Origin of the sequence: Streptomyces sp. NPDC096324 (genome assembly GCF_044763015.1) — a bacterium.
GTDB lineage: Bacteria > Actinomycetota > Actinomycetes > Streptomycetales > Streptomycetaceae > Streptomyces.
In genome coordinates, this window is the sequence record NZ_JBIWFK010000004.1 from 628,430 (window position 1) to 683,900 (window position 55,471).

General features: G+C 72.6%; 48 protein-coding genes, 1 other RNA gene and 2 pseudogenes (2 of these 51 cut by a window edge). 24 read left to right on the top strand and 27 right to left on the bottom strand.

What is annotated here, in order from left to right; all coding sequences use genetic code 11:
* The 4 genes from ACIQ7M_RS13510 to ACIQ7M_RS13525 form a co-directional block, all read right to left on the bottom strand.
* On the bottom strand, positions 1-131 hold the 5' end (the start) of the coding sequence (locus tag ACIQ7M_RS13510) for an MFS transporter (protein WP_403643254.1). It extends 1,090 nt beyond the left edge of the window; only the first 131 of its 1,221 coding nucleotides appear in the window; its start codon is at positions 129-131; its stop codon lies beyond the left edge, outside the window.
* A gap of 202 nt (positions 132-333) precedes the next feature.
* A complete protein-coding gene (locus ACIQ7M_RS13515; protein WP_386981552.1) occupies positions 334-1,371 on the bottom strand; it encodes an endonuclease/exonuclease/phosphatase family protein in 1,038 nt (345 codons plus the stop codon).
* A gap of 199 nt (positions 1,372-1,570) precedes the next feature.
* Positions 1,571-2,191, bottom strand: coding sequence for a TetR/AcrR family transcriptional regulator (locus tag ACIQ7M_RS13520; protein ID WP_403643257.1), 621 nt, complete (start codon positions 2,189-2,191; stop codon positions 1,571-1,573).
* A gap of 127 nt (positions 2,192-2,318) precedes the next feature.
* Positions 2,319-3,920, bottom strand: coding sequence for an MFS transporter (locus ACIQ7M_RS13525; RefSeq protein WP_355762343.1), 1,602 nt, complete (start codon positions 3,918-3,920; stop codon positions 2,319-2,321).
* 247 nt (positions 3,921-4,167) lie between these two features.
* Here ACIQ7M_RS13525 and panB point away from each other — a divergent pair, with 247 nt between their 5' ends.
* From panB to ACIQ7M_RS13540, 3 genes are all read left to right on the top strand, one after another.
* Positions 4,168-5,055: a 3-methyl-2-oxobutanoate hydroxymethyltransferase gene (gene panB, locus ACIQ7M_RS13530; protein WP_386981546.1), complete on the top strand. Its 888-nt coding sequence runs from the start codon at positions 4,168-4,170 to the stop codon at positions 5,053-5,055.
* A gap of 284 nt (positions 5,056-5,339) precedes the next feature.
* Complete coding sequence (locus tag ACIQ7M_RS13535) at positions 5,340-6,374, top strand: ATP-binding cassette domain-containing protein (RefSeq protein WP_403643261.1); 1,035 nt, start codon at positions 5,340-5,342, stop codon at positions 6,372-6,374.
* Entirely contained in the window at positions 6,371-7,195 is an 825-nt protein-coding gene (locus ACIQ7M_RS13540) for an ABC transporter permease (RefSeq protein WP_403643264.1), read from the top strand. The genes ACIQ7M_RS13535 and ACIQ7M_RS13540 overlap by 4 nt, the downstream gene beginning before the upstream one ends.
* Positions 7,196-7,258: 63 nt before the next feature.
* On the opposite strand, the gene ACIQ7M_RS13545 is transcribed toward ACIQ7M_RS13540, so the two are convergent.
* Together ACIQ7M_RS13545 and ACIQ7M_RS13550 are read right to left on the bottom strand one after the other, a co-directional pair.
* A complete protein-coding gene (locus ACIQ7M_RS13545) occupies positions 7,259-10,588 on the bottom strand; it encodes an AfsR/SARP family transcriptional regulator (protein WP_403643267.1) in 3,330 nt (1,109 codons plus the stop codon).
* Positions 10,589-10,597: 9 nt separating this feature from the next.
* Positions 10,598-11,224: a DUF6578 domain-containing protein gene (locus ACIQ7M_RS13550; protein ID WP_403643270.1), complete on the bottom strand. Its 627-nt coding sequence runs from the start codon at positions 11,222-11,224 to the stop codon at positions 10,598-10,600.
* A gap of 114 nt (positions 11,225-11,338) precedes the next feature.
* Here ACIQ7M_RS13550 and ACIQ7M_RS13555 point away from each other — a divergent pair, with 114 nt between their 5' ends.
* The gene (locus tag ACIQ7M_RS13555; RefSeq protein WP_355762360.1) at positions 11,339-12,136 is read left to right on the top strand and encodes a site-2 protease family protein; all 798 of its coding nucleotides are present in this window, start codon (positions 11,339-11,341) and stop codon (positions 12,134-12,136) included.
* A 34-nt stretch (positions 12,137-12,170) separates the two neighbouring features.
* On the opposite strand, the gene ACIQ7M_RS13560 is transcribed toward ACIQ7M_RS13555, so the two are convergent.
* The 3 genes from ACIQ7M_RS13560 to ACIQ7M_RS13570 all read right to left on the bottom strand — a co-directional run bounded on the left by ACIQ7M_RS13560 (position 12,171) and on the right by ACIQ7M_RS13570 (position 14,353).
* Positions 12,171-12,332 carry a hypothetical protein gene (locus ACIQ7M_RS13560; RefSeq protein ID WP_167455616.1) on the bottom strand — a complete coding sequence of 54 codons (162 nt, stop codon included), beginning with the start codon at positions 12,330-12,332 and terminating at the stop codon, positions 12,171-12,173.
* 54 nt (positions 12,333-12,386) lie between these two features.
* Positions 12,387-13,091, bottom strand: coding sequence for an NADPH-dependent F420 reductase (gene npdG / locus ACIQ7M_RS13565; protein ID WP_355762364.1), 705 nt, complete (start codon positions 13,089-13,091; stop codon positions 12,387-12,389).
* Between the two features lie 68 nt (positions 13,092-13,159).
* Positions 13,160-14,353 (bottom strand): exo-alpha-sialidase, encoded by a 1,194-nt coding sequence (locus ACIQ7M_RS13570; protein WP_403643275.1) that lies wholly within the window; start codon positions 14,351-14,353, stop codon positions 13,160-13,162.
* 115 nt (positions 14,354-14,468) lie between these two features.
* Between ACIQ7M_RS13570 and ACIQ7M_RS13575 the strand changes: the two genes are divergently transcribed.
* Positions 14,469-15,071 carry a hypothetical protein gene (locus ACIQ7M_RS13575; protein WP_355762370.1) on the top strand — a complete coding sequence of 201 codons (603 nt, stop codon included), beginning with the start codon at positions 14,469-14,471 and terminating at the stop codon, positions 15,069-15,071.
* A gap of 106 nt (positions 15,072-15,177) precedes the next feature.
* Here the strand turns inward: ACIQ7M_RS13575 and ACIQ7M_RS13580 are convergent, their stop codons facing one another.
* Positions 15,178-15,414 (bottom strand): hypothetical protein, encoded by a 237-nt coding sequence (locus ACIQ7M_RS13580; RefSeq protein WP_355762373.1) that lies wholly within the window; start codon positions 15,412-15,414, stop codon positions 15,178-15,180.
* Positions 15,415-15,472: 58 nt separating this feature from the next.
* On the opposite strand from ACIQ7M_RS13580, the gene map reads away from it, so the two are divergent.
* Both map and ACIQ7M_RS13590 read left to right on the top strand, forming a co-directional pair.
* The gene (map, locus tag ACIQ7M_RS13585; RefSeq protein ID WP_382781355.1) at positions 15,473-16,330 is read left to right on the top strand and encodes a type I methionyl aminopeptidase; all 858 of its coding nucleotides are present in this window, start codon (positions 15,473-15,475) and stop codon (positions 16,328-16,330) included.
* A 222-nt stretch (positions 16,331-16,552) separates the two neighbouring features.
* Complete coding sequence (locus tag ACIQ7M_RS13590; RefSeq protein ID WP_403643545.1) at positions 16,553-17,230, top strand: heme oxygenase (biliverdin-producing); 678 nt, start codon at positions 16,553-16,555, stop codon at positions 17,228-17,230.
* Positions 17,231-17,579: 349 nt separating this feature from the next.
* On the opposite strand, the gene ACIQ7M_RS13595 is transcribed toward ACIQ7M_RS13590, so the two are convergent.
* The 3 genes from ACIQ7M_RS13595 to ACIQ7M_RS13605 form a co-directional block, all read right to left on the bottom strand.
* Positions 17,580-18,224 carry a PhzF family phenazine biosynthesis protein gene (locus ACIQ7M_RS13595; protein WP_386986031.1) on the bottom strand — a complete coding sequence of 215 codons (645 nt, stop codon included), beginning with the start codon at positions 18,222-18,224 and terminating at the stop codon, positions 17,580-17,582.
* Positions 18,225-18,377: 153 nt separating this feature from the next.
* Positions 18,378-19,892 carry an HtaA domain-containing protein gene (locus ACIQ7M_RS13600; RefSeq protein WP_403643280.1) on the bottom strand — a complete coding sequence of 505 codons (1,515 nt, stop codon included), beginning with the start codon at positions 19,890-19,892 and terminating at the stop codon, positions 18,378-18,380.
* Positions 19,893-19,984: 92 nt separating this feature from the next.
* Positions 19,985-21,397 (bottom strand): HtaA domain-containing protein, encoded by a 1,413-nt coding sequence (locus ACIQ7M_RS13605; RefSeq protein WP_403643283.1) that lies wholly within the window; start codon positions 21,395-21,397, stop codon positions 19,985-19,987.
* Between the two features lie 118 nt (positions 21,398-21,515).
* On the opposite strand from ACIQ7M_RS13605, the gene ACIQ7M_RS13610 reads away from it, so the two are divergent.
* From ACIQ7M_RS13610 to ACIQ7M_RS13640, 7 genes are all read left to right on the top strand, one after another.
* Complete coding sequence (locus ACIQ7M_RS13610) at positions 21,516-22,529, top strand: hemin ABC transporter substrate-binding protein (RefSeq protein ID WP_403643286.1); 1,014 nt, start codon at positions 21,516-21,518, stop codon at positions 22,527-22,529.
* Positions 22,526-23,680 carry a FecCD family ABC transporter permease gene (locus ACIQ7M_RS13615; RefSeq protein WP_403643288.1) on the top strand — a complete coding sequence of 385 codons (1,155 nt, stop codon included), beginning with the start codon at positions 22,526-22,528 and terminating at the stop codon, positions 23,678-23,680. Before ACIQ7M_RS13610 ends, ACIQ7M_RS13615 begins: the two co-directional genes overlap by 4 nt.
* Positions 23,677-24,552 carry a heme ABC transporter ATP-binding protein gene (locus ACIQ7M_RS13620; RefSeq protein WP_403643291.1) on the top strand — a complete coding sequence of 292 codons (876 nt, stop codon included), beginning with the start codon at positions 23,677-23,679 and terminating at the stop codon, positions 24,550-24,552. The genes ACIQ7M_RS13615 and ACIQ7M_RS13620 overlap by 4 nt, the downstream gene beginning before the upstream one ends.
* Positions 24,553-24,730: 178 nt before the next feature.
* Positions 24,731-25,867 carry an iron uptake system protein EfeO gene (efeO, locus tag ACIQ7M_RS13625; protein WP_403643294.1) on the top strand — a complete coding sequence of 379 codons (1,137 nt, stop codon included), beginning with the start codon at positions 24,731-24,733 and terminating at the stop codon, positions 25,865-25,867.
* 10 nt (positions 25,868-25,877) lie between these two features.
* Positions 25,878-27,197 carry an iron uptake transporter deferrochelatase/peroxidase subunit gene (gene efeB, locus ACIQ7M_RS13630; RefSeq protein ID WP_403643297.1) on the top strand — a complete coding sequence of 440 codons (1,320 nt, stop codon included), beginning with the start codon at positions 25,878-25,880 and terminating at the stop codon, positions 27,195-27,197.
* 2 nt (positions 27,198-27,199) lie between these two features.
* Positions 27,200-28,075, top strand: coding sequence for an iron uptake transporter permease EfeU (gene efeU, locus ACIQ7M_RS13635; protein WP_403643300.1), 876 nt, complete (start codon positions 27,200-27,202; stop codon positions 28,073-28,075).
* Complete coding sequence (locus ACIQ7M_RS13640) at positions 28,032-29,045, top strand: hypothetical protein (protein WP_403643303.1); 1,014 nt, start codon at positions 28,032-28,034, stop codon at positions 29,043-29,045. Before efeU ends, ACIQ7M_RS13640 begins: the two co-directional genes overlap by 44 nt.
* A 49-nt stretch (positions 29,046-29,094) precedes the next feature.
* On the opposite strand, the gene ACIQ7M_RS13645 is transcribed toward ACIQ7M_RS13640, so the two are convergent.
* Complete coding sequence (locus tag ACIQ7M_RS13645) at positions 29,095-29,829, bottom strand: bifunctional DNA primase/polymerase (RefSeq protein WP_403643306.1); 735 nt, start codon at positions 29,827-29,829, stop codon at positions 29,095-29,097.
* A 488-nt stretch (positions 29,830-30,317) separates the two neighbouring features.
* Between ACIQ7M_RS13645 and ddaH the strand changes: the two genes are divergently transcribed.
* The gene (ddaH, locus tag ACIQ7M_RS13650; protein ID WP_355762404.1) at positions 30,318-31,157 is read left to right on the top strand and encodes a dimethylargininase; all 840 of its coding nucleotides are present in this window, start codon (positions 30,318-30,320) and stop codon (positions 31,155-31,157) included.
* A 12-nt stretch (positions 31,158-31,169) separates the two neighbouring features.
* Here the strand turns inward: ddaH and ACIQ7M_RS13655 are convergent, their stop codons facing one another.
* The 3 genes from ACIQ7M_RS13655 to ACIQ7M_RS13665 form a co-directional block, all read right to left on the bottom strand.
* On the bottom strand, positions 31,170-32,165 hold the full coding sequence (locus ACIQ7M_RS13655; protein ID WP_403643310.1) for a small ribosomal subunit Rsm22 family protein: 996 nt from the start codon (positions 32,163-32,165) through the stop codon (positions 31,170-31,172).
* A gap of 88 nt (positions 32,166-32,253) precedes the next feature.
* The gene (locus ACIQ7M_RS13660) at positions 32,254-33,435 is read right to left on the bottom strand and encodes a serine hydrolase domain-containing protein (protein ID WP_403643313.1); all 1,182 of its coding nucleotides are present in this window, start codon (positions 33,433-33,435) and stop codon (positions 32,254-32,256) included.
* The gene (locus ACIQ7M_RS13665; RefSeq protein ID WP_403643316.1) at positions 33,381-34,844 is read right to left on the bottom strand and encodes a multidrug effflux MFS transporter; all 1,464 of its coding nucleotides are present in this window, start codon (positions 34,842-34,844) and stop codon (positions 33,381-33,383) included. Before ACIQ7M_RS13665 ends, ACIQ7M_RS13660 begins: the two co-directional genes overlap by 55 nt.
* An 80-nt stretch (positions 34,845-34,924) precedes the next feature.
* On the opposite strand from ACIQ7M_RS13665, the gene ACIQ7M_RS13670 reads away from it, so the two are divergent.
* The gene (locus ACIQ7M_RS13670) at positions 34,925-35,935 is read left to right on the top strand and encodes a Gfo/Idh/MocA family protein (protein WP_403643319.1); all 1,011 of its coding nucleotides are present in this window, start codon (positions 34,925-34,927) and stop codon (positions 35,933-35,935) included.
* A 545-nt stretch (positions 35,936-36,480) separates the two neighbouring features.
* Here ACIQ7M_RS13670 and ACIQ7M_RS13675 read toward each other — a convergent pair.
* A pseudogene (locus tag ACIQ7M_RS13675) lies at positions 36,481-37,632 on the bottom strand (D-alanyl-D-alanine carboxypeptidase family protein); the annotation flags it as partial.
* 363 nt (positions 37,633-37,995) lie between these two features.
* Here ACIQ7M_RS13675 and ACIQ7M_RS13680 point away from each other — a divergent pair.
* Positions 37,996-39,459: an ABC transporter permease gene (locus ACIQ7M_RS13680; RefSeq protein ID WP_355762421.1), complete on the top strand. Its 1,464-nt coding sequence runs from the start codon at positions 37,996-37,998 to the stop codon at positions 39,457-39,459.
* A 91-nt stretch (positions 39,460-39,550) separates the two neighbouring features.
* Entirely contained in the window at positions 39,551-40,330 is a 780-nt protein-coding gene (locus tag ACIQ7M_RS13685) for an ABC transporter ATP-binding protein (RefSeq protein ID WP_403643322.1), read from the top strand.
* A 111-nt stretch (positions 40,331-40,441) separates the two neighbouring features.
* Here ACIQ7M_RS13685 and ACIQ7M_RS13690 read toward each other — a convergent pair whose 3' ends face one another.
* Positions 40,442-40,768: a nuclear transport factor 2 family protein gene (locus ACIQ7M_RS13690; RefSeq protein WP_355762427.1), complete on the bottom strand. Its 327-nt coding sequence runs from the start codon at positions 40,766-40,768 to the stop codon at positions 40,442-40,444.
* A 132-nt stretch (positions 40,769-40,900) separates the two neighbouring features.
* Between ACIQ7M_RS13690 and ACIQ7M_RS13695 the strand changes: the two genes are divergently transcribed.
* Positions 40,901-41,446, top strand: a complete 546-nt coding sequence (locus ACIQ7M_RS13695; RefSeq protein ID WP_403643326.1) for a DoxX family membrane protein — start codon at positions 40,901-40,903, stop codon at positions 41,444-41,446.
* Positions 41,447-41,481: 35 nt separating this feature from the next.
* On the opposite strand, the gene rnpB is transcribed toward ACIQ7M_RS13695, so the two are convergent.
* The 4 genes and pseudogenes from rnpB to ACIQ7M_RS13715 all read right to left on the bottom strand — a co-directional run bounded on the left by rnpB (position 41,482) and on the right by ACIQ7M_RS13715 (position 45,320).
* An RNA gene (gene rnpB, locus ACIQ7M_RS13700) (RNase P RNA component class A) lies at positions 41,482-41,895 on the bottom strand.
* 70 nt (positions 41,896-41,965) lie between these two features.
* Positions 41,966-42,793, bottom strand: a pseudogene (locus ACIQ7M_RS13705) (DMT family transporter); the annotation flags it as partial.
* A 14-nt stretch (positions 42,794-42,807) separates the two neighbouring features.
* Positions 42,808-43,782, bottom strand: coding sequence for an AraC family transcriptional regulator (locus ACIQ7M_RS13710; protein ID WP_386987699.1), 975 nt, complete (start codon positions 43,780-43,782; stop codon positions 42,808-42,810).
* 104 nt (positions 43,783-43,886) lie between these two features.
* Positions 43,887-45,320 carry an RNB domain-containing ribonuclease gene (locus ACIQ7M_RS13715; protein WP_403643329.1) on the bottom strand — a complete coding sequence of 478 codons (1,434 nt, stop codon included), beginning with the start codon at positions 45,318-45,320 and terminating at the stop codon, positions 43,887-43,889.
* 182 nt (positions 45,321-45,502) lie between these two features.
* Between ACIQ7M_RS13715 and yaaA the strand changes: the two genes are divergently transcribed.
* Together yaaA and eda are read left to right on the top strand one after the other, a co-directional pair.
* Entirely contained in the window at positions 45,503-46,303 is an 801-nt protein-coding gene (gene yaaA, locus ACIQ7M_RS13720) for a peroxide stress protein YaaA (RefSeq protein WP_403643332.1), read from the top strand.
* A gap of 305 nt (positions 46,304-46,608) precedes the next feature.
* Positions 46,609-47,253 (top strand): bifunctional 4-hydroxy-2-oxoglutarate aldolase/2-dehydro-3-deoxy-phosphogluconate aldolase, encoded by a 645-nt coding sequence (eda, locus tag ACIQ7M_RS13725; protein WP_386987691.1) that lies wholly within the window; start codon positions 46,609-46,611, stop codon positions 47,251-47,253.
* Positions 47,254-47,370: 117 nt separating this feature from the next.
* On the opposite strand, the gene ACIQ7M_RS13730 is transcribed toward eda, so the two are convergent.
* Complete coding sequence (locus tag ACIQ7M_RS13730) at positions 47,371-48,453, bottom strand: NAD(P)-dependent alcohol dehydrogenase (protein WP_403643336.1); 1,083 nt, start codon at positions 48,451-48,453, stop codon at positions 47,371-47,373.
* 88 nt (positions 48,454-48,541) lie between these two features.
* Here ACIQ7M_RS13730 and ACIQ7M_RS13735 point away from each other — a divergent pair, with 88 nt between their 5' ends.
* Positions 48,542-49,342 (top strand): helix-turn-helix domain-containing protein, encoded by an 801-nt coding sequence (locus tag ACIQ7M_RS13735; protein ID WP_386987686.1) that lies wholly within the window; start codon positions 48,542-48,544, stop codon positions 49,340-49,342.
* 24 nt (positions 49,343-49,366) lie between these two features.
* Here the strand turns inward: ACIQ7M_RS13735 and ACIQ7M_RS13740 are convergent, their stop codons facing one another.
* From ACIQ7M_RS13740 to ACIQ7M_RS13750, 3 genes are read right to left on the bottom strand one after another with little or no spacing between them, the layout of a single operon-like run.
* Entirely contained in the window at positions 49,367-51,115 is a 1,749-nt protein-coding gene (locus tag ACIQ7M_RS13740; RefSeq protein ID WP_403643339.1) for a histidine phosphatase family protein, read from the bottom strand.
* Positions 51,116-51,127: 12 nt separating this feature from the next.
* Positions 51,128-51,871: a zinc ribbon domain-containing protein gene (locus ACIQ7M_RS13745; protein ID WP_386987704.1), complete on the bottom strand. Its 744-nt coding sequence runs from the start codon at positions 51,869-51,871 to the stop codon at positions 51,128-51,130.
* Positions 51,868-52,719: a Nif3-like dinuclear metal center hexameric protein gene (locus ACIQ7M_RS13750; protein WP_403643342.1), complete on the bottom strand. Its 852-nt coding sequence runs from the start codon at positions 52,717-52,719 to the stop codon at positions 51,868-51,870. The genes ACIQ7M_RS13745 and ACIQ7M_RS13750 overlap by 4 nt, the downstream gene beginning before the upstream one ends.
* A gap of 276 nt (positions 52,720-52,995) precedes the next feature.
* Here ACIQ7M_RS13750 and ACIQ7M_RS13755 point away from each other — a divergent pair, with 276 nt between their 5' ends.
* A complete protein-coding gene (locus ACIQ7M_RS13755) occupies positions 52,996-55,305 on the top strand; it encodes a hypothetical protein (RefSeq protein WP_403643345.1) in 2,310 nt (769 codons plus the stop codon).
* A 48-nt stretch (positions 55,306-55,353) separates the two neighbouring features.
* Positions 55,354-55,471, top strand: partial view of a hypothetical protein gene (locus ACIQ7M_RS13760; protein WP_403643347.1) — the 5' portion only. It continues 53 nt past the right edge of the window; only the first 118 of its 171 coding nucleotides appear in the window; the start codon lies at positions 55,354-55,356; the stop codon falls past the right edge of the window.

A 55,471-nucleotide genomic window follows, 5' to 3' on the forward strand; every position in this document is an offset into this window, starting at 1 on the left:
ACCAGGTGTCCGGCGGCGGGGATGGATATGCGCAGGTCGCCCGCGACGTCGGGCAGCAGGCCCATCATGGCGAACTCGGTGGTGCCGATGCCGAAGGCGCCCACGGCGAGGGCGAGCAGGGCCAGAGGCATGAGGTGCCTTTCCAAGGAGCTGGGGCGAGCGGGACTCCGTACGGGCGCGGCGGTCTGCGGGAGGTCGCGCGGGTACAGGCGCGTCCGCGCACGGCGATGTGCGCGGGACGCGGTCGGTGGAACACCGGCTATTAAGTTTAGCCGGTGAACAAAGTCTCCCGTGCCCAGTGTTCCAGGAGGTTGAAAGGCGATTCCGGCCGGGTTAAGAGGCCGTGGCGTCCATCTTGACGCGGGCCGCGATCGGGAGGTGGTCGCTGCCGGTCTCGGGCAGGGTCCAGGAGCTCACCGGCTCGATGCCCTTGACCATGATCTGGTCGATCCGGGCCATCGGGAAGGAGGCCGGCCAGCTGAACCCGAAGCCGCTGCCCGCCGCGCCCTGCGTGGACCGCATCTGCGCGGTGACCGCGTTCAACGCCCGGTCGTTCATCGTGCCGTTGAGGTCACCGAGCAGGACGACCCGCTGCAGCGAGTCGTCGGCGATGGCCTCGCCCAGCGCGTTGGCGCTCTTGTCGCGCTGCCGGGCGGTGAACCCGGCCTTCATCTTCACCCGCACCGAGGGCAGATGGGCCACGTACACCGCGACCCGGCCGGCCGGAGCCGTCACGGTCGCCCGCATGGCGCGCGTCCAGCCCAGCTTGATGTCCACGGGCCGGACGTCGTCGAGCGGGTACTTGCTCCACAGTCCGACGGTGCCCTGCACCGAGTGGTACTTGTACGTCGACGCGAGCGCCGTCTCGTACACGGGCACCGCCGACGCCGTCAGCTCCTCCAGGGCGAGCACGTCGGCGCCGGAGGCGGCCACGTCCCGGGCGGTCCCGGACGGGTCCGGGTTGTCGGCGTTGACGTTGTGGGTGGCGACGGTCAGATCGCCGCCCGCGCCGGTCTTGTCGGTGAGCAGCCCGCCGAAGAGGTTCAGCCAGACCGCGCCGGCCAGCACCACGGCGATCAGGGCGGTGGCGGACTTCCGTACGAAGCCGAGGACCAGCAGGACCGGGATGAACACCCCGAGCCACGGCAGGAACGTCTCGGTGAGACTGCCGAGGTTGCCGATCCGGTTCGGGATCCGCGCGTGCGTCAGCATCACCAGGGCGAGCAGCAGCGCGAGGGCCGCGAGGATCAGCCCGCGCCGCCAGATGCCGCGGTCGCCGCGCCAGCCGTCGAGCAGGCGCCGGAGCCGGGATTCTCTGCGCTCCGGCCCCCGGCCGTCGCTGCCCGTCTCCGTCATATACGCCTGCGCCATACCGTCGCCTCACAAAATGCCGTGCGCACCGTCTGCCCCTCGACTAAGACCCTAGGGGATGTCCGGTGTGGTTCTCGCCGTCCGGGACGGCCGTACAGGCAAGGGGACGTACAACTGCGTGTCCGGAGTTCCTCATCCTGGCACGACGTGCGGCCTCTGTGACGAAACGCGCACATTCAGCCCGTCAGAAACGGTTCTTTCACGGCCGGGCGGGGCGCAGGCCCTCCAGCAGCGTATCGACGATCCGCTCGGCGAGGTCCTCCGGGAGTTCGGTGTCGGGGCGCATGACGGAGCGGACGAGCATGGGGCCGACGAACATGTCGTTGAGGAGTTCGATGTCGACGTCGTCGCGGAGTTCGCCGTTCTCCTGTCCGCGGCGCAGCACCTCGAAGCCCATCTGGCGGCGCGGCGCTATGACCGTGGCCTCGTACGCGGCCCACAGCTTGGGGCTGCTCTTCATCTGCGCGTACACGTTGTGCAGGATCGCCGACGAGCGGCTGACCAGACCGCGCCGGCGCAGCGACTCCAGCAGCACGACGAGGTCGTCGCGCATGCAGACGCCCTCGAGTTCGGGGTCGGCGGGCTCGGCGCCGCGCAGGACGTCGACGAAGAGTTCCTCCTTGCCGCTCCAGCGGCGGTAGATCGTCGCCTTGCCGACGCCGGCGGTGCGCGCCAGCCGCTCGATGGAGATGTCCGCGAGCGGGACCCCGTCCTCCAGGAGCTTCATCACGCCCTCGACGATGGCGCGTTCCACCGCCTCGCTGCGGGGACGTCCCCTGCCGGGGCACACCTGCCTGTCTCGGCTGTCCGCGAGGCTCACGTCGAACTCCGTTCCCATCGTTGACCAGGTCTCATTCTCCCCCGTTCACGGCGGCGGCGGGCAAGCGGCGCGACGTGCCCGCCGTGGGCACCCCGGTCGAGGGTGCCCACGGTCGCGTGATCCGGTGTCAGTCCTGTCCGAGGTCGGCCGTCACCAGCTCGGCCTCGTCGCCGCTCTCCCGCGGGGCCGCGGGGCGGCCGGGCAGGAACAGCGCGACGACCACCGCGCCGATGACCGCGACGCCCGCGCCGCACAGGGCGGTGACGTGCATCGCGTGCAGGAACGCGTCGTTCGCGGGGGTGACGAGGGCCTTGCCCTGCGGGCCCAGCTTGGCGGCGACACCGAGGGTGGCCTCGATGGACTCGCCCGCGGTGTGCCGCAGCGGGGCCGGGACGAGGGAGAGCTTGTCCTCGATGCCGTTGCGGTAGGCGGTGGAGAGCACGGAGCCGAGGACCGCGATGCCGAGGGCGCCGCCGACCTGGCGGAAGGTGTTGCTCAGCGCGGACGCGGAGCCGGCCTTCTCGCGCGGCAGGGCCTGCATGATGACGACGCTGGTCGGGGTCATGATGTGCGCCATGCCGGTGCCCATCAGGAAGAAGATGACCTCGAGGAGCCAGATCGGGGTGTCGGCCTCCAGGGTGGCGAACGCGGCCAGCGTCGCGGCGATGAGCAGCATGGCCGCCGTGCAGGTGGCGCGGTTGCCGAAGCGGTCGACGACGAGCCGGGCGCGCGGCGCGAAGATGAGCTGGGCCGCGGCCAGCGGCAGCATCAGCAGACCGGTCTGGAGCGGCGAGTAGCCCCGCACGCTCTGGGTGTAGAAGACCGAGAAGAAGGTCACGCCCATCAGCGCGAAGAAGACCAGCGCGATGGCCGACATCGCCGACGAGAAGACCTTGTTCCTGAAGTAGGTGACGTCGATGGACGGGTGGTCGCTGCGCTTCTCGAACAGCACGAAGCCGACGAGGACGGCGACACCGGCACCGATGGTCGCGAGGACCCGGGCGTCGGTGAAGTCGGCGAGCTGGCCGCCCTTGATGATGCCGTACACCAGCAGGACGAGGCCGATGATCGAGAGGACCACGCCGACCGGGTCCAGGCGTCCCGGGTTCGGGTCGCGGGAGTCGGGGACCAGCCAGATCATCAGGCCGATCGCGAGGATCACGATGGGCACGTTGATCAGGAAGACCGAGCCCCACCAGAAGTGGTCGAGGAGCACGCCGCCGGTGATCGGGCCGATCGCGATGGCGAGGCCGACGCCGCCGGCCCAGATGCCGATGGCCTTGGGCTGCTCGTCGCGTTCGAAGACGTTCATCAGGACGGCGAGGGTGGCGGGCATCACGAAGGCGGCGCCGAGGCCCATCACCGCGCGGAACACGATGAGCTGGACCGGCGAGCCGGACTCGGCGGCCAGCGCGGAACCGATGCCGAAGACGGCGAGACCGGCGAGCAGCACCTTCTTGCGGCCGAGCCGGTCGCCGAGGAGGCCCGCGGTGAACAGGAGACCGGCGAAGACGAGCGTGTAGGCGTTGATGGCCCACTCCAGCTCACCCTGGGTGGCCCCGAGCCCGACGGGCGCCGGGGTCGAGATCGTCTTGATCGCGACGTTCAGGATGGAGTTGTCGAGCACCACGATCAGCAGGCTCAGCATCAGCACGCCGAGGATCGCCCAGCGGCGCCGGTGCACCGCCTCGGGTACTCGTCGTTCGAGCGGAGGAGCGGAAGTTGTCATGTCGACCACCCTAGAGGCATTTCGATACGGCACCGTCTCGTATCGGAAATGCTTTACGCAGAACTTACGAAGGGACCTGGGCCTCCGGACGGAGGCGGACGGGGCGCGGCGCAGGGGCGTGCGGCGGAGTGGCGTGATCGACACCGGGTCCGGCGGGCCCGGTCTAGCCGCGCGTAGCACGAGGTGCCACCATGGAGGTGATCCGGGGACGCCGTCAGGGTGCCTCGAGATGACATAAGGAGTTGCGATGACGCAGCTTTCGGCTGCCCAGGAGCAGCCTGCGGAGGGTGTCCTCAAGGCCACCGGCAGCGGCAAGGCGCTGTACGGGGGCAAGAGCACCCGCCGTATCACGGTGCGCGACATCACCGCCGCCAAGGAGCGCGGCGAGAAGTGGCCCATGCTCACCGCCTACGACGCGATGACCGCGTCCGTCTTCGACGAGGCCGGCATCCCGGTCATGCTCGTCGGCGACTCGGCCGGCAACTGTCACCTGGGCTACGAGACGACCGTCCCGGTCACCATGGACCAGATGACCATGCTGTCCGCCGCGGTCGTCCGGGGCACCAGCCGCGCCCTGATCGTCGCCGACCTGCCCTTCGGTTCCTACCAGGAGGGTCCGGTGCAGGCGCTGCGCTCGGCGACCCGCCTGGTCAAGGAGGCCGGGGTGGGCGCGGTGAAGCTGGAGGGCGGCGAGCGTTCGCACCGCCAGATCGAGCTGCTGGTGGAGTCCGGCATCCCGGTGATGGCGCACATCGGCCTGACCCCGCAGTCCGTGAACTCCATGGGCTACCGCGTCCAGGGCCGCGGCGAGGAGGCCGCGCACCAGCTGCTGCGGGACGCCAAGGCGGTCCAGGACGCGGGCGCCTTCGCCGTCGTCCTCGAACTGGTCCCGGCGGAGCTCGCCGCCGAGGTCACCCGCACCCTGCACATCCCGACGGTCGGCATCGGCGCGGGCCCCGAGACCGACGCGCAGGTCCTCGTGTGGACCGACATGCTCGGTCTGACCGGCGGCAAGGTGCCGAAGTTCGTCAAGCAGTACGCCGACCTGCGCGCCGTCATGGGCGACGCGGCGAAGGCGTTCGCCGAGGACGTCGTCGGCGGGACGTTCCCGCTGGAGGAGCACTCCGTCCACTGACGCCCCCGAGCTCCGGGGCACCGAGCCACTGCGGCACCGAGACAACCCGCCGATCTTCCCCCGTCGGCGGGTTGTCGCCGTTCTCCCGCCTTGTGGGCGGCAGGCCACCGCTGCCCACCCCGTCCGTGCCGTCCGTCCCACCTGCGCCTGTGGGCGGACTGTCGGCGGGCTGTCGGCGATTTCGCGCGCCCCGTCGGCCGACTGTCGACGACCTATCGGTAACGCTCGGATTCTGTAGGCGGCCTGTCGGTCGTTTGTCGGTGGCGGCTGGCACCTTGATGGACATGACGCGAATCGACAACACGCCCCGGCAAGCTGCGACCGGCCGCAGCGCCGTCACCGTACGGGGGCTGGTCAAGCACTACGGCGAGACCAAGGCGCTGGACGGGGTCGACCTGGATGTGCGCGAGGGCACCGTCCTCGGCGTGCTGGGTCCCAACGGCGCCGGCAAGACCACCCTCGTCCGCTGCCTGTCCACCCTCATCACACCCGACGCCGGCACGGCCACGGTCGCCGGCTTCGACGTGCTGAAGCAGCCCCGGCAGCTCCGCCGGGTGATAGGCCTCACCGGCCAGTACGCCTCGGTCGACGAGAAGCTCCCCGGCTGGGAGAACCTCTACATGATCGGCCGGCTGCTCGACCTGCCCCGCAAGGAGGCCCGCCGGCGGGCCGACGAGCTCCTGGAGCGCTTCTCCCTCACCGAGGCCGCCAAGCGCCCGGCGTCGACGTACTCCGGCGGTATGCGCCGCCGGCTCGACCTCGCCGCCTCCATGATCGGCAGCCCGGCCGTGCTGTACCTGGACGAGCCGACGACCGGCCTCGACCCGCGCACCCGCAACGAGGTGTGGCAGGAGGTCAAGCGCATGGTCGCCGACGGCGTCACCGTGCTGCTGACCACCCAGTACATGGAGGAGGCCGAGCAGCTCGCCTCCGAGCTGACGGTCATCGACCGCGGCAAGGTCATCGCCAGCGGCCGGATCGACGAGCTGAAGGCCCGTGTCGGCGGCCGGACGCTGCGGATCCGCCCGGTGGACCCGCTGCAACTGCGCCCGCTGGCCGCCATGTTCGACGAGATGGGGCTCACCGGCCTCGCCACGACGATCGTGGACGGCGAGACCGGCAGCGCGCTGGTCCCGATCCTCAGCGACGAGCAGCTCACCGCCGTCGTCGGCGCGGTCACCGCGCGCGGCATCACGATCGCCTCCATCTCCACCGAACTGCCCAGTCTGGACGAGGTGTTCCTCTCCCTCACCGGCCACAAGGCCAGTGCCCCGCAGGACGAGACCCCCGCCCGCGCCTACGAGGAGGTCTCCGCATGAGTACCGCCACCGCCGAAGCCCCCCTGACGATCGAGGCCGACCCCCGTATCTCGCTCCGCGCGCACGCCCGCCACACCGGCGCGCTGATCCGCCGCAACCTGCTGTGGATCCGCCAGGACCCGGAGTCGATGTTCGACGCGATCCTGTTCCCGGTCATCTTCACGCTGCTGTTCGTCTACGTCTTCGGCGGCTCCATCGGGCAGTCGCTCGGCGGCGGACAGGAGGCGTACGTCCAGTACGTCGTGCCCGGCCTGATGGCCATGATGGGCATGAACATGGCCCAGGGCGTGGGCACCGGCTTCAACACCGACTTCAACTCCGGTGTCATGGACCGGTTCCGGTCCCTGCCGATCGGGCGCGGCTCGGTGCTGTTCGCCAAGATCGCCGTGGAGGTGATGCGGATGCTGATCGCGACCGCGATCCTCATGATCGTCGGTGTCCTGGTCGGCTTCCACATCACCAACTGGCCCGGCCTGTTCGCCTCCGTGGGTCTGTCGGCGGTCTTCGGCTCGGCCCTGATGTGGGTGTTCCTCACCCTCGGCGTGATCATGAAGAGCGCGCAGTCCGTGCAGGCGATGGGCTTCCTGGTGCTGATGCCGCTCCAGTTCGGCTCGTCGATCTTCGCGCCGACCCGGTCGATGCCGGGCTGGCTGCAGAACTTCACCGAGTACAACCCGCTGTCGTCCCTCGCGGACGCGGCACGCGGGCTGATGGTGGGCGGTCCGGTCGCGCACGGCCTGTGGGTGACGCTCGGCTGGTCGCTGGGCCTCACCCTGGTGATGGCGCCCGTCGCCATCCACAAGTTCCGCACCAAGAGCTGACGTCCGACGCACGGACCCGGCCCCGCTCACCGGGGCCGGGGCGCGCCGGTTCGCGTCCGCGCCTCAGATGAGGGCGGCGGCCTCCTCCAGGGAGAGGCCGCCGCCCTCCGCGTGTGCCACCTCGTACGCCGCGTCGCCGAGCAGGGCCCGCGCGCCCGTCTCGGCCTGGTCGCGCGTCTCCACCTCCATGGGACCGGGGATGTGGCCCGGCGGCAGCAGGGCGTCCGCGGCGCCGAGGAGCCGGGCCGCGTCGGTGGCGCGACCGCCGCCGTCCACGCCGTTCAGGGCGATGGCGGCCGTGGTCAGATGGGCGGAGGGCATGTGCGGGGCGATCATCCGCGACAGCCGGTCGACGGCGTTCAGCGCTCGGCGCACCTTGTCCAGGGCGCTCTCGCACTGCCCGTCGATCGCGTCCAGCCAGGCCTCCACCCCGAGCATGAAGCCGTCGAACAGGACGAAGGTGGCGGCCCCGAAGTCCTGGCGGAGCAGCCGTATCTGCTCGCGTGCCTCGTCGCTCCGGCCGGTGCGGCCGAGCCAGGTCGCGAGGAAGAGATGGGCCGCCGGCATGGCCTCGTTGTGGGCGCCGTGCCCGGTCGCGAGGACATCGCGGATCATCCGCTCGCCCCGCTCGGCCTCCCCCAGTTCCATGTACATGCTGCCGAGCCGGACGTTGAGCACCGCCGTCTGGGCGCGTGCGCCCAGACGCTCGGCGTACTTGCCCGCCTCCGCGTAGTCCGCGGCGGCGGCCCGGAAGTCGCCCTTGCGCTCGTGGGCCTCCCCGCGCGCGGAGAGCGATTCGGCGGCGCCCCAGGCGTCCCCGATGCGTCCGAAGAGCTCCAGTGCCTCGTCGGCGTCCACGGTGGCGTCGCCCGCCATGTCGGCGCGGTTGGCGAGGATGTTGGCGCGCATCTGCAGGGCGGTGGCCAGTTCCCAGTCGTAGCCGAGTTCGCGGCAGGTGCTGACCGTCTTGTTGATCACCTCGGTGAACCGGTCCATCGTGCCGGTGAGCAGCACGGCGTAGAACCAGAGGTAGCCGGGGGTGCGGCAGGTCTGCGGCATACCGGGCTCGTAGGTCATGCTGATCGTACGGAGCTTCTCCTGGGCCTCCGGGGTCTGCCAGGCGCCCATGTCCATGTCCATGTAGGCGAGATGGATGAGGTGGACACCGCGCCGGGCCTCCTCGAAGACCTCCTGGCGCATGGGCAGCGGGAGGTCCGTGCAGCGTTCGTACAGCGGGACCGCCGGACGCACGGGCGGAACGAAGGGGTCGGGGCCGAGGCCCATCACCTCCAGGGACCAGGAACGGGCGTCGACGCGCTGGTCACGGATCTGCCAGTACCAGGCGAGCGACAGGACCATGCACAGCGCCTCCTGCTCGTCTCGCTCGGCGACGGCGTGCCGCAGGGCGGTGCGCAGGTTCTCGTACTCGCGCTCGATGACGTCGATCGCGGCACGCTGGCCGGGGCCGCGCAGCAACGGGTCGGTGGTGCGGGCGAGTTCGCGGTAGTACGTGAGGTGGGCGCGCTCCGTGGCCTCGCGGGCGCCGGACTCGTCGAGGCGTTCGCGCGCGTACTCGGCGACGGTCTCCAGCAGTCGGTAGCGCATCTCGGTGTCCCCCTCGCCCGAAGGGGCCGCGACGACGAGGGACTTGTCGACGAGTGAGCCGAGGACGTCCAGCGCGGCCGGACCGCAGACGGCCTCGGCGGCGGCGAGGTCGCAGCCGCCCGCGAACACCGACAGCCGCCCGAGGGTGTCCCGTTCGGCCTCGTCGAGCAGGTCCCAGGACCAGTCGACGACGGCGCGCAGGGTCTGCTGGCGGGGCAGCACCGTGCGGCTGCCCGAGGTCAGCAGCCGGAAGCGGTCGTCGAGCCGGTCGGCGATCTGGCGCGGGGTGAGCATCCGCAGCCGGGCCGCGGCGAGTTCGATGGCCAGCGGGAGGCCGTCGAGACGCCGGCAGATCTCGGCCGCCGCCTCGGGGTCGTCCTCGACACGGAAGCCGGGCCGGGCGGCTGCTCCCCGGTCGGCGAGCAGCCGCAGCGCGGAGGGTTCCGGCAGCGGGTCCACCGGGCGCAGCAACTCCCCCGGTACGCCGAGGGGTTCACGGCTGGTGGCCAGCACGGTCACTCCGGGACAGCGTTCCAGCAAGGCCTCGGCGAGGTGCGCGGCGGCGTCGACGACGTGTTCGCAGTTGTCGAGGACGATCAGCATCCGGCGTTTGGCGCAGTGTTCGGCGAGCCGGGTGAGCGGGTCGTCGTGCCGGTCGGCCACGGCGCGCATCTCCTCGGCGCCGGCGCCGCGCAGGACGGTCTCGCGGGCTCCGACGGCGGTCAGCACGGCCTCGGGGACGGCCTTCGGGTCGTCCACCGGCGCCAGTTCGGCCAGCCACACCCCGTCCCGCAGCGCGGGCGCCAGGGCCTCGGCCGCCTCCTGCGAGAGCCGTGTCTTGCCCGCCCCGCCGGGTCCGAGCAGGGTCACGAGCCGGGCCACGGAGAGGTCGCCCCGGATGGCATCGATGTCTTTCTCCCGGCCCACGAACGAGGTGAGCCGGGCACGGAGGTTGCCGGGGGGCGGTGAGGCGGGGCGGACGTGCCCCTCCGCGACGTGACGGTCGGCCCCGGCGGAGCGGGCCTCCGCCCGTGGCGGGCGCACTCCGCCGCCGGCCTCGGCCGGACGGAGCAACTCCGCGTGCAGGGACCGCAGTTCCGCGCCGGGGTCCGATCCCAGCCGATCGGCCAGCATCTGTCGTACGTCCTCGTACGCGGCCAGGGCCTCGGCCGTGCGGCCCGCGTCGCGCAGGGCGCGGAGACGCAGGACCTGGAACGGCTCGTCCAGGGGGTGGGCGTCGCACAGGGCGGTCAGTTCGGGGAGGACGGAATCGGCCTGTCCGAGGGCGAGCGCCGCGGAGAGGCGGGCGTGCCGGGCGTGCAGACGACGGGTTTCCCAGTGGGCCGCTTCGGCGGCGCGGTCGGGGAGGTCCGCGAGGGCGGGGCCGCTCCACAGCGCGAGGGCGTCGTCGAGGACGACGGCGGCCTTGGCCGGGTCGCCGTCGGCGAGGGCACGGGTGCCCTCCCCCACGAGCCGCTCGAAACGGTGCAGGTCGATGTCCTCGGACACCGCCGCCAGCCGGTAGCCGCCCTCGACCGACTCGACCGCGCCCGCGCCGAGCGCCCTGCGCAGCCGCCCGACGAGCGCCTGGAGCGCGCCGGGCGCGTCGGCGGGCGGGTCGCCGTCCCACACCTCGTCGACCAGGACGGCCGCGGAGACGGTCCGTCCGGGCCGCAGCGCGAGAACGGTGAGCAGGGCGCGCAGCCGCGCCCCGCCGACCGGGACGGGCGTGCCGTCGGGGCGGAGTGCCTGGGTGGTGCCGAGGATGCGATAGCGCACGGGGTCCATTGTCTCTGGTCACGTCAGGTGCGGGGGGCGGGTACGTGGAGTTCGGCCAGGACTCCGGCCCCTGCCCTCCCCGAACCATCGGGGGGTGCGGTCCACGGCCTCGAACGAGCGCGACGCGGGCACCGGTTCCCGGGTGCGCGAGCCGGGCGCCGTCGGCGCGAATTCCTGGTGCACCAGGTGGATCGTACGGACCGTGCCGGTCGTCTCGGGCAACCGGGCTCCGTGCCGTTCGACGCCGAGCAGACCGCTCCTCGCGGCGCGCGGGGCGGGCCCCGGCCCCGTTCCGTCACCGCCCGGACCGGTGTGCCCGCCCGCGCGCCCGCTCGCACCCTTGCCCTTGCCCTTGCCCGTACCTCTGCCCCCGCCCCCGCCCGTACCCGCGGGATCCCCCTCGGGATCGGCGCGCAGGGCCACGACCAGGCCGTCGTCCGCGCGCAGCACCGGGATCTCCGCTCCGTCGTCGCGCACGTATTCCACCGTCGCCGTGATCCGGCTGAGCGCTCCGGCCCAGCCCCCGCCGAGCGTCTCGCCCCCTTCGTCCAGCAGGAGCGGCCACGTCACCTCGTCCCCGACCGAGAAGGGAGTGCCGCAGCACTCCATCTGCCAGTCCGCGTAGAACACCCGCCACAGCCCCATTCCCCCACCCTCCCCGGAACCGATACCCGATGGCGAGACGTTTTCCGTACGAGCCCGGTACGGTCGGGCAGGCCCGAGTACGCCGTCGTCAGTCCAGCCAGTCCAGGGAGCCCCATGACCACCGCCGTGACCCGCCGCAGCGACCGGAGGATCAGCCCCGTCTTCGTCGGCATCGTGGCCGTCATGGGGGTGACCGGCTGGGCGACGTGGAGCGGGTTCGCCGAGCAGCCCGGTGTGGCCGTGTTCCTCTTCGTGACGGCGGCCTGGGTCGTCTCGCTGTGCCTGCACGAGTACGCGCACGCCCGCACCGCCCTGCACAGCGGTGACATCTCGATCGGCGCCAAGGGCTATCTGACCCTGAACCCGCTGAAGTACACGCACGCCCTGCTGAGCATCGTGCTGCCCGTGCTCTTCGTGATCATGGGCGGGATCGGGCTGCCGGGCGGGGCGGTCTTCATCGAGCGGGGCCGCATCCACGGCCGCTGGAAGCACAGCCTGATCTCGGCGGCGGGCCCGCTGACGAACGCGCTGTTCGCCGTCGTGTGCACGGCGCCGTTCTGGCTGCACGCCCTGGACGGCGTCCCGGACGCCTTCCGCTACGCGCTGGCGTTCCTCGCGCTGCTCCAGGTCACGGCCGCGATCCTGAACTTCCTGCCGGTCCCGGGCCTGGACGGCTACGGCGTGATCGAGCCCTGGCTGTCGTACGGGGTCCGCCGCCAGGTCGAGCCCTTCGCGCCGTTCGGACTGCTCGCCGTGTTCGCGCTGCTGTGGATCCCGTCGGTGAACCGGGAGTTCTTCCACCTGATCGACGCGATCCTGGGCGGCCTCGGCATCGACGGCCGTGACAGCGACTGCGGACAGTGGCTCTACCGCTTCTGGGAGTCGAACAACGACATCTGCCTGAAGGCGTGACCGGGCGGGCCGGGACCGCCGTCCCGGCCGGCCGCTACGCCCTGCCGCGCCGCGCGTAGTACCAGGTCATGTTCGAGGACAGGCCCGCCAGCAGCACCCATACGATGCCCAGCCAGCTTCCCTGGACGAACGAGACGACGGCCGCGGCCACGGAGAGGACACAGACGGCGAGGGCGTAGAGAGCGAGGCGGGGCATGGGGTCGGCTCCTGTCGGGGGGACACTGCTTCACATCAGTGTCCCCCACCCGACCTATACGTCCGTCACCCGCAGGCCCGCGTGTGCCTTGTAGCGGCGGTTCACCGAGATCAGGTTGGCGACCAGGGCCTCCACCTGATGCGCGTTGCGCAGCCGGCCGGAGAACACGCCCCGCATGCCGGGGATGCGGCCCGCGAGGGCCTGGACGATCTCGACGTCCGCCCGCTCCTCGCCGAGGACCATCACGTCGGTGTCGATCTCCTCGATCTCCGGGTCCGCGAGCAGCACGGCGGAGAGGTGGTGGAAGGCCGCGGTGACCCGGGAGCCGGGCAGCAGGGCGGCGGCCTGTTCGGCGGCACTGCCCTCCTCCGGCTTCAGCGCGTAGGCGCCCTGCTTGTCGAAGCCGAGCGGGTTGACGCAGTCGACGACGAGCTTTCCGGCCAGTTCCTCGCGCAGCGATTCGAGGGTCTTGCCGTGACCCTCCCACGGCACGGCGACGATCACGATGTCGCTGCGCCGCGCGGTCTCCGCGTTGTCGGCGCCCTCCACACCGTTGCCGAGTTCGTCGGCGGCGGCCTGCGCGCGGTCGGCGGCGCGCGAGCCGATGATCACCTTCTGGCCCGCCTTGGCGAGGCGGTAGGCGAGTCCCTTGCCCTGCGGACCGGTGCCGCCGAGCACGCCGACAACGAGCCCGGACACGTCCGGCAGGTCCCAGGGGTCCTTGGCGGGGGCCTTCTGTGCACTGTCAGTAGAGGTCATGGGCCGACTTTACGTGCGCGGGCCGCGCCGGGGCTCCCGGGGCGGCCGAGCGCCCGGGGTGAGTACGGTCACCCGAGCGCGCTCACCGGGACGCGCCGGAAGGTGATCGTCTCGTACGCGCCGAAGTCGCCCGTCTCGTAGAGGAGTCCGACCGTGTCGGTGTCGACGCGGACCAGGTCGGAGTACGCGGCGGGCAGTCCGTCCACGGTGTACGCGGACCGCCAGGTGGTGCCGCCGTCGGCCGAGGCGCGGAGCGTCATCAGGGCGCGGAACTCCGGGTCGGCGGGCCCGGAGTACAGGAGCAGATCCGGGTCGCGGAGCTGGAGCAGGCTGCCCTGGACCACCGGGGTGACGAGCCCGGCCTGCGGGCGGAAGGGCCTGACCAGGGTTCTGCCGCCGTCGCGGGAGTGGGCGTCGGCGCGGTTGCCGGGCGACGGGGAGTCGTTGCGGGTGTTGAAGTAGACGCGGCCGTCGGGGAGTTCGGCGGCGGTGGTCTCGTTGGCGTTGATGTATCCGTTGGTGTTCTCGTCGAGGTAGCCGAGGTACCAGGTCGCCCCGCGGTCGTCGCTGAGCAGACAGTGCCCGCTGTTGTACTTCGCCTCGGTGCCGTTGTCGGTGCCGGTGGGCGCCACGGTGTGGTTGCCGGGGACGACCACCCGGCCGGAGCCGAGCTGGAGGGCGTGCCCGGGTGTGGTGGCGTACCAGCGCCAGCCCGCCTTCTTCACCTGTGCGGTGATCTCCTTGGGGGCCGACCAGGTGCGTCCTTCGTCGTCGCTGTGCTCCACCCATACGCGCCGCCCGTCGGCGGCCCTCACCTTGCCGCGCAGCAGGGCGTCCTCGGTGGCGGAGGCGGCGCTGCGGACGTGGACGAGCAGGACACGGCCGGTGTCGAGGGTGACGGGTGCGGGGTTGCCGGCGAGGTCGGTGCCGTTGTTCGCGACGACCTGGAGCGGACCCCAGGTCCGGCCGCCGTCCATGGACCGCTTGAGCACGATGTCGATGTGCCCGTGGTCCTTGGCGGAGCCGACCCGGCCCTCGCAGAACGCCAGCAGGGTGCCGGTGCGGGTGGCGACGACGGCGGGGATCCGGAAGCTGGCGTAGCCCTCGCGCCCGGCGCGGAAGGGAACGCTCACCTCCGTGCCGGTGCCCGTCTCCGTGCCGGTGCCGGTGCCGGTGCCGGTGCCGGTGCCCGTCTCCGTGCCTGTCCCGGTGCCGGTCGTCCCGTCCGTCCCGGTGCCCGTCGCTGCGCTCGGCTGTGTCATGGCCGGCTCCCTGCTGCGGTCGCTTGTGGGGTCGTCGGTGCGGACTTCTGCCCAACTTGGGCGAATTCGTGGTGAACTCCGGGTCACGAGTGGCCCGTTACGGCAGGATGCGGCCATGGATGCCGTACGGGTCGCGTTACTGCGCGAAGTGCTTGCCGGGACCGAATGGCTGGGTGCGACACGGCGGTTCGGGGGAACCCTGCGGGGGTCCGTGGTGTCGCACGGCGGTGGCCTGCTGCTGGTCGGTTCGGAGGCGTACGAGCCCTGGCATCTCGCGGCACACCTGGTGGACGAGGCGGCCTGGTCGGGCACGCCGGAGCTGTCGCCGACGCTGGTGCGGCACGGGGCGCGGGAGTCCGACCCGGCTCACCTGGCGGTGGGCCTCGGACGGATCGCGGCGGCCCGCCGCGGGGAGACACTGCTCGTGGTGACACCGGAGGCGCCGGGGGACGCGTTGCTGGAGCGGGTGCACGACGCCCGGCGGGCCGGGGCGACGGTGCTGGCCCTGTCCCAGGGGGAGGGCGAGCTGCCGGCACTGGCCCACGAGTCGCTGGCGGTGCCGCCGGACCCCGAGCTCGACCTCGACACCGTGCAGCATCTGGTCAGCGCGGCGGCCGGGGAGAACGCGCTGCCCTCGCCCCGGGGCCGCCACCGCTTCCGCGACCGCCTGTCCCGCCTCGCGGACCAGCTCACGGCCCCACCGACCTACCGGTGGTAGCGGGCACGGCCTCCTGGGGCGCCCGGCGGGTCCGGCGCGCCCGGCGAGGCGTCCGCCGCCTCCGTCGCGTCCGACCCGCCGCCCCGGTCGTCCCGGTCGCGCCGGCTCAGTCGTCCTCGGCGCCCGGGGTCCGGTCCGACTTGTCGTGCCACTTCGGGTCCGTCTCCCATTCGAGGTTCCGCTCCCGCGCGAGGTCCATCGCGTGTTCGGCCTCTCCACGGGTGGCGTACGGGCCGAAGCGGTCCTTGCCCGGGCAGTCGGGGCCCTCCTCGACCTTCTTGTGCTCCAGGCAGTAGAACCACTCGCCGGGCTTGCCGACCGTCCGCTTCTTGAACAGGGCCATCACCAGCTCCTTTCGCCAGGGACATGTTCCCCCATGCCCGCTGGTTAGACTCGCTGCCATGTCTGGCCAGTCGCTGCTCGTACCAGGGGAGCTTTCTCCCACCCGTCCCGTGCCGGGAAACATCAGGCGTCCCGAGTACGTGGGGAAGCCCGCCCCCACGCCGTACACCGGACCGGAGGTGCAGACCCCCGAGACCATCGAGGCGATGCGTGTCGCCGGGCGGATCGCCGCGCAGGCGATGGCCGAGGCCGCGAAGCTCATCGCGCCGGGCGTGACGACGGACGAGCTGGACCGGGTGGCGCACGCCTATATGTGCGACCACGGCGCCTACCCGTCGACCCTCGGCTACCGCGGTTTCCCGAAGTCGCTGTGCACCTCGGTCAACGAGGTCATCTGCCACGGCATCCCCGACTCCACGGTGCTGCGCGACGGCGACATCGTGAACCTCGACGTGACGGCGTACATCGGCGGTGTGCACGGCGACAACAACGCGACCTACCTGGTCGGCGACGTCGACGACGAGTCCAGGCTCCTCGTGGAGCGGACCCGGGAGTCGCTCGACCGCGCGATCAAGGCGGTCAGGCCGGGGCGCCAGATCAACATCATCGGGCGGGTCATCGAGTCGTACGCGAAGCGCTTCGGGTACGGGGTCGTCCGTGACTTCACCGGGCACGGGATCAACTCCTCGTTCCACTCCGGGCTGATCGTCCCGCACTACGACAACCCGCACGCGACCACCGTCATGCAGCCCGGGATGACCTTCACCATCGAGCCCATGCTCACGCTCGGTACGCACGACTACGACATGTGGGACGACGGGTGGACCGTCGTGACGAAGGACCGCAAGCGCACGGCGCAGTTCGAGCACACCCTCGTCGTCACCGCGAGCGGCGCGGAGATCCTCACCCTGCCGTAGCCGCCAGGAGTTCCCGCACCCCTGAACCCGCCCTGTCCACAGGGCGGGTTTTCGCATGTGGGCCCGGTCGCCGATCGGGGTACGGTTTTACCGACAGGACGTCGGGAAGACTCTTGACTTAGGTAAGCCTAACCATAGAAGATTCGGCTGATCGCGCGACGGCTCGCGCTCCACCTCATCGGCTCCGGAGGCCCCATGAACGCGTCGGACACGTCGGACACGATGAGCACGCCGGACACCACGGACCCGGCGGGCACACCCTTCTCGACGCTCATCCGCACCGCGTCGCACGAACAGCACACCGAGGCGGAGACCTCGACGTTCATGAGCGACCTGCTCGGCGGCCGGCTCGGCGTCGAGGCGTACACGCGCTACACCGAGCAGCTCTGGTTCGTGTACGAGGCACTGGAGGCGGAGGCCGAGCGGCTGGCCGCCGATCCGGTGGCCGGGCCGTTCCTGCGGCCCGAGCTGCTGCGCCGCGCCGCCCTGGAGCGCGACCTCGCCCACCTGCGGGGCCCGGACTGGCGTGACACGCTCACCGCGTTGCCCGCGACCCGCGCGTACGCCGACCGGGTCACCGAGTGCGCCCGTGAGTGGCCGGGCGGCTATGTGGCCCACCACTACACGCGCTATCTGGGCGACCTCTCCGGCGGCCAGATCATCCGCGGCAAGGCGGAGCGGACCTGGGGCTTCAGCCGCAGGGGCGACGGGGTCCGCTTCTACGTCTTCGAGGACATCTCCAACCCGGCCGCGTTCAAGCGGGGTTACCGCGAACTGCTGGACGGGGTCCGGGCCGACGATCTGGAGAAGCAGCGGATCGTGACGGAGTGCAAGCGGGCGTTCGCCCTGAACACCGGGGTGTTCAGGGCTCTCGGCGAGGAGTTTCCGCTGAGCGCGTGACGGTTCGCCCCGGGCGTGGGGTAGTTACCGGGCCCTGCCCCGACCGCCGGAGTGCTCCGGGGGCCTTACCCCCGAATTCCCCCGGGGAGGGACTGACCCGATCCGTGCGCCTGCGGGCGGTGGGGGCTGATCGCGCAGTTCCCCGCGCCCCTGAGGGGCGCGGGTGTGGGCCCGGGATTCGGCGCTGACCCGGCCCTGAGGCGCGCTGACTCGCCGTTCGGCACAGGCTCGGGCCTGAGGGGCGCGGGCTCGCTGTTCGGGACGGGCCCGGCCTTGAGGGGCGCGGGCCCGGCGTTCCAAGCGGACCCCTGCCCCGAGGGGCGCGGGCCCGGCACTGGCGGGCGCTGGTTCAGCGTTCCAGGCGGACTCGGCCGCCCATTTCGACCCAGTCGGCCGGCTGTGGTGCGGTGAGGATCTGGGAGCCGACGCCCTGGGTGATGTTGAGGGCCCGGCCGAGTTGCCGGGTCAGCAGGAGTGCCGCCGCCCCGGTCGCCTCGTCCTCCTCGATGCCGTCGTTGCGGCCGGGGAAGGCACGGGCCCGTATCCGGCCGGCGGCCTCGTCCTCCCAGGCCCAGGCGTAGATCCACTCCCCCGACGGCGGCACGGCCAGCGCCTCGACCTCGGCCGCGGTCGCGTGCCGCCGGAGTGTCCTCGGCGGCGCCCACTCGGCCCGCGCCTCGATCCAGCTGAACTCGCCGTCCAGCCGGACCCCCACCACACCGGCGGGCGTGACCAGTTCGGGCACGTCGAGCAGCCAGCCCACCCCGACGCACGGGTGTCCGGCGAACGGCAGCCGCGACGAAGGGGTATAGATGTCGATGATCCCGCGCTCGGGGTCGTCGACGAACACGGTCTCGCTGAAGCCCAGCTTCGCGGCGAACTCCTGCCGTTCGGCGCGGTCCGGCATCACCGAGCCCTCGCGCACGACACCGAGTTCATTGCCATACCCGCCGCCTGGTCCGCAGAAGACCCGCAGCACGTCGTAGTCAGTCACTCCGGCATTCAAACATTCATCCGCCTCGTCGGTGACCCGCACAACCGGACCACCCACCTCCGAAACGCTCCCCGGTCATCGGGAACGGTGTCGGAGGCGGGCGGTCCGGGTCGGGTCGAACCGGTCGGGAGACGTCCGTTCCGGTCCGGCGGATCAGGCGGTCCGCCGCCTGCGCATCGCGACCACCACACCGGCGCCCGCGGCGACGGTCACCGCCGCCGCGGTTCCGAGCATTCCGGCCGGGACCTCCGACCCGGTGGAGGCCAGCGCGCCGCTGACACCGCCCGTCGTGGACCCGGTCGTCCCCGCGCCGCCCGTGGTGCCCGACGACGTACCGGAGCCGTCCGAGCCCGACCCGGAACCGGAGCCGGAGTCCGAGCCGTCGTCCCCGTCGGGGAGCTGGGCGTCGTCGCTCAGCGCCACCGAGAGGCCGACCGGGTCGAGTTCGGCGCCCTCGGCGTAGAAGTCGCCGAACGCCTCGGCGCCGGCCTTGGTGAGCTTGGCGGTCACCCCGTCGAGGGTGATGACGTCGTCCGTCGCCGTCAGGTCGGCGGTCTTCGCGCTCAGGTCGGCGAGGACGACGTCGTCGGAGGTCTTGCCGAGGCTGTCGACATCGGCGGTGAGCTTCCCGGAGCCGCCGTCGAGCTCCACATCGAGGTCGCTGAGGGTGAGGTCGAGGCCGTAACTGCCGTTCGCCTCGTGGCCCTTGAAGTTGACCGCGCCCTCGAAGGAGGCCGAGAGCGTGTCGGCGTCGGTGTCGTAGTTGCCGGTGGCGTCCGGGAAGGTGAAGGCGCCGTTGCCGGCGGCCTGCGTGGCCCCGCCGGACGCGGTGATCTTCCCCTGGGCGGCGCCGTCCACGACGTACGTACGGAAGGACTGCTTCACGCCCCAGCCGAGGGTGCCGTCCGCTATCTCGCCCCGCGTGGCGGGGGCGGTCTCGGAGGCCGAGACGCTCGGGCTCGCGCTTCCCGAAGCCGGGTCGGAGGGCGACGCGGACGGCGAGGCGGATTCCGAGGGTGAGCTCGACGCGGACGTGGACGACGTCGGCTCCGGGGACGGGGATCCCGTCGCGGTCGACGTCGGGGTCGCGGTCGGCGACGGCGTCTGGGTCGCGGCCGGCTTCTGCGTCACGGTGAGGGGGTCGCCCGCGGCGCCCTCGTAGCCCGCGCTGCCGAGGACGGTCGCCGCCTCCTTCGTCAGCTTGGTCTCCATGTCCGTCATCGTGCGGGTCACGGTGACGTCGGCGAGCGGGACGTCGTTCTGCGTCGTGCCGCCGCTCGTCACGTCGGCGGTGATCTCGGCCGCCGCGCTGTCGAATCTCACGTCCGACAGGGTGAGTTCGAAGCCGTGCAGCGTGGAGGCGATCTTCAGACTGCCCGCGAAGCCGAGCCGTACGGCGTGGGTGCCGGAGTCGTACGTCCCGCTGCCGTCGGCGAAGGTGAACGCGCCGTTGCCGGCCGCCTGCGTCGCCCCGCCGGCCGGGGTGAAGGAACCGGCCGCCATCCCGGTCACGTACGAGCGGTAGGACTGCTTGATGCCCCAGGTCAACTCGTAGTCCTTGAGGGGTGCTTCGGCGGCCGAGGCGCTGGTCACGGCGAGGGCGCCGGCCCCCAGGGCGACCGCGACGGCGGCGGCGAGTGCGAGAGGGCGGCGGCGGAGTGCGGCCATGATCGTGGGTCTCCTCGGGGTTCGGGGTAGGTCGGGTTGAGGGTTTCGGGGGTAAGTCGGTTCTGGGGACGAGGGGTTGGGGGTCGTCGCGGTCAGCCGGTGCGGGTGCGGCGCCTGCGGACGAACCCGAAGGCGACGGAGGCCGCGAGCAGTGCCCCGACGGCGAGGCCGATCGGCAGGAGGGAACCGCCGACGGGGCCGCCGCTCGCGGTGCTCTCGGTGCGGGGCGCGGTGGCGGCCTTCGCGCCGGGTGCGGGCGACGCGCTCGGCGCGGGCGAGGGGGACGCGGACGCGCCGAGGTCGGGCAGGGCCGGGAGCCGCGCCTCGTCCGTCAGGGCGATGGAGAGGGTCACGGGGTCCATCCGCGTGCCGGCTCGATACATCCCGCCGAAGGCCTTGGCGCCGCGTGCGGTCAACTCACTCGGCACTTCCGTGAGTTGGAGCAGTCCGTTCCTGACCTTCAGGCCCTTGGCCGTGAAGGTCACGAGCGGGACCTTCTTCCCGGTGAGGTCCGCGCTCGTCACGTCGGCGTAGAGCGTCCCCTTGCCGTCGGCGACGGTGACCCGCAGTCCGCCGAGCCGGAGGTCGAGCCCCTGACGGCCGGCGAAGCGCAGGGTTCCGTCGAAGCCGGCCTTCAGGACCTGCTTCTTCCTGTCGTACGTGCCCTCGCCGTCGGGGAAGCGGAAGAGCGCGCCGCCGTCCCGGGCTCCGGAGGTCGGCGTCCACCTGCCGTCGGCGACGGGCCCGGTGACGTACTCGCGGAAGGTGCGGCGCACGCCCCAGTCGACGGCTCCGTCCTCGATCGCGCCCGCCGTCGCCCTCCCGGCCTTCTTCGCCGGGGACGCGGAGGGTGCGGCGGTGGGGGTGGCCGACGGCCGGGACGAGGCCGGCACGTCCGCCTCCAGGCTCACCGGGTCGAGTGCCGTGCCCGCCGTGTAGTAGCCGGCGAAGGACCGGGCGCCCTGTGAAGTGAGGGTGGCCGGGAGGTTGTTGAGCTGAACCGCCGTGCCGCCGCCCTTCATGTCGATGCCGCCGAGGGAGAGGGTGGCGAAGGGCACCGCCGTGGACGTCGTGACCGTCCCGGTGCCCTTCGCCTTGCTGGTGATGTCGACGTAGAGGGTGCCGCCACCGCCGGCGATACGGACGGTGGGGCGGCTGATCGTGAGGTCGAGTTCATAGCCGCCGCCGCTCTTGCGATGTCCGACGAAGCGGACTCCGCCGGAGTAGACGGCGGTGAAGGCGCCCGTGCCGCCGTCGTAGGAGCCGGTGGCGGAGTGGAAGCGGAACCGGCTCGCGCCGACCGTGGCCGCGCCCCCGGTGAGGGAGTAACTCCCCTTCGCGACGGGCCCGGTGGCATAGCTCTGGAAGGACGACTTGATGCCCCAGTCGAGCCGGCCGCCCCGCACCGTGCGGCTCGTCGCGTGTGCGGCCGTGGCGGTGAGCAGGGCTCCCAGCACGGCCACGCAGACCACGGCGGCCCCCAGGGCCCTCGAACGCGCGGTCATGGGTGTCCTCCGGATTCCGGGGTCCGGAGAACCCCTGGTGACTTAGGTAAGGCTAACCTAAACTACCGACCGGACGTGCTGGAAGAGGACCGAGAGGAACAACGGGACAGTGCAACGCTTGGGCACACGAATGGCGGGGGCGCTGCTGTCGGCGCTCGCCCTCACCCTCGCCCTGACCGGATGCGGGGGCTACGACGGCTCCGCTCCGGCGGCGGCGACCGGAGCGGCCGGGACGAACGGATCGGACGGCGCCGACCGCGTCGAACCCCTGGCGTCCCCCGGAGCGCCCCGACTCCCCGTCACGGTGCGGTCGTTCGGCGGGAAGAGGACCACCGTCGAGAAGGCCGACCGGATCGTTCCGCTGTCCGGCAGCCTCAGCGAGATCGTCTTCACCCTCGGGCTCGGCGACCGAGTCGTGGCCCGCGACATCACGGCGACCTTCGACCAGGCGAGGAAACTGCCCCTCGTCACCCGCAATCACGACGTCTCCGCGGAGGGCGTGCTCTCCCTCCACCCCGACCTCGTCCTCGCCGAGTCGACGACCGGGCCGGACGAGGCCATGCGGCAGATCCGCGACGCGGGCGTCCCCGTCCTCGTCGTCGCCCCGGCGCGCGGCCTCGCCGACGTGGGCACGCGCATCCGGGATGTGGCCGACGCCCTCGGTGTACCGGCGGCGGGACAGCGGCTGGCCGAGCGGTCGCAGGACCGGATCGCCGCCGTGCGCAAGGCGATTCCGGCCCACGCGGACCATCCGCGCGTCGCCTTCCTCTACCTCCGCGGCTCCGCCTCCGTCTATCTCATCGGCGGCCGCGGCTCGGGCGCGACCTCGCTGCTGGAGGCGGCGGGGGCGGTCGACGCGGGTGCCGAGTCGGGGCTGGACAAGGACTTCACCGCCATCACCACCGAGGCGCTCGTCCGGGCCGCGCCCGACGCGATCCTCGTGATGTCCAAGGGACTCACGTCCGTCGGCGGAACCGACGGGCTCGTCAAGATCCCCGGGGTGGCGCAGACCCCGGCCGGCGCGAACCGCCGGGTGGTGTCCATCGAGGACGGGGTGCTGCTCAACTACGGGCCGCGCACCGACCAGGTACTGAAGTCGCTGGTACGGCAGTTGTACGGGGAGGCCCGATGACCGCCCTCGACCACCCGGCACCCGGGGCGCCCGGGGCACCCGCCGGCCCGGACACGGAACCGGCCGCCGGACCCGACAGCCGACCGGTCGCCGGGCCCCTCGCCGCTCCCGTACGCGGACGGGTACGCGGCGCGTCCTGGTTCCTGACCGCCGGGCTGCTCGCCGCCCTGCTCGTCCTGGTCCCCGTGGCGGCCGGGCTCGGCGCGTACCCGATCCCGACCGGCGACGTGCTCGCCTCCGTCGCGCACCGCGCCGGTCTCGGGGGCATCGCGCTGGACCGGGTCCCGGAGTCGGTCCTGTGGGACGTGCGCTTCCCGCGGATCGTGCTCGCGCTCCTCATCGGCGGCTCGCTGGGCTGCGCGGGCGCCCTCATGCAGGGCGTGTTCGGCAATCCGCTGGCCGAACCCGGGGTCATCGGCGTCTCGTCGGGCGCGGCGGTCGGCGCGGTCGCCGCCATCGCGCTCGGCCTCGACTTCCTCGGCACCTTCACCGTCCCGGCCGTCGCGTTCGTCACGGGTCTGGCCACCGTCCTGTTCGTCTACGCGACGTCCCGCTCCGGCGGACGCACCGAGGTCGTCACACTGATCCTCACCGGGATCGCGCTCAACGCCTTCACCGGCGCCCTGATCGGACTGTTCCTGTTCTTCGCGGACTCCGCCGCCATCAGCCAGATCACCTTCTGGCAGCTCGGATCGCTGGCCCAGGCGACCTGGCCGAAGGTCCTGGCGGTCCTGCCCTGCGCCGCGATCGGTCTGACGCTGGCACCGTGGTACGCCCGCCGGCTCGATCTGCTGTCCCTCGGCGAACGGCCGGCCCGGCACCTGGGCGTCGACGTCGAACGGCTGCGGCTCGTCCTCGTGCTGGTCATCGCGCTGCTCACCGCGGCGGCCGTCAGCGTGTCCGGGATCATCGGCTTCGTCGGTCTCGTCGTACCGCATCTGCTGCGCATGGCGGCCGGGCCCGGACACCGCTTCCTGATCCCGGGCAGCGCCCTCGGCGGCGCGGCCGTACTGCTCGCGGCCGACCTCGCCGCCCGGACCGTCGCGCAGCCGGCCGAACTCCCCCTGGGCGTCCTCACCGCGCTGCTGGGCAGCCCGTTCTTCCTCTGGCTGCTGCGCAGGACCCGCCGTAAGCAAGGAGGCTGGGCATGAGACCCAAGAACGGCAACGACACCGGGCGTCCGCGGCTCCCGCGCGCGGTACGGCCCGTACCGCCGTCCGCGCCCGCCCCCGGCGACGTGCTCGCCGAGACCGAGGGCCTGCGGGTCCGGCTCGGCGGCCGGGAGGTGCTGCGCGGTGTCGACGTCACCGCCCGCGCGGGCGAGGTGCTCGCGCTGGTCGGGCCCAACGGGGCCGGAAAGTCGACCCTCCTGGCCGCGCTGGCGGCCGATCTGCCCGCGGCGGAAGGGGTCGTACGGGTCCACGGGCGCCCCGTGCGGAACTGGTCACCCGCCGAACTCGCCCTGCGGCGGGCGGTACTTCCGCAATCGGCGACGCTCTCCTTCCCGTTCACCGTGGAGGAGGTCGTCCGGATGGGCCGGGCGCCCTGGGCCCACACCCGGCGGGACGACGACGCGGCGGTCGGCGCGGCCATGGCGGCCACCGAGGTCACCGCCTTCGCGGCCCGCCCGTTCGGCGCGCTCAGCGGCGGGGAGCGTGCGCGGGTGGCGCTCGCCCGGGTGCTCGCGCAGCGCGCGCCGCTGATGCTGCTCGACGAGCCGACCGCCGCACTCGACCTGCGGCACCAGGAGTTGGTGCTGCGGGTGTTCCGGGAGAGGGCGCGCGCCGGTGACGCGGTGGTCGTGGTGCTGCACGATCTGGGGCTGGCGGCGGCGTACGCGCACCGGGTAGCGATTCTGTGCGCCGGTCGTGTCGCGGCCCACGGCCGGCCGGTGGAGGTCTTCACCGACGGGCTGTTGACGGATGTCTACCGTCAACCGGTCGAGGTGTTCCCGCACCCCAGGACCGGCGCCGCGCTCATCACCCCGAAACGCGACGAACCACTCCGCTTGACCTTTCCTTGACGTTCCCATGGGGTTCGTTTTGAGTCACCGTGATCAAGCCGTTCCTGTACGGCTTCTGTGAGAGGTGAATCACCGCACGGGTGGGTATCAGTCAGGCAAGCCTCAGATAAGTTAGGCCAGCCTCACCATGCCGAACGGGCCCCGCCGTGCGGCTTGTCCGACTTCTCTTGGAGCCTGCATGCGAGCCGTTCGACTGTCCGTTGTCACCGCTGCCGCCACCGCGGCCGCTCTGGCCGCCGTCACGGGTTGCACCCAGAAGAGCGACGCGAAGAACGGCGACGCGATCCAGGTGACGGCCGCGGACTCGAAGTGCGAGACCTCCACCAAGGCCGTACCGGCCGGCCAGGTCACCCTGAAGATCGAGAACAAGGGGTCCCAGGCCACCGAGGTCGAGATCGTCTTCCCCGACGACCGGATCGTCTCGGAGAAGGAGAACATCGGCCCCGGCACCAAGTACACGCTCACCGCCGAGGTGAAGGCCGGTTCGTACGAGATCGCCTGCCGCCCGGGGATGAAGGGCCACGGCGTCCGCCAGAAGCTCACCGTGACCGGCGGCAAGGTCGCCAAGCGCGACCCGCGCCTGGACAAGGCGGTCGCCTCCTACCGCGAGTGGGCCCAGTCGGAGGCCGACACCACGATCCCGAAGGTGAAGACGTTCACCGACGCGATCAAGGCCGGCGACCTCGAGGCCGCCAAGAAGGCCTACGCCCCCTCGCGTGTCGGCTGGGAGAGCACGGAGCCGATCGCCGAGTCCTTCGGCGACATCGACCCCAAGACCGACACCCGCGCCGACGGCCTGGAGAAGGGCCAGAAGTGGACCGGCTGGCACGCGCTGGAGAAGGCCCTGTGGGAGGACAAGAAGATCGGTGACGAGCAGAAGGCCCTCGCCGACCAGCTCGTCACGGACCTGACCGACTGGCAGAAGCGCGTCGGCAAGGCCGAGATCACCCCGACCTCCATGGCCAACGGCGCCAAGGAGCTGCTCGACGAGGTCGCCACCGGCAAGGTCACCGGCGAGGAGGACCGCTACTCGCACACCGACCTCAGCGACTTCAAGGGCAACGTCGACGGCGCGCAGAAGGCGTACGAGCTGCTCAAGCCGGTCGCCTCGGAGAACGACGCGGCGCTGACGGCGGAGCTCGACAAGCAGTTCGCCGCGCTGAACAAGCTGCTCGACACGTTCCGGACGGACAAGACCTCGGACGGCTTCGTCTCGTACGACACCGTCGGCAAGGCCGACCGCAAGGAGCTCTCGGACGCGGTCAACGCGCTCGCCGAGCCCCTGTCCAAGCTCGCCGCCGCCGTCGTGAAGTAGGAGCGTCACCATGACGGACACCCAGGACAGCACGAACGGCACGAACGGCACGAACGGCGCCGACGCGGTCGAGCCCGCGCCCGCCGGTTCCGCGCCGACCCGGCGTTCCCTGATCGGCTGGGGCGGTGCCGGGCTCGCGCTCGGCGCCGCCGCGGCCGGCGGTGCCGTCGCGATGACCCGCGTCGGCAACGACGTGGACCCGGCCGGCGCCGACACCGGTGCCGCCGTCCCCTTCCACGGCGCGCACCAGGCCGGCATCGCGACCGCGGTGCAGGACCGGCTGCACTTCGCCGCTTTCGACGTGAAGACCGACGACCGCGCCGCGTTCGTCCAGCTCCTCAAGGACTGGACGCAGGCGGCCGCCCGGATGACGGCCGGACACACGGTCGGCGAGGGCGCGTACGGCGGCGTGGCCGAGGCTCCGCCGGACGACACCGGCGAGGCCCTGGGGCTCAAGCCCTCCCGGTTGACGCTGACCATCGGCTTCGGTCCGTCGCTGTTCGAGAAGTTCGACCTGGCGGACCGGCGGCCGGAGGCGCTCGTCGATCTGCCCGCGTTCTCGGGCGACAACCTGGACAAGGCCCGCAGCGACGGCGACCTGTGCGTCCAGGCCTGCGCGGACGACCCGCAGGTGGCGGTGCACGCCATCCGCAACCTCGCCCGTATCGGCTTCGGCAAGGTCGCCATCCGCTGGTCGCAGCTCGGCTTCGGCAAGACGTCGTCGACGACCCCGGACGCGCAGACCCCGCGCAACCTGATGGGCTTCAAGGACGGCACCCGCAACATCGCGGGCACCGAGACCGCGCGGCTGGACAAGTTCGTGTGGTCCGACGAGAAGGACAACGACGCGAACGCGGCCTGGATGACCGGCGGTTCCTATCTCGTCGCCCGGCGTATCCGGATGAACATCGAGACCTGGGACCGTACGCCGCTCCAGGAGCAGGAGGACATCTTCGGCCGCGACAAGGGCGAGGGCGCCCCGGTCGGCAAGGCCAAGGAGCACGACAAGCCGTTCCTGAAGGCGATGAAGCCCGACGCGCACGTCCGCCTCGCGCACCCCGACTCCAACGACGGGATCACCATCCTGCGCCGGGGCTACTCCTTCACCGACGGCACGGACGGCCTCGGCCGCCTCGAAGCGGGCCTGTTCTTCCTGGCCTACATGCGTGACGTGCGCCGCGGGTTCATCCCGCTTCAGCGCAGGCTGTCGGCCTCCGACGCGCTCAACGAGTACATCCAGCACGTGAGTTCGGCGGTCTTCGCCGTTCCGCCCGGCGTCCGGGACAAGGACGACTGGTGGGGCCGGACGCTGTTCTCCAAGGAGGCGTAGCCGTGTTCAGCAACTACCTGATCGGTCTGCGCGAGGGCCTGGAGGCCAGCCTCGTCGTCTGCATCCTCATCGCCTACCTGGTGAAGACGGAGCGCAGGGACGCCCTGAAGCCGATCTGGGCGGGCATCGCGGTCGCGATCACCGTGGCGCTCGGTTTCGGCTGCGCCCTCGAGTTCGGCTCCCAGGAGATGACGTTCCAGGCCCAGGAGGCGCTCGGCGGTTCGCTGTCGATCCTCGCCGTGGTCCTGGTGACGTGGATGGTCTTCTGGATGCGGCGCACCGCCCGGCATCTGAAGTCCGAGCTGCACGACAAGCTGGACGCGGCGCTCGCCATGGGCACGGGCGCGCTGGTCGCGACCGCGTTCCTGGCGGTCGGCCGAGAAGGCCTGGAGACGGCCCTGTTCGTGTGGGCGTCGGTCCACGCGGCCAGTGACGGCACACCCCGCCCGCTGGTCGGCGTGGCGCTGGGTCTGGCCACCGCCGTCCTGCTCGGCTGGCTGTTCTACCGCGGGGCCCTGAGGATCAACCTCGCCAAGTTCTTCACCTGGACCGGCGGCATGCTGGTCGTCGTCGCCGCGGGCGTGCTCGCGTACGGCGTCCACGACCTCCAGGAGGCCGACTTCGTCCCGGGTCTGACGAACCTGGCCTTCGACATCAGCGGCACGATCGACCAGACGAGCTGGTACGGCACCCTGCTGAAGGGTGTCTTCAACTTCCAGCCCGACCCGACCGTCCTTCAGGTCACGGTGTGGGCGCTGTACTTGGTGCCGACGCTCACGATCTTCTTCGCCCCGGTAGGGTTCGCCTCCGGGAAGAAGAAGGTGAAGGCACCTGATGAGCAGGGATCGCACGGGTCGCAGCCCTCGAAGGCCTCGTAGCCTCGGCCGCCTCGCCCTGGCGGCGACGACGGTGACCGCGCTGTTGGGGGCGGCCACCGGCTGCGTCGTGGTGCACGGCGAGCGGGAGGTCGTCCCGGCCACGACCCGCGCCGAAGCGGCCCGCGCGCTGCGGGAGTTCACCGCCGCCTACAACAAGGCGGACGCGACGTACGACCGTTCGAAGGACGCGGACCGGGTGACCGGTCCGCTCGCGGACATCGACGGCGCCAAGCTGAAGGCCGGGCATCTCACCAGACCGGGCGGCAATCCCGCGCATTCGGCGCTGGAGTTCGACGACGCCGAGTTCTCGATCCCCGCCAAGGCGGGCTGGCCGCGCTGGTTCGTGGCGAACGCGACCGCCAACAAGGGCGTGCCGGGCAGTCGCTGGCTGCTCGTCTTCACCCGGGACAACACCCGTGAACAGTGGCAGGCCTCGTATCTGACGGTCCTCGGGGCCGGTGACGTACCGAAGTTCGCGACGGACGACAGCGGCTGGGCACAGGCCGTCACCGCCGACGACTCGGCACTGGCGGTCGCGCCGCGGAAGCTCGGCCGGTCGTACGCGACCTATCTGAAGGACGGCGGCGACACCTTCGCCGCGGGCGTCCACACCTCGCAATGGCGTTCCCAGCGCGAGAAGTTCGCCAGCCGGCCCGGCCTCGCCCGGCAGTACATCGACGAGCCGCTGGCCTCGGGCGACTACGCGCCGGTGGGGCTGCGCACCGCGGACGGCGGGGCGCTCGTGTTCTTCGCCACGCACCGCTTCGAGAAGGAGACCGCCGCGGCGGGCACCCGGATCCCCTCGCCCACCGCGGACGTGCAGGCCCTGACGACCGGTGAGGTCGACCAGTCCCTGACGCTGGAGTTCGTCTCCAACCAGGTCGTCCTGGACCCGCCGAAGGGCGCGGGCCGGGGTCAGGTGTCCGTCCTCGGACGGGTCGAGGGCCTGACGGGCGCCAAGGGCGAGTAGCCCGTCCCGAGCCCCGGACGGCTCTCGGGACGGCTCCCCGGGCGGGTTCTCAGCCCCGGTGGGGCCAGGCGGCGAGCTGGTCGGCGCCGTTCTCCCCGGCGTAGCGGGCGCATTCGTCCGTCAGGGTCTCCAGGAGCGTGAGCGGGTCGGGCAGCGGATGCTCGGGGCCGCGCACCCAGTCGACGCTCAGACCACCGGGGAGCTGGGCGGGCGGCACGAGGACGTACGAGCCGCGGCAGTGCCAGCGGAAGCCGGGGTGTTCGTCCATCGTCTCGGGGTGGCAGTCCAGCTCGCAGGGCCACCACTCGTCCTCGTCCTCGGGCGTACCGCGGGTGAGGGTGAAGAACAGCATGCGGCCGTCGCCGGTCTCCGCGACGGGTCCGACCTCGATGTCGGAGGCGAGCAGGCGCTCCAGCGCCTCGCGGCCCGCGTCCAGGGGCACGTCCAGGACGTCGTGCACCATGCCGGTCGCGGTGATGAAGTTCGCCTTCGGCTGGTGCCGGGCCCAGCGCTCGATCTGGGCGCGGTCGGTCGTCGACTGCGTCTGCCAGGCGAAGGAGACGGGGTGGCGCGCGGGCGTGGGGCAGCCGACACGGTCGCAGGAACAGCGGTAGCCGGAGGGGTACGCGGCCTGCGCGAGCGGCAGCCCCGCGGCGGCGGCGGCGAGCAGCAGGGCCTCACGGCCGTCGGCGGTCGTCTCCGCCGAGGCTTTGGGCCGGCCTCCGCGCAGCCACTTCGAGAACCTGTCCCACGTGCCGGAGCGGCGGCCGAACTCTGCGCTCATCTATCCCCTCGCCTGCCTCGCCGTAGTGCGACTCGTCCTGGCCCCATCGTCCCACCATCCTGGGCTCCGGGTGGCCGGAGCCGACAACCGGGGTAGGTGGGGCGATGCGCCCACCAGGCCCTGATCAGGTGTTATTGCATGATTAGAGGCGATTTCACGGGCACTCGGCGGGGAACCGGCCGATGCGGGGAGTAGCCGGCCGACGCGCCCGCGTAGCCGTACGAGACCGACGCCACTCCGGCGGGTCGGGGCGGGCCCGGTGGCTGGAGCGGGGCGGGCCCGGTGGCGGGAGCGGGGCGGGTCCGGTGGCTGGAGCGGGGCGGGTCCGGTGGCGGGAGCGGGGCGGGTCCGGTGGCTGGAGCGGGGCGGGTCCGGTGGCTGGAGCGGGGCGGGTCCGGTGGACATCACCCGTACGCCTCCCGCTCCTGGGGCCGAGTGCACCGCACCATGAGCATCAACTGCCACTGCGGTTGCGTAAGGAGCCTTCCTTGCACCCTCTTCGCCGCGCCACGCCCCGGCGCTACCTCATGTGCCCCCCGGTGCACTTCGACGTCACGTACGCGATCAATCCGTGGATGAACCCCGCCAAGCCGGTCGACGTGCCGCTCGCGCTCGCCCAGTGGGAGGACCTGCGGGACCGCTACCGCGCCCTCGGCCACTCGGTCGAGGAACTCGCCCCGCGTCCGGGCCTGCCGGACATGGTCTTCGCGGCGAACGGCGCGACGGTCGTGGACGGCCGGGTGCTGGGCGCGCGGTTCGCTTACCCCCAGCGCGAGGCGGAGGCGGCGGCGCACCGGGAGTGGTTCCACGCCCGCGGGTTCGGGCCGGTCCGCGAACCGGAGCACGTCAACGAGGGAGAGGGCGACTTCGTCGTCACCGGCTCCTGTCTGCTCGCGGGCCGGGGCTTTCGCGCGAGCCCGCTCTCGCACGGGGAGGCGCAGGAGTTCTTCGGCCGGCCGGTGATCGGCCTGGACCTCGTCGACCCGCGCTACTACCACCTGGACACGGCGCTGGCCGTCCTCGACGACCGCACCGACGAGATCATGTACTACCCGCCCGCCTTCTCCCCCGGCAGCCGCGAGGTCCTGCGCCGGCTGTTCCCGGACGCGCTGACCGCCACACCGGAGGACGCCGCCGCGATGGGCCTCAACGCCGTCTCGGACGGTCTGCACGTGCTGCTGCCGCAGGAGGCGGCGGGCCTGTTCGAGCCGCTCCGGGAACGCGGCTTCGTTCCCGTCGGCGTCGACCTCGGCGAACTCCTCAAGGGCGGCGGAAGCGTGAAGTGCTGCACCCAGGAGCTGCGCGGCCTGCCCGCAGGCCCGGGGTGACCCGGGGACGACCTAGGTCGTGTCCTCGGGCGGCGGCCAGGCGTCGCCCCAGTCGGCGTCGCGGGCCGCCTTGTACAGCGGTCCGTGGCGCTTGGTGACCGTCTCCCGGCGCAGCGACTCGTCCGGCCCGCACAGGTCGAGCAGGACCTGGCCCTTGCGGATCTGCGGCTTGCGCACGACGCGGGAGGGCGCCGGCTCGGGCGGGAGGCGGGTCGCGGCGACGTAGCTGAACTTCTCGTCCTCGTACGGCAGGGAGCCGCCCTTGACCTGGCGGTGCAGGGAGGAACGAGCGACGCGCGCGGAGAAGTGGCACCAGTCCTGACCGGGGACGATGGGGCAGGCCGAGCTGTGCGGGCAGGGCGCGGCCACATGGAAGCCGGCGCCGATCAGACGCTCGCGGGCGGCGAGGACCCGGGTGTAGCCGTCCGGGGTGCCGGGCTCGATGATCACTACCGCCCGGGCGGCGCTCGCGGCCGCGTCCACGACCGAGGCACGGTCGTCCTCGGTGAGCTCGCCGAGGACGTACGAGACGGTGACGAGATCAGTGCTCTCGATGGTGAGCGCCGCTCCGATACGAGAGCGCTGCCACGCGACGCCTCGCAGGTCAGGGTTGGCGGCGGCGATCTCCCGGCCGAGCGCGAGGGCCGGTTCGGCCCAGTCCAGCACGGTCACCGGGCGGACGCCCTCCCAGGTCGCGTTCACCGCCCAGGTCGCCGCGCCCGTGCCGCCGCCGACGTCCACATGGCTCCCCGGCACCCAGCCGGGCGCCGCGTCCGCGAACGCCTCCAGCGCCGCGCACACCGCCTCGAACGTCGCGGGCATCCGGTACGCGGCGTACGCGGCCACGTCCGAGCGGTCCCGCAGGATCGGCGTGTGGGTCGGGGTGGTCCCCCGGTAGTTCGCGATCAGCCGCTCGACCGCCTGCGCGGCGGCCTTCGGCGGCAGTCCGTCGAGCAGTCCGGCGAGGGCGCTGCGCAGGAGGTCGGCGGGAGGTACGGGGGCGTTCACGGGCCCGATTCTCTCAGGTGCCGCGCGTCCCCCCGTACCGGCCGGCGGTCTCTCCCGGGCGGCGCCCCCGTACTGGCCGGGCGCCCTCTCAGGTGCCGCGCACCGCCCGCCGCAGCCGGGTGGCCGCCGCCGCGCGGGGCGCGTTGTCCGCCGGGCGGCGCCGGGGGTGGACCGTGTTGGCGAGCAGGACCAGGAACGTGTCCGTCGCCGGGTCCAGGACCAGGGAGGTGCCGGTGAACCCGGTGTGGCCGGCCGCGCCGCGGCCCGCGAGGGTACCCATGAACCAGGGCTGGTCGAGGGCGAACCCGAGGCCGGGCGGGGTGAGGAGGAGTTCGACGAAGTCGGGACCGAGGATGCGCGCGGGGCCGTACGAGCCGCCCGCGAGCAGGGTGCGGCAGAAGACGGCCAGATCCCGCGCGGTGGAGAACAGCCCGGCGTGCCCGGCCACCCCGCCGAGCGCCCAGGCGTTCTCGTCGTGCACCACGCCCCGCAGCATGCGCCGGTCCGCCTTGGCCCACGGCCGCCGCTGGTCCTCCGTGGCCGCCGCGCCGGGGCAGGGTCCGAAGGCGGTGGCGTTCATCCCGAGCGGGCGGGTGATGCCGTCCCGGACGAGGATGTCGAGCCCGCGGCCGGTGACGCGTTCCAGCACGTACTGGAGGAGCAGCAGGTTGACGTCGGAGTAGCGGTACTCGCCCGGCTTCGACGAGGGGGCCTCGGCCCGCAGCATCGCCAGCCGGGCCGTGTCGTCCGGGCAGTCGTACAGCGGGAGTTCGGGGCGCAGCCCGGAGGTGTGGGTGAGGAGCTGCCGTACGGTGATGCCGTGCTCGCGGGCCGCGCGGAACTCCGGCAGGTACGCGCCGACGCGCGCCTCGATGCCCAGCGTGCCGCGCTCCAGTTGCTGCACCGCGGCGACCGCCGTGAACAGCTTGGTGAGGGAAGCCAGGTCGAAGGGGGTGTGCACGGTCATCGGCACCCGCGCGTGCGGCGGCAGCTCGACCCCGGCGTCCTTGCCCTCGTCGTGGGCGGAGTAGCGCACCGCCCAGCCGGCCGCCTCCTCGACGGCGATGACCGGGCCCCGTCCCGCGACCACCACCACGCCCGCCGCCCACGGGTCGGGCCCACGAGTGAGGGAACGGACCTCCTGGACGAGCCCGCGCAGTTCACCCGCGTCGAGTCCGGCGCGTTCCGGCGTACCGTTCCGCAGTCTTGGTGCGCTCAGTTCCCCGCCCCTGTTCCGTTCGAAGTGCGTCCCGTCCGCCGGGGACGGCACAGTCCCATGAAGCAGCCGACGGCCACCAACGCGGCCACCAGTTGGACGACGGCCATCGGGACGGCGGTGTGCTCGCCCGCGATGCCGACGAGCGGTGAGGCGACCGCGCCGACGAGGAAGGAGGAGGTGCCGAGCAGCGCGGAGGCGGAACCGGCCGCGTGCCGTACGCGCATGAGGGCGAGGGTCTGGGTGTTGGGCAGGGCGAGGCCCATGGCGGACATCAGCACGAACAGCGCGGCGGCGACCGGGGCGAGCCCGACCCTGCCGAGGGCACCGGTGGACATGAGCAGCAGCGCGGTCGCGGCCAGCACGACGAGGGCGAGGCCGGTGGCGAGGACCTTTTCGAGGGCGACCCGGCCGACCAGCAGTTTGCCGTTGATCTGCCCGGCGATCACGAGGCCGACGGAGTTCACGCCGAAGAGCAGGCTGAAGGTCTGCGGGGAGGCGCCGTACAGGTCCTGGATCACGAACGGGGACGCCGAGATGTAGGCGAAGAGGGCCGCGAAGGTGAAGCCGCCCGCGAGCATGTACCCGGTGAAGACGCGGTCGGCGAGCAGCCGGCGCATGGCGCGCAGTGCCTCGCCGACGCCGCCGCCGTGCCGGTCGGCGGGTTCGAGGGTCTCGGGCAGTTTCGCCCAGACGAGAGCCGACAGCGCGATGCCTACGGCGGTGAGGACCACGAACACGCCCCGCCAGTCGGTGAAGCGCAGGATCTGCCCGCCGATGAGCGGCGCGACGACCGGGGCGACGCCGGAGATCAGCATGAGGGTGGAGAAGAAGCGGGCCATCGCGACGCCGTCGTACAGGTCGCGGACGACCGCGCGGGCGATCACTATCCCGGCCGCCCCGGCGAGTCCCTGGACGAGGCGGAAGGCGACGAGGAGGCCGATGCCGGGCGCGAGGGCGCACAGGACGGTGGCGAGGACGTAGACGGCGAGGCCGGCGAGCAGCGGGCGCCTGCGGCCCCACCGGTCGCTCATCGGCCCGACGACGAGCTGTCCGAGCGCCATGCCCGCGAGGCACGCGGTGAGCGTGAGCTGCACGGTGGCGGCCGGGGCGTGCAGGGAACCGGTGACCTCCGGCAGCGAGGGAAGGTACATGTCCATCGCGAGCGGGGGTGTGGCGGTGAGGCCGCCGAGGACGAGGGTGACGAGGAGTCCGGTGCGGCGCGGGCCGCCGGGTCCGGCGTGCGGTCGCGGTACGGCGTCGGCTTCCGCCTCGGCGGCGGCCGACGCCCCGGTGGCGGGGGCCGGCGTATCAGGGGCGGGCGTCGGCGCCTCGGACGCGGGCACCGGAGCCCCGGCGGCCGGGGCCTCGGCGACCCTCGGCGCGGTGCCCGCGGTCGCTGCCTCCGGTATATGCCCTCGCGGGTCCTCCTGGTCCCGCGCGGTGCGGCCACGCTCGGGCATGTGTCCCCCTCTTCGAAAGATGCGGCCCCTATGCTCTCAGTTCGAACACCGAGTTCGGAGTCACGGATCAAGGGGCGGGCATGACGGGCGAGCGTGAACGCGTGCGGTGGGGGATTCTGGCGACCGGCGGGATCGCCGCGGCGTTCACGGCGGACCTGGTGGACATGCCGGACGCCGAGGTGGTGGCCGTCGCCTCACGCTCGGACTCCTCGGCGAAGGCGTTCGCGGAGCGGTTCGGGATTCCCCGCGCCTACGGGGACTGGGCGTCGCTCGCCGCGGACGAGGACGTCGACGTCGTGTACGTCGCCACGCCGCACTCGGCGCACCGGGTGGCCGCCGGGATGTGCCTGGAGGCGGGGCGCCATGTGCTGTGCGAGAAGGCGTTCACGCTGAACGCGCGCGAGGCCGGGGAGCTGGTCGCGCTCGCCCGCGGGAACGACCGCTTCCTGATGGAGGCCATGTGGATGTACTGCAATCCGCTGGTCGTGCGGCTGAAGGCGCTGGTCGACGACGGGGTGATCGGTGACGTGCGCACGGTGCAGGCCGACTTCGGTCTGGCCGGGCCGTTCCCGCCCTCGCACCGGCTGCGGGACCCCGCGCAGGGCGGCGGCGCGCTGCTCGATCTCGGCGTCTATCCGGTGTCGTTCGCCCAGCTGCTGCTCGGGGAGCCCTCGGACATCGCCGCGAGAGCGGTGCTCTCCGAGGAGGGCGTCGATCTCCAGACGGGTGCGCTGCTCTCCTTCGAGAGCGGTGCTCTGGCTTCGGTGCACTGCTCCATCAACGGCGGCACTCCGGTCGCCGCCTCCGTCACCGGCTCCGCGGGCCGCATCGACATCCCGGGCGGCTTCTTCTTCCCGGACCACTTCGTCCTGCACCGCGACGGCCGCGAGCCGGCGACCTTCCGCGCCGACCCCGCCTCCGGCCCCCGCAACAGCCTCAAGCACGAGGCCGCCGAGGTGATGCGCGCCCTGCGCGCCGGCGAGACCGAGTCCCCCCTCGTCCCCCTCGACGGCACGCTCGCCGTGATGCGGACACTCGACACGATCCGCGAGCGCATCGGCGTCCGCTATCCCGGCGAGGCCAAGGCGTAGCGGACCGGACGCCACCGACGGCGGACCGCGAGCGCCGGGCCCCCACGTACGCCGGAGCCCGGCGGTTCACCAAGGAATGGCAAACGCCGCAATCCACACATACGGAGGGCAACTCTCCGGACCATATAAGCCGTTGGTGCGCTTATGCTCGTCATCTCCCCATCAGAGCTTCACAGTTGGAGCGCACGGCTTCGGTACGACCACGGTCCACTCCGAGGGGGAGGTGGCAGCCGCTCCGCGGCCCGGGTGGGGGCCGACCTCGCGCAGGACCGCGGGGCGCGCACCGGACCGCGGAGCGGCTGCCCCCGTCGTCAGCCCTGACCGCCGCCGTCCGCTTCGGCCGTCTTCACGTCCGGCGCGGTGGCCGTCTTCCCGTCCGGCGCGGTGGCCGTCTTCCCGTCCGGCGCGATGGCCGGCTTCACGGTCCGCGCCTCAGTCGGCGTCATGGTCCGCGCCTCGGTCGGCGTCACGTCCGGCGTCACGCCGTCCGCCTCGGTCGGGTTCGCGTCCGGCGCCCCGGCAGGATCCCGAGCCGGCTCCGCGACCGGCCGCCCGGCCGACCGGCGCCCGCGGGCGCGCAGCGCGAGCGCGCCGCCCGCGAGGAGCGCCACCACCGCCCCGGCCCCGCCGATCAGCCCCCACGGCGCGCCGTCGCCCTTCCCGCCGGCGGCCCCGGCCGGGGCGCCCGCCGCGGCCTTGGCCGCCTTCCGCGTGGGCTTCGCGCTCGCGCCGCCCGCACTGAGCGGATCGACCAGCGCGCCGACCGGCTCGGCGTTCGCGCCCTCGCCGAAACCCCAGTCGAGGAGCTGCGCCGTCTCCTCGTAGACGCCGTTGCCACCGCTCTTGGGGTGCATCACCGTGACGAGCAGGGTGCGTCCGTCGCGGGTCGCCGCACCGGTGAAGGTGTTGCCGGCGTGGCTGGTGTAGCCGTTCTTCACCCCGATCAGACCCTCGTACGGCTCCATGCCCCACGCGCCCGTCAGCAGGCGGTCGGTGTTCTGGATCTGGAAGGTCTTCTTGCCGCCGGCGGGGAAGTCGGCGGTCTTCGTCGAGCAGTAGCCGCGGAAGTCGGCGTCCGCGAGCCCGTGCCGGGCGAAGAGCGTGAGGTCGTACGCGGACGAGAGCTGGCCCTTGTGGTCGAAGCCGTCGGGGCTGACCACGTGGGTGTCGAGGGCCTGGAGGTCCTTCGCGAGTGCCTGCATCTCGGCGACGGTGGCCTCGATGCCGCCGTTCATGTGGCTGAGCACGTGCACCGCGTCGTTGCCGGAACGCAGGAAGACGCCCTGCCACAACTGCTCGACGGTGTAGGTGATGCCGGGCTTGATACCGACGAGGCTGGAGCCCGCGGGGACGTCGGCGATGTCGGCGTCGACCACCTTGTACGTCCGGGCGCGCTCGAACTTCTTCAGGACCGTGCCGGCGAACAGCATCTTCAGGGTGGAGGCGGGCGCGAGACGCCGGTGGGCGTTGTACGCGGCGAGCACCTCGCCCGTGGTGAGGTCGGCGACCAGCCAGGAGCGGGCGGTGAGGTGCTTGGGCAGCCCCGCCGCACCGCTCACCTGTATCCCGGCACGGGCCAGTCGCGCACCGCCGATCGTCGTCGTGGCGTACGCGGTCGTGGCCGTCGCGGCGGCGAGGGGGACGGCGGCGGCGAGGCCGAGAGCGGCACGGCGGGAGAGCCCGGAAGAATCACGCATCCCGGGACCGTACAAAGTCCGTCCGGGAAGCCTGACAGCGGGGTGACAAAGGAAAGTACCGGCGCTTCCAAAGCAGCGGTGAACAAGCCACGCGAGAACGCGGGCGCCGTGTCGGCGTACCCGGCCGCTTTCACGCGCCCGGCGCGCTCGGGCGGGCGCGTGAAACCCCGGCGCGGTGGCAGTCAACAGGCGTTTCCTGGCAAAGAGCCCTCGAAAGCCTGGGAATGGGCTGTCTGACCCAATATTGATTCCGGGGTCCCGATTCTCAGCCCTCACACATCCCTTACTCAGCCCGGCGCAAAGGTTCCTCCCTAGCTTGTGACTGCGCCCACAGGGGGGCGCCAAGAACCTTTGAGGAACGGGATGTTTGGCATCTATCTCAAGCGAGAGCTGAGCCGGCGCAAGAAGGCGGCACTGGTGATCGCCATGGGTCTGGCGCTCGGTATCGCGCTGGTCATCACCGTCAACTCGGTGTCGGCCGGCATGCAGCAGGCCCAGGAGAAAGTCCTGAAGTCGCTGTACGGGCTCGGCACGGACATGACGGTCACCAAGGCCCAGGCGGCACCGTCCAGCAACTCGTCGGGCCGCCCGAAGTTCGACTTCGACGCCAAGTCGGACAGCAGCAAGACACAGAGCTCGGACCGGGTGATGACCCAGGGCGGACAGTCGCTGAAGTCCTCGCTCGTCACCGAGGTCGCCGCGCAGAAGGGCGTGGCGAGCGCCGTGGGCGCGCTGAGCCTGAACGTCACCAAGGTCGACGGCTCGTTCACCCAGGGCAAGGCGAAGTCCACCACCTCGGGCTCCGGCCAGCAGGGCGGACCCGGCGGCCAGGGCGGCAGCACCGGTGCGCCCCAGGTACAGGGCGGCGGCGCCTCCTTCGACGTGAACTCCTACTCGGTCGCCGGCGTCGACGTGAGCCACCAGGAACTCGGTCCGCTGGCCACCTCGAAGATCACCACGGGCGCGACGTTCACGGCGGCGCAGAGTTCCGCGAAGGTCGCGGTGCTCAGCAAGTCGTACGCCAAGGAGAACAAGTACAAGGTCGGCTCGACCCTCAAGATCTCCGGCAAGAAGTACAAGGTCATCGGCATCGCGACGCCCGACAGCAGCGAGTCGACCACCGACGTCTACCTGCCGCTGAAGCAGGCCCAGACCCTCGGTGACGCCAAGAACAAGGTCACCACGATCTACGTCAAGGCGACCGACTCGAAGCAGATCGCCACGGTCAAGACGACCATCCAGAAGAACATCTCCGGGACGACCGTCACCACCTCCGCCGACCTCGCGGACACCGTCTCCGGCTCGCTGTCGACCGCCTCGAACCTCGCGACGAGCGTCGGCAAGTGGCTGTCCATCGCCGTCCTGATCGCCGCGTTCCTGGTCGCCGCGCTGCTCACCTCCTCCGCCGTCTCCCGCCGGGTGCGTGAGTTCGGCACGCTGAAGGCGCTCGGCTGGCCGTCCCGCAAGGTCACCCGGCAGGTCGTCGGCGAGTCGATCGTGAACGGTCTGCTCGGCGGCGTCCTCGGCATCGGCCTCGGACTCGCGGCGGCCTACACCGTCACCGCGATCAGCCCGAAGCTGACGGCGGAGCTCGGCTCCACCGGTTCCACCGGCGGCCCGGGCGGCCCCGGCGGCGGCGGTCCCGGCGGGCAGGCGGCCTCCGCCGCCAAGAACACCATCGACATCGCGCTGTCCGCGCCGGTGTCGGTGACCACCATCGCGCTCGCCGTGGGCCTGGCCGTCACCGGCGGTCTGATCGCCGGAGCGATGGGCGGCTGGCGCGCCTCCCGGATGCGCCCGGCGGACGCGCTCCGCAGCGTCTCCTGACCCACCCCCGGGCCCACCCCACGAGTCGGGGCGCCGCGTCCACTCCCCCCGGGCCGCGGCGCCCCACCCCCTTCATCCTCGGAGAACCTTCATGTACAAGCTCACCGGCGTCACCAAGCGCTATACGCGGGGCAAGGAGACGGTCGAGGCCCTGCGGGGCGTCGACCTCACCATCGAGGACGGCGACCAGCTCGTCATCCAGGGCCCCACGGGCGGCGGCAAGTCGACGCTGCTCCAGATGATCGGCGGGCTCGACCGGCCGACCTCCGGTTCCGTCGAGCTGGACGGCGTGGACCTCGGCACCATCAGCGAGGCCAAGCTGACCCGGCTGCGGGCCGAGAAGATCGGCATCATCTTCCAGTCGTTCAACCTCATCCCGACGCTGACCGCGCAGGAGAACGTCGAGACCGCCCTCGTACCGCTCGGGGTCAAGCCCGCCGAGCGGCGCGAGCGCGCCGCGGAGGCGCTCCGCTCGGTCGGTCTCGGCGAACGGCTCACACACGTCCCGACCGAGCTGTCCGGCGGTCAGCAGCAGCGCGTGGCCATCGCCCGGGCCCTGGTCAAGAAGCCGAAGGTACTGCTCGCCGACGAGCCGACCGGCAACCTCGACGAGGGCACCCGCGACGACATCATGGGCCTGCTCGAAGGGCTGTGGCACGAGTACGGGCTGACGTTCATCATGGTCACCCACGACTCGTCCATCGCCCGTCGCGCGCCGCGCCTCGCGACCATCAAGGCGGGGCAGATCACCCTGACCGAGCAGGGTGCCCGCCGGGCCGTCCCCTCGGGTTCCGGACACCCGTCCCCGCAGCGGCAGTTCACACCGCAGGAGTACGCGCGGGAACAGTACGGGGCCGCCCAGGGCTACTGAGCCCCACGGTGGCCCCGGCCTCCGTACGCACCCCGCACCCCGCACCCCGCACCTCACGCTCCCCGCGCCCCCGGGCCGCTCACCGCACCTCGGTGAGCGGCCCGTCGGCGTTCACGCCTGGCCGGTCTCGAAACGGCTGATCCTGCCGCCGTCGGCGACGGTGAAGCTCCACCGGGTCTTCATCTCGCCCCACGTGTCGTTGCGGTACCGCACGAGGAGGGAACGCCCCCCGTCGGACTCGCTGTCGACGTCCATGTGGCCGCGCGAGGAGAAGATCTCCCGGTCGGTCCAGTCGGCGAGGTCACGGTCGGAACCGTCGTCCGACATGGTCGCGCCCGGCGCGAGAAGGGCCTCGAACGCGTCCCGGTCATGGGCGTTCACCGCGGTGACGAAGGCCCGGACGGCCGGGTCGCTGAGGCGCGTTGGCTGAATGGTCATGGGAGCCACCCTCACACCGGCTCCCCGCACCCGCCACCCGAACGGCGGCGCGGGCCCGCCGGGCCGGTGCGATCGGTGCGACGGTGGACACGCGGGAGGAAACCGTTGCCGCCGTCTGGACTGGGAGTCACCGTGACCTGTATCGACCGGCGTGATCTGGGACTGCTGCTGATCCGGCTGAGCACCGGCGGCGTACTGGCCGCGCACGGAGCGCAGAAGCTGTTCGGCTGGTTCGGCGGCGGTGGCATCGAGGGCACCGGACAGGCCATGGAGGCCATGGGGTACGCGCCCGGCAAGGCGAGCGCCACGGCCGCGGGCCTCGCGGAGGCGGGCGGCGGCGTCCTGCTGGCACTGGGCCTCGCCACGCCCGCGGCCGGTGCCGCGGCGGCCGGCGCGATGGCGGGCGCGGCGGCCGTGCACGTGCCGAACGGGTTCTTCGCGCAGAGCGGCGGCTACGAGTACACGGTCTCGCTCGGGCTGGCGGCGGCGGGTCTCGCGGTGGCGGGTCCGGGCCGGCTGTCGCTCGACCATCTGATGGGCCACGCGGTGAACCGGGGCTGGATGGTGCCGGTCGCGCTGGGTACGACGACCGCGGTCACCGCGGTGGTCGTGGGCGTCCGGAACAACCGGGTGCGCACGGCACGGGAGGGCAAGCAGGAGGCCCTGTTCGAGGAATGAGGCCCTGTTAATGGGGCCCTGTTCGAGGAACAGGGCAGACGAGTCGGGCTGTACGCCGGATTTTGTCGCCCGGTCGCCTCGCGGCGGCCGGGGAGACGGCCATCCATCTAGGGCCGGCGTTGCCGCCGGCCTCGTGCGGTCTACCCGCGAACTCGGGCGAGCAGCCCTCGAACGTTCGCGCAGAGCCGCCTTCCCTTCCGAGAGAGCGGCTCCTCTTGACCTTGCTCCGGGTGGGGTTTACCTAGCTGCCCAGGTCACCCTGGGCACTGGTGGTCTCTTACACCACCGTTTCACCCTTACCGCGAACCGGAGTTCGTGGCGGTCTGCTTTCTGTGGCACTGTCCCGCGGGTCACCCCGGGTGGCCGTTAGCCACCACCCTGCCCTATGGAGTCCGGACGTTCCTCGGGAAGGTCCACAAGAACCTCCACGCGGCCGTCCGCCCGGCTCGTCTGCCGTGCCGACCATGGTACCGGGCGGGCGGGACGCCGGGGACCGGCGGTCGCCGTGGCCAGGACCGAGCCCGCCAGGATGAGGGCGAAGGCGGCGAGGATCCCGGCGGTCAGGTGCTCGTCCAGGAGGAGGGCGCCCGCCGCGACCGCGACCGCCGGATTGACGTACGTGATCACCGTCGCCCGGGTCGGGCCCGCCTCCTTGATCAGTTCCAGGAAGGCCACGAAGGCGACGGCCGTGCAGATGACGCCGAGGCCCGCGATGGCTGCCAGGACCTGTCCGGAAGGTATCGCCTCCGGCCGGGTGAAGGCCGCCGCGGGCGCGTAGACCAGCGCCGCCAGCGCCAGGCAGGGGGCCGTCAGATGGAGCGAGGGCACGTCCTTGAGGCGGCGGGCGACGATGAGCGGCGCGGTGGCGTAGCCGACGACCGTGAGCAGCACCTCGACGAGGGACCGGGCGTCGCCGCCGGTCAGATGCGGTGCCGTGAGGACCGCGACTCCGGCCAGGCCGAGGGCGAGGCCCGTGACGCGCCGGGCGCCGAGCCGTTCCGTGTCGCCGAGGAAGCGGGCCGCGAACACGCCGACGATGGGCACACCGGCGATCAGCAGGCCCGCGGTGGAGCTGGACAGATGGCGTTCGGCGTCCGTGAGCGTCCACCAGGGGACCATGATCTCGATGACCGCGAAGGCCAGCATCGGGCGCCAGTGGGCCCGTACGGTCCCGGCCAGGCCGCCCTGCCGGATCGCGAAGGGGAGCAGCAGCGCGGCACCGATCGCGCAGCGCGTGAACACCACCACCGACGGGGACACCTCGTCCACCGCCACTTTGATCATCAGGTAGGGGATGCCCCAGATCACTCCCATCAGGGAGAACAGAAACCAGCCGCGTGCAGTCATACGGGCAGTCTCGGTCACCGCCCCGCGGGGTGTCTTGAACGCTGTTGCGCTCCGGCCGGGGGCGTGAGCACGCTCGCCCGGTACGCCGCCGGGGTCACGCCCAGGACGCGGCGGAACCAGCGGGTCAGATGGGCCTGGTCGGCGAAGCCCACGAGTCCGGCGACCTCGGCGGGGCGCAGCCCGGACTCCAGGAGCCGGCGGGCCCGGTTCACCCGGTGCTGGGCCAGCCAGGCGTACGGCGGTATCCCCGTCGTCGTACGGAAGGCGCGCAGGAGCTGGTAGCGGGACAGCCCCAGGTCGCCGGCGAGGGAGGCGAGGGAGGGCGGGGCCTGGAGTTCGCCGGCCAGGCGGTCCCGTACTGCGTCGGCTATGCGCGCGGCGCCGGGGACCTCGTCGCGTTCGGGGCGGGCCGTGGAGTGCCGCCGGGTCAGCGCGGCGAGCAGCCACGGCAGGCGGGACTCGGCCTCCAACGGGTCCGGGCAGGCGCTCAGTTCGGCGTGCGCGGCGCGCAGCGCGGTGGCGAGCTCGGGGTCGTCGAGCAGTGGTTCCCGGAAGTGCGGGAGACCGCCGACGGCGCCCTCGGAGAGCAGGGACGGCTCCGCGTAGAGGGCCCGGTAGGCGTAGCCGTCGCAGGCGGCGGGGCCGCCGGTGTGCGTCTCGCCGGGGGCCAGCACGACGATGGACCCCGGGCCGGTCCGTATGTGCCCGCCGCGGTAGCCGATGAGTTCCGAGCCGCCGACGCTGACGCCGATGGTGAACTCGTCGTGGGTGTGCGGGGCGTAGCGGTGTTGGTCGAAGCGCGCGGTCAGCAGGTCCAGGGGCCGGCCGTCCCGCCCGAGGGTGGCCCGGGTCCAGCGGGCCTCCTCTTTGACGAGGTGTTTCGTGGGCCGCCGCGCGGGCGTGGTCGTGCCACGGGCCACGGCGGGCGCCGCGGCGGCCGTCGCCGGGCGCCGTGCGGGCCCGGTCGTCGCCTCTCCCCGTCCGGTCATGCCGTCCCTCCCCCTCGCGGCCGCGGCCGGTCGCGTTCGCCGCTCCGGCTCTACGGAGGCAACGTCCGCGTCCCCCGTTTCCATGCCGGAGGCCGTCGCCGGGATCAGGCGGGTTCGAACCGCACCTTCGCCGTTCCGGGGTCCGCCTGGGTGAGCCGGACCCGCAGGCGTTCGCCCAGCGGCAGTTCCGTCGTCCCGCCGGAGATCCGGGCGAAGACCGCCGGGGACTCCAGTTGCACGGTCCCGGCCGTGGGGTCGTGTTCCTGTACGTCCACCACGCAGGCTTCGAACAAGTCGCCGACGCGGTCCTTGAGGAGCGCCGCCTCCACGATGTCGACGCACTCGCGTTCGACGGTGCCGGCGCGTCTGCTGCCCTCGGCCATCTCCTTGGGCAGGGCGTCGAGTGCCGCGAGGACCCACTCTGGAGTCGGCAGACCGGCGGCGGCCGCGAGGCAGATCTCCGAGGCGTAGCGGTCGACGAGCCGGCGCAGCGGGGCCGTGCAGTGGGCGTAGGGCGCGGCGACGGCCGCGTGCGCGGTGACCTCGGGCAGCGCGCCGTCCCGGAAGACGGTGTACCCGGCACCGCGCAGCAGGGTCGTGCACTCCTGGAGGAAGGCGGCGTGGTGCGGCAGGTGCGGGTCGAGGGAGCGGACGAGCCGCGCGTACGAGACGTGGTGCGGCCAGTCGATGCGCAGGGCGTGTGCGGTCCGGCGCAGCCGTCCGACCGCCCCGTCGGGTGCGGCGGGCAGTGTCCGCAGCACGCCCGTGCCGTGGTCGAGCATCAGCTCGGCGGCCGCCATACCGGTGAGCAGGGAGATCTGCGCGTTCCAGCCGTCGGCGGGCAGCGGGGCGCGGTAGGCGAGTTCGTACGTCCCGTCCTTCTCGACGATCTCCTGCTCGGGCACGTTGAGCGAGATGCCGCCGCGCTCGATCTCCAGGGCCTCGCGCAGTTCGCCGACCTCCTTGAGCAGGGCGAGCGGTTCCTCCGCGGTTCCCGTGTCGATGCGGTGCTGCGCGGTCGCGTAGTCCAGCTTGGCCCGGCTGCGGACCAGGGCACGGCGGACGTCGACGATCTCCGTACGGCCGTCCGGGGCGAGGTCGATCGTCCACAGGACGGCCGGGCAGGTCTGGCCCGGGAGGAGGCTCGCGACGCCTTCGGAGAGCGCGGGCGGGTGGAGGGGGATCTTGCCGTCGGGGAAGTAGAGCGTCATCACGCGCCGATGTGCTTCGGCGTCCAGGGCTCCGCCGGGTGCCACGAAGGCGCCGACGTCGGCGATGGCGTACTGGACGCGGTAGCCGCCCCCCTCGCGGCGCGCGAGGTGCATCGCCTGGTCGAGGTCCTCGGAGGACGGCGGGTCGATGGTGAAGAGGGGGATGTCCGTCGCGTCGTACGCGGGCAGGCGGGCCGGCCGCCCGGCCTCCGCGAGGACGTCGGCCGGGAAACTCCCGGGGACGCCGAGCTCGGTCCGCAGCGCGCGGAGAGCGGCTCGCAGCGGGGCCTGCGGGGCACCGGTGACGCGGACGTGACGGCGAGGCATGGATCGAGCGTAGGCCGGGGCCAACCGGAACGCCCACCGGGCGAGGGGACCGGGTCCACGCCCGCCACGCCGGAGCGGTGCCGCGTGGCGGGGTCCGGTGGGCCCTGGGCCGGGCGGGGAAGGGGGGTGGGGGTACGTCGTAGGCTGGCGGCGGTCCGTATCCGTTGTGAGGAGAACCAACCGTGCTCGTGCTGCTGCCGCCCTCCGAGGGCAAGGCACCCTCCGGCCGGGGAACCGCGCTCAAGCCGGAGTCGCTGTCCCTGCCCGCGCTCGCGGAGGCACGCCAGGCGGTCCTCGACGAGCTGGTCGAACTGTGCGTGGCCGACGAGGAGAAGGCCCGCGAGGTGCTCGGACTGAGCGAGGGCCTGCGGGGCGAGATCGCGAAGAACACGGAACTGCGGACCGCGGGCACGCGCCCGGCCGGGGAGATCTACACGGGAGTCCTGTACGACGCCCTGGACCTGGCCTCGCTGGACACGGCCGCCAAGCGGCGAGCGGGCCGTTCACTGCTCGTCTTCTCCGGACTGTGGGGCGCGGTGCGGGTGACCGACCGCATCCCCTCGTATCGCTGCTCGATGGGTGTGAAGCTGCCGGGCCTCGGAGCGCTGGGCGCGCACTGGCGTACGCCGATGGCCGCCGCGCTCCCCGAAGCCGCGGGCGACGGACTCGTGCTGGACCTGCGGTCCTCGGCGTACACCGCGGCGTGGAAGCCCAAGGGCGAGGTGGCCGGGCGGACGGCGACCGTGCGGGTGCTGCACGCGCAGCTGGTGAACGGGGTCGAGAAGCGTTCCGTCGTCAGCCACTTCAACAAGGCGACCAAGGGCCGGATCGTCCGCAGCCTGCTGACCGCGAACGCCGCGCCGAAGAACCCGGCGGAGCTGACGGAGGCGCTGCGGGACCTCGGGTACACGGTGGAGGCGGAGGCTCCCGGCAGGGCGGGCAGGTCGTGGGCGCTCGACGTGGTGGTGCGGGAGATCCACTGATCGGGCTCCGGCAGAGGGGTTCCGCTGAGGGCTCGGCCGCGGGCCCCGCTGAGGGCTCCGCGCATCGGGCTGCGGCAGAACGGCTCCGCTGAGGGCTCTGCCGATCGGGCACTGCTGAGGGCTGCGCGCATCGGCACCGCTGAAGGCTCCGCGCATCGGGCTGCGCCGAGCGGGCTGCGCGCATGGGGCTCCGCTGAGGGGCGTTCGCCGGGTGTGGCGGTCGTCCGTCCGGGGGCATCCGCGCCAGCGTTGCAACATGTGCAACAACCTTTGCGCATGATGCGCGCCCCGGGCAGGATGACGGCATGACTTCGTCGTCGCCCGCGTCCCCGCACGCCTCCGTCCTGGATCTCGCACCCGTCGTCCCCGTCGTCGTGGTCGCGGACGTCTCCGACGCGGTGCCGCTGGCGCGGGCGCTGGTCGCCGGCGGACTGCCCGCCATCGAGGTGACCCTGCGGACCCCGGCGGCACTCGACGCGATCCGGGCCATCGCGGCCGAGGTGCCCGACGCGGTGGTGGGCGCGGGCACGGTCCTGACGCCCGGGCACGTGGCCGCGTCGGTGGCGGCGGGCGCCCGCTTCCTGGTCAGCCCCGGCTGGACGGACGGGCTGCTGGACGCGATGAAGGCGTCCGGGCTGCCCTTCCTGCCGGGGGTGTCCACGACCACCGAGGTGGTGGCGCTGCTGGAGCGAGGGGTGCGCGAGATGAAGTTCTTCCCCGCGCAGGCCGCGGGCGGCACGGCCTACCTGAAGTCACTGGCGGGACCGCTCCCGCAGGCGCGCTTCTGCCCGACGGGCGGCATCGGCCCGGACTGCGCGCCGGACTATCTCGCGCTCTCCAACGTCGGCTGCGTGGGCGGCAGTTGGATGCTCCCGGCCGACGCGGTCGCCGCGCGGGACTGGCGCCGGGTGGAGGACCTCGCGCGGGAGGCGTCGGCACTGCGGCGGTAGTCGCGCCCGCCCCGCATGGAAGGTGCTCCCGCCCACGCGGCGCTGATCGAGCCCACCGCCCCTCCCCGGCCCGCCCCGCCGAGCCCGCTCGGCTCAACTCGGCGCTCAACTCAGCGCTCAGCTCACGCGGATCACCACCTTGCCGAAGGCCGCGCCGCTCTCGTAGTAGCGGAACGCCTCCCCCACCTCGTCGAAGCCGAGGACGCGGTCCACGACCGGGCGGGTGCCGTGCAGTTCCAGAGCCCTGTTCATGGACTCGAAGTGCGCGCGGCTGCCCACGAAGACCCGGCGGATCGTGGCCAGACTCGCCGCGTACGCCGCGTTGGAGATCTCGATCCCGGACCTGCGCCCGTTGCCGGTGATCAGGAGCACGATCTGGCCGTAGAGCGCGGCGGCGCGCACCGACTGCTCGATGGTGTCGGGCCCGTTGGTCTCCACGACGAGGTCGGCGCCGCGACCGCCGGTCAACTCCCTTACAGCACACCCCCATTCGGGGTTCTGGACGTAGTCGACGACGTGGTCCGCGCCGAGAGCCTTCAGCCGGTCCGCCTTGGCCTCGCTCGATGTCGTCGCGATCACCTCGGCACCCAGCGTCTTGGCGAACTGCACAACGAAGAGGGACAGCGCGCCGGTGCCGAGGGTGAGCACGGTCTGGCCGGGGGTGACGGGCTCGCCGCCGGTCAGGCTGTGCCAGGCGGTCACCCCGGCACAGGGCAGACAGGCCGCCTCCTCCCAGGTCAGATGGCCGGGAACGCGCACGGCGGCGTCCTGGCCCAGACAGGCGTACTCGGTCAGCATGCCGTCGAGGGTGGCGCCGGGCTGGTCGAACCGGTCCGGGGTGACGCGGCCGTCCAGCCAGTTCGGGAAGTACGTGCCGACCACCCGGTCACCCACCGCGAACCGGGTCACCTCCGCCCCCACCGCCACGACCTCCCCGGCTCCGTCGCTCAGCGGGATCACGTCGGGCACGGCCTTCAGGGGGTAGGTCCCGTTCAGGATCAGCAGGTCGCGCTTGTTGAGGGAGACGGCACGGACACGGACGAGGATGTCCCGGGGCCCCGGTTCGGGGCGGGGTGACTCGCGCGGCACGATCCCGTCGACGGTGCCGGGCGTTTCGAGGTGGTAGGCGCGCATGTCCGCTCCCTGGGTGGGCTCCTGCGTGGATGCGTCCATGCTGTCCGCGCCGGGAGTCCCGCTCAATTCCCGGCAGGGTATGACGAGTGATTCCCGGCGAGGTACGACGAGTGCCGCCGCGCCGCTGTCGCATCCGTGACGTACAACTGACCGCATGACGACCGGTATCTCCACCGAGCCCCCGCCCTTCGCCCGGGAGCTGCTGCGCTGGCGGCACGCGCGCAGGGTGAGCCAACTGGAGCTCGCCTCACGGGCGGGCACGACGCAGCGGTACGTCAGTTTCATCGAGCGCGGGCGATCGGTCCCCGGCAGAGAGATCGTGATCCGGCTCGCCGAGTCGCTGGGCCTGACCCTGCGGGAGCGCAACGCGCTTCTCCTGGCGGCCGGTTACGCTCCCGCGTTCACCGAGTCGTCGCTCGACGCGGCCGCGCTGAAGCCCGTACGCGAGGCGCTGGACAGCATCCTCGAAGGGCATCTGCCGTATCCGGCGGTGGTGGCGGGGCCGCGCGGTGAACTCGTCGCCGCCAACGCGGCGTTCGACGTCCTGACGGAGGGTGTCGAACCCGGGCTGCTCGAACCGCCGGTCAACGTCCTGCGGTTGGCCCTTCATCCGCGCGGGATGGCGTCACGGGTGGTGAACCTGGACGCATGGGGCCGGCACATCGTGGAGAACCTGCGGGCCCGTTCCCTGCGCAGCCCCGACCCCCGTCTCGACGCGCTGGTCGAGGAGTTGGCCGCGTACGTGCCGGCGAGCGAGCCGGGCGCCGACTATCTCGGCTTCGCCGTACCACTGCGACTGCGGTGCCCGGAGGGCGAGTTGAGGCTGCTCACGACGTTGACGTCGTTCGCCACCGCGGTGGACGTCACCCTCGCCGAACTCCATCTGGAGGCGTTCCTCCCGGCGGACCCGGAGACCGCCGGGATCCTCCGCGACCGGGCCGCGCGGCGGGGATGAGGCCGCCGGGCGGGCCGGTCGGGGTCAGCGCAGATGCGAGGTGTCGTTGAACAGGCGGACGCTCGCGTTGCCGTCCCCGTAGTACGCCACGGCCGACAGCGACGCCGCCGACAGTTCCATCCGGAACAGGGACTCCGGCGGGGCGCCGAGGGCCAGTCGTACGAGGGTCTTGATCGGGGTGACGTGCGTGACGAGCAGGACCGTGCGGCCCGCGTAGGCGGCGATCAGCTTGTCGCGAGTGACGGCCATGCGGAGCGCCGTCGCGGCGAAGCTCTCACCGCCGCCGGTCGGTTCGGCCTCCGGGGAGGCGAGCCAGGCGTCCATGTCCTCCGGGTGGCGTTCACGCACCTCGCCGAAGGTCAGCCCCTCCCAGGCACCGAAGTCCGTCTCGCGCAGGCCGTCCTCGATGACGACGTCGAGGCCGAGCCGGGCGGCGACGGCGCCGGCGGTCTCGCGGGTCCGGGCCAGCGGGGACGCCACGATGGCCTGGATGGTGCCGCGCGCCGCCAGTGCCGTGGCGACGCGCTCGGCCTGTTCGCGGCCCGCGTCGGACAGCGAGGGGTCGCTGCCGCCGCTGCCCGAGAACCGCTTCTGCGGGGTCAGGGGAGTCTCGCCGTGGCGCAGCAGGACGAAGGTGGCGGGGGCGCCCATGTCCGGGGGTGCGCTCCAGCCTGCGGCGGGTGTGGTGGCGGTCACGTTTCTCGCGGCGCGCTTGTCGTCGTCCGCCTTCTCGGCTCGGCCGGCGTCACCAGGCTCTCCGGCTCGGCCGGGGTCTCCCCGCTCCGCGGGCGCCTTGCCGGCTTCGCCGCCGGGGGACGGGGTACCGCCCGTCACCGTCGGCCGGCCGTCGCCCGTCGGGGGCTGGTCGCGCAGTTCCCCGCGCCCCTCACGGGGCGCTGCCCCCTCCGCCAGGATCGCGGCTTCGCCGCCGGACGACGAGGTGCCACCCCTCACCGCCGGCCGGCCGTCGCCCGTTGGGGGCTGGTCGCGCAGTTCCCCGCGCCCCTCACCGGGCGCTGCCCCCGCCGCCAGGATCGCGGCTTCGCCGCCGGACGACGAGGTGCCACCCCTCACCGTCGGCCGGCCGTCGCCCGTCGGAGGCTGGTCGCGCAGTTCCCCGCGCCCCTCACGGGGCACGTGCGTGCCACCCGGCGTCGTCGGCCGGGTCTCGCCCGGCCCGGGCTCGGCGCGCAGTTCCCCGTGCCTCTCACGGGGCGACTCGGCGCGGGATTCCTTCAGGGCTGCTCGGGCCCTTGCCGCGCCCGCTGTGGCGTCGCCGGGTGGGGCCGTCGGCTCGGGGGGCGTGGAGCGGGTCGTGCGGGCGTTCAGTTCGGCGGTCGACGCCGACGGGGACCAGGGCTCGCCGCGCTTGCCGGCGTCCATCGCCTCGTTGGCCAGACGGTCCGCGTGCTTGTTGCGCTCGCGCGGCATCCACTCGTACGTGACCTGGGAGCCCGGGAGGACCGCGGCCGCCCGTGCCGCCAGCGGCTTCATGTCCGGGTGCTTGATCTTCCAGCGCCCGGACATCTGCTCCACGACGAGCTTGGAGTCCATCCGGACCCTGACCCGTGCGGTCGCGTCGAGGTCGCGGGCCGCCTCGAGGCCCGCGACCAGGCCCCGGTACTCGGCGACGTTGTTGGTGGCGACGCCGATGTACTCGGCGCGCTCCGCCAGCGTCTCCCCGGTGGCCGCGTCGATGACCACGGAGCCGTAGCCCGCGGGCCCCGGGTTGCCCCGGGAACCGCCGTCGGCCTCGACGATGAACTCCCGCACGGACGAGCCTCCCTACAGGCCGGACTCGGACGTACGCACCAGGATGCGCTGGCAGTTCTCGCAGCGCAGCACGGCGTCGGGAGCGGCCGCCTTCACCTCGTTGACCTCGGTGATGTTGAGCTCCAGGCGGCAGCCCTCGCAGCGGCGCTGGAAGAGCCGGGCGGCGCCGACGCCACCCTGCTGGAGGCGCAGCTTGTCGTAGAGCTTGAGGAGATCGGCGGGCACGGAGGCGGAGATGACCTCGCGCTCCTTGGTGACCGAGGCCGCCTCACCGTCGAACTCCTCGAAGGCGGCGTCCCGGCGCGCGGTCGCGTCGTCGATCTTCGCCTGGACGGAGGAGACCCGCTCGGTCAGCTCGGCGACCCGCTCCTGGGCGGACTCGCGGCGCTCCATGACCTCCAGGACGACGTCCTCGAGGTCGCCCTGGCGCTTGGCGAGGGAGACGATCTCGCGCTGGAGGTTCTCCAGGTCCTTGGGGGAGGTGACGGCACCCGAGTCGAGGCGCTGCTGGTCGCGGACGGCACGCTGACGCACCTGGTCGACGTCCTGCTCGGCCTTGGTCTGCTCGCGGGCGCAGTCGCTCTCCTCGGTCTGCGCGGCGACGAGCAGGTCGCGGAGCTGGGTGAGGTCCTTGTTCAGCGACTCGATCTCGGCGTGCTCGGGCAGCGACTTCCGCTTGTGCGCGAGCTGCTGCAGGCGCGAGTCGAGGGACTGGACGTCGAGAAGTCGGATCTGGTCGGCGGGCGCGGCGTTCAGTTGGGGGCTCCTGATGTGTCGTTGTGTGAGGCCGCGTGGGCGGTCCAGGGGTCGGTGACCGTCCGGGAGACGTGGACGCGCAGTCCCCATCCCTTCCGGTCGGAGATCTCGTCGAGCTGGGCGGCGGCCAGCTCGCACCAGGGCCATTCGGTGGCCCAGTGCGCCGCGTCGAGCAGCGCGAGAGGACTGTGGGCGCGGGCCTCGGACACCGGGTGGTGCCGCAGGTCCGCGGTGAGGAACGCGTCCACGCCCGCGGCGCGCACGTCGTCGAAGAGGCTGTCCCCGGAGCCGCCGCTGACCGCGACGGTCCGCACCAGGGCGTCGGGGTCACCCGCGACGCGGATGCCCTGCGCGGTGGCGGGCAGCCGCTCGGCGGCGCGGGCGGCGAGTTCGCGCAACGTCAGCGGATGGTCGAGTTCGCAGACGCGGCCGAGGCCACGGCGCCCCTCGGGGTCGGTGACGTCCGGTACGAGGGGCCGTACGACCCGCAGGTCCAGCGCCCCGGCCAGCGCGTCGCTGACTCCCGGGTCGGCACGGTCGGCGTTGGTGTGGGCGACGTGCAGCGCGATGTCGTTCTTGATCAGCGTGTGCACGACCCGGCCCTTGAAGGTGCCGGCCGCCACCGTCGTCGTACCGCGCAGATAGAGCGGGTGGTGGGTGACGAGCAGGTCGGCTTCCAGCTTCACCGCCTCGTCGACGATCTCCTGGACCGGGTCGACGGCGAACAGGACGCGCGTGACGTCCTGGTCGGGGTCGCCGCAGACGGTGCCGACCGCGTCCCACCCCTCGGCCCGCTCGGGGGGCCAGAGGGCGTCGAGCGCGGCGATGACTTCAGACAGACGGGGCACGGGGAAAGGCTACCTGTCCCACGTCCCTGTCCGACCGGTCGTGGGCCGGCGGCCCGTATCGGGCGCGGGCGGCGGACGCGCGGGTCCGCGCCGGGGCGGCGGGCGGGCCGGGGTTCCCGCCCCTTCCGGCGCACGTCTTCCCGCCATCGTTCAGCACATCCGCCCCGTTCCCTCAGGCGAATCCCGACAGGGCCACCCTTATGTGTGAAGCAACAGCCCGTCGTCCCCCCGCCTGTGCGTGCGAAAACTACCTTCGTCGCCGGAGGTGACCGAACGATGACGGCCGGTGCGAGAGAACCCGAGGTGCGGAGCGAGCGCGCGATCGGCGGCGGGTACGGTGACGCCGCGAGCCGGTGGGCCGCTCCTCCCGTCTGCGTGATCACCGCCGACGGCGCCTACGGGGCACGGCTCGCCCGCGACGGCGAGTCCTGGTATCCGGAGCGCTGGACCCTCGACGGCCCCGAGCCGTACGCCGTACCGCTGCCCGGTCCGCAGCCGGAACCACCCGGCACCGAGGTGCTGCCGCTGACCGACGGCAGGGTGCTGATCCATCGTGTGAACGACGGACGCCACGCCTTCTCCCTCCTGTATCCGACCGGTCCGGGCACCGGTGAGCTCCCGCTGGGCGCGGTGGAGTGCCCCGACGCGGGCACCCTGCTGCGGCTTCTGCCGCCCGCGCCGGACGGGGAACGCGCGTACGCCCTCGCGGTGGGCCGGGGGTCGACGGCGGTGTGGCAGGTGGCGGGCGGCGCGTTCGGCCCGGAGCATCTGGCGGAGGTCCCGGGCCACTGCTCGGGAGGGGTGTGGCTGGACCGCACGGGACGCCTGCTCGCGCTGGACCGCTCCCAGGACGGCCGTACGAAGACCGTGGTCGTCGACCTGGAACGCGGCGGAGAGGTGTCGCCGCTCCTCCAGATCTCCGAGCACAGCAACGACCGGCTGCTCCTCGCGGACGCGGACAGCGGACTCCTGCTCATCCGGTCCGACGCGCCGTCGCCCGGCCGGGACCGGCTCGGCTGGGGCGTGCTCGGCAGCACCCTGCCCGTCCGCTTCCCGGACTGTCTGAGCGCGACGGGGTGTTCGATCAGCCCGTTCGCGATCCAGCCGGGCCAGGTGCTGACCCCGGAGTCCTGCGCGGTCGCCCTGCGCGTGGACGGACCGGGCGGCACCTGGGTGGGGGTGTGGCGTCCGGCCGAGCGCCGGATCCACCATCGCCCGGCGCCGGAGGGCTGGTTGCCCGGCACCGGACTGTGGACCGCGGAGGGGGTGCTCCACCTGCCGTACGTGACAGGGGTCGTCCCGTGCGGTGTCGCCCGGCTGGAGGCGACCGAGCGGGCGGGGGGCCCGGACACGGGGGATCCCGCTCCCCCCGGTCTCCCCGCACCGCGGCCGGTCCCCCTCCAGCAGGCGCCCCTGCGGCCCGCGCCGCCGGCCGGTTCACCGCACCCGGCCCCGGGAACCGAGTCGCCCCGGGCGTTCCCGGTGCACCTGACCCTGAGCGGCGGCACCGCCCGCGCCCCGAGGGACGAAACGGTCCGCGCCGCCGACGGAACGGGGGCATCACCCGCCGGTACGGGTCCCGTGCCCGGGGGCCAGGAGCCGCTGTCGACGGTGACGAGCCTCACCCCGAGGACCTCGCCCGGTGAAGCGCGGTGGGCGGACACGAACCCCGGCCTCGCGACGGGCGGGGCGCTCCCGCCCGTCGTGCGGCTCGCCGGCGAAGGGACCGAACCGGTCCGGCCGGTCGCGCGACGCGCCCCCGAGCCCGGGAGGCCCGCCCGGCCGCAACCGAGCCGCTGGACCAGGGTTCCCCTGCCCCTCGCACCGGAACGAAGCCGCCGGACCGGACCCGCCGGGACTCCCGCGCAGGAGCAGGACACCTGGACCCGGCCCACCGGAACACCGGCGCCGGACCAGAGACACCGGACCGCACCCGCCGGGACACCCACGACCGAGGCGGACCTCTGGACCAAGGTCGCCGAGACTCCCCCGCCCGGCATGAGTCTCAGGACCCGGGCCGACGGGACACTCCCGGGCGGCATGACCGTCACCCTCGAACCGGCCGGGCCGCTTCCGCCGGCCACGACCATCGGCATCGACCAGGCCACCGCCGCCATCGGGGCCACCGAGGCCACCGCCGAGGCCGGGCTCGCCATCGAGGCCGGGTCCGCCCCGCAGCCCGAGGCGGACATCGCGGCGGAGGCCCCCACCGAAGCCGCCTCGGTCGCCGGACCCGGCCGCACCACCGATCCCGGTCGCGCCCAGCCCGCCCGCACCCAGCCCGCCCGCACCGAACCCACCCTCTGGACCAAGGTCGCCGAGACTCCCCCGCCCGGCATGAACCTCGGTGCCCCGCCCGGCGCGACACCCGCGGGCGGCACCGTTTCCGGGGACGGGATCACCGACGCGGTGCCGACCGCCGGCGAGTTCAGGGAACAGGTCGCCCTGAGGCCCCTCGCCGCCGTGGCGCACGGACCCGCGGAATCCGGGGTTCCGAGTGTGTTGGCCCACACGGACGAGGAGAAAAGGGGCAGCACGGGCGAAGAAACGTCACCCTCCGACTCCCGTGCGATGACCGCACGTTAGACTCCCCCGGCTGTAAAGAAGGATCTTGCATACGGGGTGAACACTTCAATGAACGACTCGAGCACCATGGAAGCGCCGGGCACCGACGTCCACGAGACGTCGGCCGCCCGGTCCGAAGGCCACGGCAGACACCGCGGCCCGGTCTCCGGCCACGACGACGAGGCGA

What these genes read in the sequence shown, in the direction of transcription:
- ACIQ7M_RS13515 (WP_386981552.1), bottom strand. Translation starts at nt 1,371, where the DNA reads ATGGCGCAGGCGTATATGACGGAGACGGGCAGCGACGGCCGGGGGCCG.
- ACIQ7M_RS13525 (WP_355762343.1), bottom strand. Translation starts at nt 3,920, where the DNA reads ATGACAACTTCCGCTCCTCCGCTCGAACGACGAGTACCCGAGGCGGTG.
- panB (WP_386981546.1), top strand. Translation starts at nt 4,168, where the DNA reads ATGACGCAGCTTTCGGCTGCCCAGGAGCAGCCTGCGGAGGGTGTCCTC.
- ACIQ7M_RS13535 (WP_403643261.1), top strand. Translation starts at nt 5,340, where the DNA reads ATGACGCGAATCGACAACACGCCCCGGCAAGCTGCGACCGGCCGCAGC.
- ACIQ7M_RS13540 (WP_403643264.1), top strand. Translation starts at nt 6,371, where the DNA reads ATGAGTACCGCCACCGCCGAAGCCCCCCTGACGATCGAGGCCGACCCC.
- ACIQ7M_RS13545 (WP_403643267.1), bottom strand. Translation starts at nt 10,588, where the DNA reads ATGGACCCCGTGCGCTATCGCATCCTCGGCACCACCCAGGCACTCCGC.
- ACIQ7M_RS13550 (WP_403643270.1), bottom strand. Translation starts at nt 11,224, where the DNA reads ATGGGGCTGTGGCGGGTGTTCTACGCGGACTGGCAGATGGAGTGCTGC.
- ACIQ7M_RS13555 (WP_355762360.1), top strand. Translation starts at nt 11,339, where the DNA reads ATGACCACCGCCGTGACCCGCCGCAGCGACCGGAGGATCAGCCCCGTC.
- ACIQ7M_RS13560 (WP_167455616.1), bottom strand. Translation starts at nt 12,332, where the DNA reads ATGCCCCGCCTCGCTCTCTACGCCCTCGCCGTCTGTGTCCTCTCCGTG.
- npdG (WP_355762364.1), bottom strand. Translation starts at nt 13,091, where the DNA reads ATGACCTCTACTGACAGTGCACAGAAGGCCCCCGCCAAGGACCCCTGG.
- ACIQ7M_RS13570 (WP_403643275.1), bottom strand. Translation starts at nt 14,353, where the DNA reads ATGACACAGCCGAGCGCAGCGACGGGCACCGGGACGGACGGGACGACC.
- ACIQ7M_RS13575 (WP_355762370.1), top strand. Translation starts at nt 14,469, where the DNA reads ATGGATGCCGTACGGGTCGCGTTACTGCGCGAAGTGCTTGCCGGGACC.
- ACIQ7M_RS13580 (WP_355762373.1), bottom strand. Translation starts at nt 15,414, where the DNA reads ATGGCCCTGTTCAAGAAGCGGACGGTCGGCAAGCCCGGCGAGTGGTTC.
- map (WP_382781355.1), top strand. Translation starts at nt 15,473, where the DNA reads ATGTCTGGCCAGTCGCTGCTCGTACCAGGGGAGCTTTCTCCCACCCGT.
- ACIQ7M_RS13590 (WP_403643545.1), top strand. Translation starts at nt 16,553, where the DNA reads ATGAGCACGCCGGACACCACGGACCCGGCGGGCACACCCTTCTCGACG.
- ACIQ7M_RS13600 (WP_403643280.1), bottom strand. Translation starts at nt 19,892, where the DNA reads ATGGCCGCACTCCGCCGCCGCCCTCTCGCACTCGCCGCCGCCGTCGCG.
- ACIQ7M_RS13605 (WP_403643283.1), bottom strand. Translation starts at nt 21,397, where the DNA reads ATGACCGCGCGTTCGAGGGCCCTGGGGGCCGCCGTGGTCTGCGTGGCC.
- ACIQ7M_RS13615 (WP_403643288.1), top strand. Translation starts at nt 22,526, where the DNA reads ATGACCGCCCTCGACCACCCGGCACCCGGGGCGCCCGGGGCACCCGCC.
- ACIQ7M_RS13620 (WP_403643291.1), top strand. Translation starts at nt 23,677, where the DNA reads ATGAGACCCAAGAACGGCAACGACACCGGGCGTCCGCGGCTCCCGCGC.
- efeO (WP_403643294.1), top strand. Translation starts at nt 24,731, where the DNA reads ATGCGAGCCGTTCGACTGTCCGTTGTCACCGCTGCCGCCACCGCGGCC.
- efeB (WP_403643297.1), top strand. Translation starts at nt 25,878, where the DNA reads ATGACGGACACCCAGGACAGCACGAACGGCACGAACGGCACGAACGGC.
- ACIQ7M_RS13640 (WP_403643303.1), top strand. Translation starts at nt 28,032, where the DNA reads ATGAGCAGGGATCGCACGGGTCGCAGCCCTCGAAGGCCTCGTAGCCTC.
- ACIQ7M_RS13645 (WP_403643306.1), bottom strand. Translation starts at nt 29,829, where the DNA reads ATGAGCGCAGAGTTCGGCCGCCGCTCCGGCACGTGGGACAGGTTCTCG.
- ACIQ7M_RS13665 (WP_403643316.1), bottom strand. Translation starts at nt 34,844, where the DNA reads ATGCCCGAGCGTGGCCGCACCGCGCGGGACCAGGAGGACCCGCGAGGG.
- ACIQ7M_RS13670 (WP_403643319.1), top strand. Translation starts at nt 34,925, where the DNA reads ATGACGGGCGAGCGTGAACGCGTGCGGTGGGGGATTCTGGCGACCGGC.
- ACIQ7M_RS13680 (WP_355762421.1), top strand. Translation starts at nt 37,996, where the DNA reads ATGTTTGGCATCTATCTCAAGCGAGAGCTGAGCCGGCGCAAGAAGGCG.
- ACIQ7M_RS13685 (WP_403643322.1), top strand. Translation starts at nt 39,551, where the DNA reads ATGTACAAGCTCACCGGCGTCACCAAGCGCTATACGCGGGGCAAGGAG.
- ACIQ7M_RS13690 (WP_355762427.1), bottom strand. Translation starts at nt 40,768, where the DNA reads ATGACCATTCAGCCAACGCGCCTCAGCGACCCGGCCGTCCGGGCCTTC.
- ACIQ7M_RS13710 (WP_386987699.1), bottom strand. Translation starts at nt 43,782, where the DNA reads ATGACCGGACGGGGAGAGGCGACGACCGGGCCCGCACGGCGCCCGGCG.
- ACIQ7M_RS13715 (WP_403643329.1), bottom strand. Translation starts at nt 45,320, where the DNA reads ATGCCTCGCCGTCACGTCCGCGTCACCGGTGCCCCGCAGGCCCCGCTG.
- eda (WP_386987691.1), top strand. Translation starts at nt 46,609, where the DNA reads ATGACTTCGTCGTCGCCCGCGTCCCCGCACGCCTCCGTCCTGGATCTC.
- ACIQ7M_RS13735 (WP_386987686.1), top strand. Translation starts at nt 48,542, where the DNA reads ATGACGACCGGTATCTCCACCGAGCCCCCGCCCTTCGCCCGGGAGCTG.
- ACIQ7M_RS13755 (WP_403643345.1), top strand. Translation starts at nt 52,996, where the DNA reads ATGACGGCCGGTGCGAGAGAACCCGAGGTGCGGAGCGAGCGCGCGATC.